Here is a 41883-nt window from a genome sequence, read left to right as displayed (position 1 = left end):
GGGGAGGCGGGAGTGTCGGTGGGGGTGGGTGATCCGGTCCGGCCTCCTCCACTCCATGCCCTATGCACGCAATACGTCTACGCGCAGACCGGCCAATTCCGGCCGCACGGGGGCGTGCTGGGAGGCGTCGTGCGGACGCGGGCGGAGGGTGCCGTTCCGCCGCGGGCGGGTGCCGGATCAGTCCCGGCGGAGCAGGGTGTCGAGTACCGAGTCCAGGTAGGCGTCGCGGTCGGCCCCGCCGGGGAGGCTTCCGGGGACGGCGTGGCCCAGCTGGGCGTGGCCGAGATACGCCGTGTACGCGAGCAGGCCCCGCCGGCGGGCCTCGGCCTCGGGGAAGCCCGCCGCGGCGAACAGCTCGGCCACATGGCCGACGCGGCGGTCCGTCACCCGTCGCAGGGCCGCGGCCACGCGCGGGTCCGCGGCCGTGGCCAGCAGTGCGATCTCCAGCGGATCCTCGGCCGCCGTCGCGGTCGCGTACGCGAACAGGCCGCGCAGCCGCCGCTCCGGGTCGGGCTCGGCCGCCATCGCCGTGATCACCGCTTCGGTGCGCAGCTGCTCCCAGCGCTCCAGCGCCGCGTCGACCAGGGCCTCCCGGTTGGCGAAGTGCCAGTAGAAGCTGCCCTTCGTGGTGCCGAGGCGGGTGGCGATCGGCTCCACGGCCACCGCGGCCAGGCCGCCTTCGCCGATGGCCGCGAGGGCGGCCTCGGCCCAGTCCTGCGCGGTCAGGCGGCGGCGGGCGCCGCCGGGCTTCGTACGGTCCTCGGTTCGCTGTCGCGGCATGACCATACGCTACCGTACGGTCAAACATACGCAACCGTATGGAGGTGCCCGATGCGCACGGTCCGCGATGTCCACGCACGCACCGTCGGCGCTCCGGCCGAGACGGTCGGCGCCCTGCTCGACCGGCTGTCCGCCGACGACGACCCGCTCTTCCCGGTCCCCGGGTGGCCCGCCATGCGCTTCGACCGCCCGCTGGGCGTCGGCGCGACCGGCGGCCACGGCTTCGTCCGCTACCGGGTCACGGCGTACGAGCCCGGGCGCCGCGTCCGCTTCGACTTCCCCGACGGCGGCCACCACGCCGTCGAGGTCACCCCGCTCGACGCCGGGAGCTGCCGGGTGACCCACACCCTGGAGGACCGGCTCCGGGGCGCCAAGCGCGTGGCCTGGCCGCTGGCGATCCGATGGGTGCACGCCACCGTCGTCGAGGAAGTCCTCGACAACGTCGAGCGCGCGGCTACCGGCACCGTCCGCGCCCCGGCCCGCCGGTCGCCGTACGTCCGGTTCCTCAACCGGCTCCTGTGGGCACGCCCCACCGCCGTCCCTGTCCCTCCCGGTGCCCGGCTGGCCCGTACCGCCTTCGCACGCACGGACTTCCAGGACGCCTGGCAACTGCCGCTGCCACCCGGCATGCCGCGCGATCCGGTGGCCTGGAAGGACATGCTGCGCGGCGCGTTCCCCGAACAGGGCCGCGCCACGGCCGCGGACGGCGGGGAGCTGCTGCTCGGCAAGGACGCCCGCCACCTGGACTTCCGGGCGTCGATCCTGGTCGAGAGCCCGGCCGCGGGGGCGGACGGGCGCACCGCGGGCCACGGCGGCCGGGTGACGCTGAGCACCGTCGTACGGACCCACCACACCGGCGGGCGGCTCTACTTCGCGCTGGTCCGGCGCGTGCACCCCGTCCTCGCCCGTGCGATGCTCCGCCGTACGCACCGCCGGCTGGCGCTGGCCGCACCCAGCGCGGGGGAGCGCGAGTGGGCCGCGCGCGCCCCTCGGGCCGGGTACGGTCACCGGACACGGCCGTAACGGTGCCGGGCGGACGGGCGACACGAGAACGAGGGAGTACGACCGATGACCACGGGCGATACCTGGGCCCCGAGCAAGCAGGGCGGCGCCGCGCGGCCCGCCCTGATACCCGAGGCGTACGACCCGGCCGCGCTGCCGGCACCGCTGCCGGCGGACGGTCCGGCGGCGGTGTCGCTGTGGCTGGTGCGCACCGTGCCCGAAGCCGGGCTGCACGACACCGCGGTGCTGGACGCGGCCGAGCGCAAGCGCGCCGCCGCGTTCGTCCGGCCCGGCGACCGGGACACCTACGCCACCTCGCACGGCGCGCTGCGCCGCCTGCTCGGCGCGTACCTGGACCGCGACCCGGCCGCGCTGCGCTTCATCCGCGAGCCCTGCCCCTGCTGCGACGAGCAGCACGGACGGCCCGCGCTCGCCGGTGCCGGAATGCCGCTGCACTTCTCGCTCTCGCACACCGGCGACATGGCGCTGATCGGTTTCGCGCGCACGCCCGTGGGCGTGGACATCGAGAGGCTGGCGTCGCCCCGGACCGTGGCCGAGGTGTCGAGCATGCTGCACCCGCAGGAGCGCGCGACGCTGGACGCGCTGCCGGAGGCGGGGCGACCGGCCGCCTTCGCCCGCTGCTGGACCCGCAAGGAGGCGTGCCTGAAGGGCAAGGGCAGCGGCCTGGCGGGCGATCTGATGACGACGACGCTGGTCGGCGCGGGGCCGGTGCCGATTCCGGTGCCGGGGTGGGAGATGGCGGACGTGACGGTGCCGGACGGGTACGCGGCGGCCTGCGCGGTCCGTACGGCGGGCGGCGGGGCCTGACCGACCGCGCCCCTTTCGTTTAGCCGTTCTTGACTGACGCCGTACCGCACCGGATGCCAGACTTCGTGCATGACGCACGCACATTCGGGCGGTACGGCGGACGGCGGGGAGACCGGTACGGCTGACCTGGCCGTACGAGGCGGTACTTCCGCCACGGACGCGGTCTGGGCCGCTCTCGGCGGTGACCCGGCCCTGCCGGAACGGATCACGTACGGCGGCCCGTCCGGCGTGGCGGAGAACCCGCTCGCCTCCCGGCTCCCCGTCCTCCCGGCAGCCCGCTCGGCCGTCGCCGCCTGCGCGCTCGCCGCCGCCGAACTGACCGCCCGCCGCACCGGGCGCGCCGTACCGGACGTACGCGTGGACGACGGCGCGGTCGCCACCGCCTTCCGCAGCGAACGCCACCTGCGGATCGACGGCCGTGCCCCCTCGTCCTTCGCGCCGCTGTCGCGCTTCTGGCGGACCGCCGACGGCTGGGTCCGCACCCACGCCAACTACCCGCACCACCGCGCCCGGTTGCTCGCCGCGCTCGGCCTGCCCGGGAATGCGGACGCGGCGGATGTCGCGGCCGAACTCGCGGGGCGGCGCGCCGTGGAGGCCGAGGAGAGCGTGTACGCGGCAGGCGGGCTGGCCGTCGCCGTCCGCACGCCGGGCCAGTGGGCCGCCCACGAGCAGGGCGCCGCGGTGGCCGCACGGCCGCTGCTGACCCTGGAGGACATCGGCACCGGGGCCCCGCCACGCCGCCTCACCGCGCTCGGCGACGGCCCGGGCCCGCTGCTTCCGGCCGCCGGGCTACGGGTGCTGGACCTGACCCGGGTGATCGCCGGGCCGGTCGCCACCCGCACCCTCGCGCTCCTCGGCGCCGACGTCCTGCGCCTCGACGCGCCCCGGCTGCCGGAGAGCCCGGACGCCCACGCCGACACCGGCTCCGGCAAACGCTCGGCCACGCTCGACCTCGGTTCCCGTGCCGGCCGCGCGGCTTTCGCGGACCTCCTCGCCACCGCCGACGTGGTGGTCACCGGCTACCGGCCGGGCGCCCTGGACCGGTACGGCCTGGCGCCCGAGGCCCTGGCGGAACGCCGGCCGGGCCTGGTCGTCGCCCAGTTGTCCGCCTGGGGCGACCACGGGCCGTGGGGCGGGCGGCGCGGCTTCGACAGCCTGGTGCAGGCGGCCACCGGCATCGCCGTCGTCGAGGCGGACGCGGACGGCACCCCGGGCGCGCTGCCCGCCCAGGCTCTGGATCACGGCACGGGTTACCTGCTGGCCGCGGCGGTGCTGCGCTCCCTGGCCGAACAGTCGCGTACGGGCGGTACGCGGCTGGCCACCGTCGCCCTGGCGCGGACCGCCGCCTGGCTGCTCAACGAGGTGCCGGCCCCGCGCCCCGTCCCGCGGCCGACCGACACCGGCCCGTACGACTCCGCCCCCTACCTCACCGAAACCCCCAGCCCCCTCGGCACCCTCCGCCACGCCCTCCCACCCGTCGCCTTCGAGGGAGGCCCGCTCAACTGGCGCCGCCCGCCCGGGCACCTGGGGGCGGATGCCCCGGCCTGGGACGCCCGCTGACCCACGAGAGCCGGGACCACGAGCCGGGAACCACTGCCCCACAGGCCCGGAACCACTGCCCCACGGCTCGCGCACCCGGCCGGAATGTCTGGCGTGGCGGCTCGTCACTTCGTACGATCGGACGATGGGTGACGATCACTTTCTCGCCACCGGTCCGCGGGTCGGCATCCGGCACTTCACCGCGGCGGACCGGACGGAGTTCACGGCGCGGGCGCGCGAGAGCGTGCGGCTGCACCGGCCGTGGCTGTCGCCGCCGGTCACCGACGCGGCGTACGACGGCTACTTCGCCAAGCTGCAGGAGCCGACGCGCGAGGGGTTCCTGGTCTGCGAGCTGGAGTCCGGCCGGATCGCGGGCTTCCTGACGGTCAACAACATCGTGTACGCGGCCTTCCGCAGCGGCGCGGTCGGGTACGGCGTGTTCGCGCACGCCGCCGGGCGCGGCCTGATGAGCGAAGGGCTGCGGCTGGCCATGGGGTACGCCTTCGACGAGCTGGGGCTGCACCGCCTGGAGATCAACGTCCAGCCGGACAACGAACGCTCCGTCGCCCTCGCCCGGCGCGCCGGCTGCCGTCTTGAGGGATACTCACCCGACTTCCTGTTCATCGACGGCGCCTGGCGGGACCACGAACGCTGGGCGATCACGAGCGACATGTTCGAGGCGGCCTGATGACCGAGATCACCTTCCGGCACCCCGTCCCGGTGCTGCGCGTCTTCGACGTGCCCAAGGCACACGACTTCTACCTCGGCTACCTGGGCTGCGCCGTCGACTGGGAGCACCGCTTCGCGCCGGAGCTGCCGCTGTACACCCAGGTGTCCCGCGGCGGCCTGGTCCTGCACCTGTCCGAGCACCACGGCGACGGGACACCGGGCTCGGTGGTGTACGCGGAGCTGTCCGGCGTGCGCGCGCTGCACGCCGAACTGGCCGCCAAGGATTACCCGTTCCTCCGCCCCGGTCTGGAGAAGGACGACGAGATCGGGCTGACGCTGACCCTCACCGACCCGTTCGGGAACCAGCTGCGGTTCAACGAGCCGCCCGCGGAGTGAGCGGACCCCGGCCCCCGGGCCCGGGCGGGTCCCCGGAGATCAGCGGCCCTTCCGGTTGATCTTCATGGTGTCCATGTCGGTGGCCGAGGAGCGCAGGTCCCGGTAGCCGTATCCGGCCGCCGTGAGCGCCGCCTCCGCCTTCTCCTCGGCGAGGGCGGCGGCCAGCTCCTCGCCGTCCTCCGCGTCCGAGACGATCACGTACCGGTAGGTGAACGAACGCAGTGTGGTGTCGTAGACGAGGGAGCCCTCGGGCGTGAACCGGTGCTGTGCCAGGCCGTGCCGGTCCGCCTCGGCCAGCAGCTGTGCCCTGGCCCCGTCGGTCAGGCCGTCCCATCGGCCGCGCACGATCACCCGGTAGGTGTGCTGCGTCGCCATCGCCGTGTCCCTCGTTCCGTTTCCGTTCGTATCGATGCGCTTGCAACGGTACGGCACGGTGGCCGACCGCGCGTTCCCTTTTCCCGGCACCTTTCCGGCACTGCCCGGCACCCGGCGCGCCCGCTCGCCGCCACCCGGAAAACCGTTGCCCCGGCCTCCCCGATGCGGTGAGATGGCCGGATGCGCCGCATCGTGCTTCTGGACGCCCCCTCCAACCTCGGCCTGCGCCCGCCCGCGCCGGGCACCGTCCCCGGCTGCTACAAGCTGGCGGGCGCGCTGCGCGAGCAGGGCCTGCTGCGGCGGCTCGGCGCCCTCGAAGGCGGCGTCGTCGTGCCGCCCCGCTACGACTTGGGCGGCTGGCAGGAAGGCGACGGCGACTTCAACGCCGCCGCCATCGCGGACTACACGCGCCGGCTCGCCGCCCGCGTCGAGGCGCACGTGCGCGCGGGTGAGTTCCCGGTCCTGCTCGGCGGCGACTGCTCCATCCTGCTCGGTGCCGTCCTCGGCCTGCGGCGCACCGGCCGCTACGGTGTCGTATACCTCGACGGGCACGCCGACTTCCGGCACCCCGGAAACACCGGCCGCAACGGCCCCGTGGGCGCCGCGGCGGGCGAAGGCACCGCCCAGATCACCGGCCGCGGCCAGGCCGACCTGACCGCCATCGACGGCCTCGGCCCGTACGTACGCGACGAGGACCTGCACATCCTCGGCATCCGCGACGACGCCGACCGCCCCGAACTGACCGGCCTGGGCATCTCCCACCGCACGGCCTCCGAGGTCCGGGAGCAGGGACCGGCCACCGTCGCCCGCAAGGTGCTGCGCGACCTCCAGGACACCACGCCGGACGGTTTCTGGATCCACCTCGACGCGGACGTGCTCGACCCGTCCGTCATGCCCGCCGTCGACAGCCCCGACCCCGGCGGGCTGCTCACCTCCGAACTGCACGAGCTGCTGGCGCCATTGGCGGCCTCCCCGCGCTGCGTCGGGCTCGACCTCGCCATCTACGACCCTGACCTGGACCCCGAGGGCACCGGCGCCGCGCTCCTCGCCGGTCTCCTCGAAAGCGTCCTCGCCCAGCCCTGACCGACAGCTGGCCTCAATAGGCCCTGTTCAGGCGTGCGCCGACAGGGTTCCATGGTCAACAGGCGGCCACCGCACCCGAGGTGGCCCGGTACAACCATGCGAGGCAGCAGTGGCCACGAGTGTGCGACGCACGACCCTGACCCTTCCCGCGGCGCCCGTCGGCCCGGCCAGCCCGCTGCCCGCCGTACGGACCCCGGGCGACGTGCACCGCGTCGAGCTGTCCGAAGACCTGGACCTGCCGCCCGACATGGCCCGCCAGCTCCGCTACGCGCCGCTGGACTCGCTGCTGCCCGTGAGCATCCGCGACGGATACGGCCGGACCCGCTCCGACACCGCCCTCGACGCGCTGGTCATCGAGAACGACCGGCTGCGCGCCACCGTCCTGCCCGGCCTCGGCGGCCGTGTCCACTCCCTGCACCACAAGCCCACCGGCCGCGAACTGCTCTACCGCAACCCCGTCCTCCAACCTGCCAACTTTGCGCTCAACGGTGCCTGGTTCTCCGGCGGCATCGAATGGAACACCGGCGCCACCGGCCACACCGCCCTCTCCTGCGCCCCGGTGCACGCCGCGACCGTACCGGCGCCCGACGGCGGCGAGATGCTGCGCCTGTGGGAGTGGGAGCGCCTGCGCGACCTCCCCTTCCAGGTCGACCTCTGGCTCCCGGAGGGCTCCGACTTCCTGTACGTTGGCGTTCGCATCCGCAACCCGCACCTGAACGCGGCCCCCGCCTACTGGTGGTCCAACATCGCCGTACCGGAGGACGAGCACACCCGCGTCCTCGCCCCGGCGGACGCCGCCTGGCACTTCGGCTACGAACACCGGCTGCGCCGCGTCCCCGTCCCCGAGTCGGACGGCGCCGACCGCACGTACCCGCTGCGCAGCGAGTTCCCCGCCGACCACTTCTACGACATCCCGGACGGCGACCGCCGCTGGATCGCCTCGCTCGACGGCTCCGGCCACGGCCTGGTCCACACCTCCACCGACACCCTGCGCGGCCGCAAACTGTTCCTGTGGGGCGCGGGCCGCGCCGGGCGCCGCTGGCAGCAGTGGCTCACCGAGCCCGGCACCGGCGGCTACGCGGAGATCCAGGCGGGCCTGGCCCGTACGCAGCTGGAGCACGTACGGCTCGACGGCGGCGCGGAGTTCGCCTGGCTGGAGGCGTACGGGCCGCTCGCCGCCGACCCGGCCGCGGTGCACGGCACGGACTGGGCGGCGGCCCGGCGCGAGGTCGGCGACCGGCTCGAAGCGGCACTGCCGCGCGAGCGCGTCGACGCGGCCTTCGCCGCCTGGCGGCCGCACGCCGACCTCGAACCGAAGGAGACGTTGGCCACCGGCTCCGGTTGGGGCGCGCTGGAACGCGCCCGCACCGGCCACGACCTGCCCGGCACCCCGTTCGCCGAGTCCACCCTCGGCCCCGAGCAGCGCCCCTGGCTGGCGCTGCTGCACACCGGCGACTTCCCGCGCGAGGCCGGTGTGCCCACCGCGCCCCTGGTCTCCGCGCCCTGGCGCGACCTGCTGGAGTCCGCGCCGTCCGGACCGGCCACCGACTACCACCTCGGCATCGCCCAGTGGCACGCGGGCGACCGGGCCCAGGCCGTACGCAGCTGGGAGCGGGCCCTGGCCCACGGCGCGGACTGCCGGCCGCTGTACTGCCTCGCCGTCGCCGAGGAGGCCGCGGGGGAGACGGCGCGCGCGGCGCAGCGCTATGCCGAGGCGCTGGCCTGCGTACCGGACGATGAAGCGGAGGCGGAACCCGCCACGGAACCGGCGGAGCCCACCACGGAGGGGACGGAACCCGCCACGGCACCTGCGGAGCCCACCGCTCCGCTGCTTCCGGCCCTGGTCCGGGCCGCGGTCCCCGCACTACTCGCCGCCGGCCGGACCGACGAGGCCGCCGCCGCCCTCGACCGCCTCCCGGCAGCCGCCCGTACGAACGGCCGCTTCGCCCTGCTCGCCGCCCAGGTGTCCCTGGCCCGGGGCGACGCCCCGGCCGCCCGGGCCGTCTTCGACCGCGGCTTCGAGGTCCCCGATCTCCGCGAGGGCGACGAGATCATCGGCGACACCTGGTACGCCATCGCGGACCGGCTCACCGCGGGCACCGGCCCGGTGACCGCCGCCGTCCAGGCCGAGGCCCGCGCGCAACACCCGCTTCCGGAGCGCTACGAATTCCGGATGCGAGAGGTGTGAGGCACCGCCCCGACGGCCCGCCGAGCCCCTGACCCTTCAGCCTGATCCTTTAGGGTGAGATCACCGCGGCGGCAGTCACCGCACCACCCGCCGCCCGAACATCAACCATGCTGAAATGTACGGAAGTACGGGGGTCTCCATGTCTTCTCTCAAGTCCCTGGTCCGCTCCGCGGGCGTGCTGACCGCGGCCGGCTGTCTCGGCTTCACGGTCATGTCCGCGCCCGCGCAGGCCGCGAGCGGCGCATGCGAGCAGAACCACGTCTGCCTCTGGTCCGGGAAGAACTTCACGGGCAAGTCCGGCAAGATCGCCGCACAGCCCGGCAAGTGCTACAACGGCCGTTCCGTGGCGGCGCAGTCGATGAACAACAACACCCGCTACTTCCTGCGCACGTTCCCCAAGACGAACTGCAAGGGCCACGGCTGGACGATGAACTGGGGCACCAAGTCCAACGACCTCCCCCAGGGCGTCATGAGCTTCATGCCCGTCAAGTGAGATAGCCGGTAACCGCTGCCCGGCGGCGCGCGCAAAAGCCGCGTGCCGCTGGGCGCACGGTGTCCGACACTGACGCGATGGACCAACTCGCGCAGACCACCGGACTCCTCAGCGACACCCTCGGCCCGGACCTCCTCGGCACCTACCTCCACGGCTCCGCCGTGCTCGGCGGCCTCGCCCCGGCCAGCGACCTGGACGTGCTGGCCGTCACGCGGCGAAGCCTGGACGACCGGCAGCGCCGCGCGCTCCTCGCGGGCCTGCTGGAGATCTCCGGCCGCACGGCCACGGTCCGGCCGGTCGAACTCACCGTCGTCGTACGGTCCGAGATCCGCCCCTGGCGATTTCCGCCGACCGGAGACTTCCTGTACGGCGAGTGGCTGCGCGACACACTCCGGGCGAGCGGGCCCCCGGCGCCCGGCCCCATGCCGGATCTGGCCCTGGTCCTCACGATGGCACTGAGGGGCGACCATCCCCTCACCGGCCCGCCGCCCGCCGGACTCCTCCCCCCGGTCCCGCACGCCGACCTCGTCCGGGCGAGCGTCGAAGGCATCCCCGAACTCCTCGCCGACCTGGCCGACGACACCCGCAACGTGCTCCTGACCCTGGCCCGCATCTGGACCACCCTCGCCACCGGCGACCTCGCCCCCAAACACACCGCCGCCGACTGGGCCCTGCCCCACCTCCCCGCCCAACACCGCCCTGTCCTCCGGCACGCCCGGCACCTGTACGTCACGAGCCTTTACGAAGATGAGTTCTGGCCGCGTGTGCTGCGGGAGCAGGTGCGTCCCTGCGCGGACGAGATGCTTGTCCGCATCGATGATCTGCGGCGGCGGGGGTGAAGCGGGCCGTAAGCCGGCCCCCCGAGACATACTGGCGCTCCCGAGGCACCCCCTGGACACTGGTCATGTTGAATCCGCCTGTTGAAAGGGGGCCGTGGTGGAGCATCGGCAGGAGCAGAACGGGCAGGTCGGCGGGGACTTCGCGAGTCCGGGGGAGCCGGGGAGCCCGATGCCGGAGGACGATTCGCCGCCGGAGCACGAGGACGACGAGTAGCGCGGCGCGGTAGCGGCATGGTGGACGCGGTGGCGTTGCGGCAGGAGTGCGTGGCGGCGATCGACGGGTACGGCGGCGGCTACTTCCACGAGCGGGACTGGCTGCGGGCGGCGTTCCTGGAGGTGCCGCGCGAGCACTTCGTACCGGACCGGGTGTGGTGGCCCAACCGGAAGGACGGGCACTATCCGCTGCTGGACCGCACGGAACGGCCGCGGCAGTGGCTCAAGGCCGTCTACCGCCCGCTCGCCGCGCTGATCACGCAGATCGACGACGGGCGGGTGCGGCCCGAGGACGGGCCGGCCGCCGACGGGTGCTTCACCAGTTCCATCTCGTGCAGCGCGGTCATCGTCGACATGCTGCACCACCTGGACCCGCAGCCGCACGAGAGGGTGCTGGAGATAGGTACGGGCAGTGGCTATACGACCGCCCTGCTGGCGCACCGGGTCGGCGCCCCCAACGTCGTCACCGTGGAGATCGACCACGGCCTGGCGCGGCGGGCCGCCGGCAATCTCGGCGCGCTCGGCCTGGACCCGCACACCGTGGTCGGCGACGGCGAAGGCGGCTACGCCGCGGCCGCTCCGTACGACCGGATCCTGTCCACGGCCGCGGTCCGCCACGTACCGGCCGCCTGGCCCCGGCAGGTACGCGCCGGCGGGGTGATCGTCACCCCGCTGGACACCCCGTACAACACCGACGCCCTGCTCAAACTCGTCTGCGACGGGCACGGCAACGCCACCGGCCATCTCATCAAACCCGTCACCTTCATGAAGACGCGCGCCCAACGGCCCCGCCGCTCCTACGGGGAGCTGGGCTGGCCGGGGTGGGCCGAGCACCGGGTGACCGTCGGCGCGGACGGGCAGCGCATCCACACGGAAGGGCCGTGAGCGGCCGCAGATGCGGCGGAAGGGCCGTGCGCGGCCGGACACGCGCCCCGTATGGCCCGGTGTGGCTGGGCGGCACGGCGGCGAAAGGTGCCTAGGGTGCGGTCATGCCGACCCGTACCGACCACCGGCTGCACACCGTCCCCCTGCGTCACGTCCTCGGCGGCCTGCGGGCGGGCGGCCCGCTGGGGCTGATGGAACGTACCGGGCAGCAGTCACAGGGCGCGCTGACCCGGCTGGACCTGGGCGTCTTCCGGCCCTTCCTGGTCACCCACCCCGACCACCTGCGGCACGTCCTGCGCGACCACGGTGCGAACTACCGCCGGGGTACGGCGATGTGGAAGGCGATGGGGCGGCTGACGGGGCTGGGGATCGCGGGCGAGGGGCCGCGGTGGCGGGCCAGCCGTGAGCTGTGGTGCAAAGGGCTGACGGGCGGTGCGCACGCCTTCGCCGACGGCACGGCCGCCTCGGTCGCCGGGGCGGTGGCGGACCTGGAGCGGCGGGTGGCGGCGGGCGCGACGGTGGACGCGCTGACGGAGATGACCCGCGTCGTGCTCCGGATCGTGAATCCGGCGTTCTTCGGCTCGCGCATCCCGCAGCGGCAGTGCGACCGGCTCGCCGCCGCGGTCGCCGTCGCGTTCGACTCGCTGCTGTGGCGCATGGCTCTGCCCTTCGTACCGCTCGCCGTACCGATGCCGGGCGACCGCGCCTTCACCCGTGCCACCCGCACGGTCAACGACATCCTGCTGCCGCTGGTCCGCCGGGCGCGGCACGACCGTCGCGGCGGCCCGGACCTGATGAGCGCGCTGCTCGACGGGACCGACGCCGACGGTCGCGCGCTGGACGACGAGCATGTGGCGCAGGACATCGTGGCCCTGTTCGTGGCGGGGTCGGAGTCCAGCGCCCTGACCCTGACCTGGGCCTGGGTCGCCCTCGCGGGGCACCCCGACATCGCGGCGGAGGTACGCCGCGAGGCCGACGCGGTGCTCGGCGGCGGGCCGCCCCGGCGCGAACACGCCCGCCACCTGGTGCTCACCCGGAGGGTGCTGGCCGAGGTCTGCCGCCTGTACGCGATGGCGTGGGCGGTGCCGCGGACGGCCGCCGCCGAGGACGTCATCGACGGGGTGACCGTTCCGGCCGGCGCGACGGTGGTGCTCTCGCCCTATCTGACCCACCGCCTGCCCGGCTTCTGGGAGCGCCCGCTGCGCTTCGACCCCGACCGCTTCACCGACGAGCGCGTACGCGGCCGGCACCCACTGGCGTATCTGCCCTTCGGCGACGGGCCCCACCGGTGCGTCGGCCAGTCGTTCTTCTTCCAGCAGGCGGCCCTCGTCGTGGCCACGATGATGAGCCGGTTCCGTATCGCCGTGCCGACGCGGGCCGAGCCCCGGGCCGCGGTCGCGCTGCGCCCGCGGGGCCGCGTCGATCTGACGCTCACTCCGCGCCGATGACGGTGTGAGGGCTCAGAACCGGTCCCACCACCAGGCGATGGACGGGATCGGCGGCGGTGCGTCGGCCCGCGGTGCGGCCTGGGTGAAGGAGCCGGTGGTACGGACGGCTCCGGGGTGCCGGCCGTCGGGATCGGTGTACCGCCCGGCGCGCAGACCCCATTCGAGGTTGCCGCGGATCAGGTGGGAGAGGTGCCCGAGGTAGTGCCGCAGCGGCTCCCCGGCCCCGGGCAGCACCTGGTCACGCAGCCGTACGAAGCGCAGGGTGAGCCGGTTGCACAGGTCCACGGCCGCGGCCGTCGCCGCTTCGAGGCCCAGGCCGTGTTCGGCGGCCAGGATGTCGACGAGGTTCAGCCGGCAGCGCGCGGGCCGGGGCGCACGGGCGGCCAGCCAGCGTTCCTTGCCGTAGGAGAAGAGGTCGTCGTCGAAGGCCGCCGTGGTGAAGGCCAGTTCGCTCAGCGCGCGCACCACGGGCGCGTCCATCTCGGCGCCGGGTATCTCCGTACCGTCGACGATCTCCATCCAGCTGGTGGTCGCCGTACCGGCCGCGGTGTGCTGGCGCAGGTGGGCGTAGTCGTCGAGGGACGGCGTACGGCCGCCCAGCCGGCAGCCGAACTCCCACAGTACGGCGAGGAACCACGCGCGGTGCCCGTCCACCATGCGCCTCACCTGCACCGCCGTGCCTTCGGCGCGGCAGCGCGCCGCCAGGTCGCCCGCCGCCCGGAGGAACGGGTCCCCGGTGCCGCCCGGTACGGTCCCCGGCGCCTCCAGCACCCGCAGCAGGCGGGTGGCGAAGTCCGTGAAGTCCCCGGCGCGCAGGCTGGCGGGTCCCTCGTCGCAGTGCAGGTCGTCGAAGGCGAACATCAGCGCGCACCAGTCCACCGCGAGCTGGAGGCGGCCGGCCGGTGCCCGCGGCATGATCCGGCCGTAGAAGCCGCCGACGTCGTTGCCGGTCATCCGCACCCGCTGCGCACCGTCCCGGCACAGGCCGTACCCGTTCAGCCAGAGCGCCGCGCGCGCGTTCAGCCGGGCGGCGTCGGGATGTACGGCGCTGGGCAGCGGGCAGTACCGCGGGGGGAGCGCGACGTGGATCCGGTCCGCGGTGGCCTGTTCGCGGAGGCCCGTGGCGGCCGGCGCCAGTACGCCGCCCCCGGGGCCCGTCACGGCAACAGGGCGCGGGAGAGCGCCTTCGCCGCCTGGGCCACGTCACCCTGGGCGGTGGCGTCGAACACCGTGCCCTCGGCGGGCAGCGGGCTGCTGCCGAAGCCGTCCTTGAGCGCGTTGTTCCCGCCCGCGCCCAGGTTCAGGGCCGCGGCGCCCTGTGCCGAGCCCTTGCTGAGGTCGACCTTGGTCTTGTCGGCCTGGAAGGCGAAGCCGAAGAGTTCCACCGACTGCTGCCGGGCCCGGCCGGCCTTGTTGCCCTCGGTGGCGGCCGTCCCGTTCGCCTTGTGCGAGCCGAAGTCGAACGCCACGTCCGAGAAGGTCACGCTCCGGCCGCCCTTCCGGAAGACGAGGCCGCCGTCGGCCGGTACGGACCCTGTGCTCAGGTCCAGCGCGAACTCCCCCTTGCTGATCGGCAGCCGCACACACCGACGCCCGCCGGAATCGATGATCGTCCCCGGGCTCTTCGCCTCCAGGGTCACGCCCTGGTCGGCCAGCGCTTTGGTGGCCGCGGGCGTCGGACACAGCTCCGTCTCCGCCTTGCCGATCTTCACCGTGGGAGCGGGCAGCACGCTCGGGGACACTCCGGCCGCCGCGCCGGCCCAGGACAGGACGCAGCCCGAGGCGGCCAGCGCACCGACGGGCACGGCGATACGTATCCAGCGTGGCAAGGGCATGACCGGCTCCTGTCGACGGCGGTGACCCCAGTGGTCCACCGCTTCGCTGACCGGCCTCCGCCCCCGTACGGGCCGGCCTCCTTCCACGCGAACACACCGCCCGCACCGGGACGACCGCGCGCGGGCCACTCGGGTGACACGAGCGCCGGGGACCAAGGCGGGTGCGGGGGCCGCTGAACGCCGAACGGCTGCCGTGGCCGGTGCCGGCGGGTGTGGCGCACCGGTTCAGGGCCGCATGCCGTCGAGGATGAGCCGGAACCGACCTCCGAGGAGCGCCGTCGGATGCAGCCCGAGACCGCCCCCGCACCGCGACGACTCTCCGACCTGCCGTGCCCGCCCGGGCGGCTGCCGCTGCTGGGCCATGCCCTGCCACTGGTCAACCGGCCCTTCGCGTTCCTGGAGGCGGTACGCGAGCTGGGCGACATCGTGCGGATCCAGCTCGGCGGCACGCCGATGTACATGCTCAACGAGCCCGAGCACGTGCACACCATCCTCGTCACCGAGGCCCGCAAGGTCGCCCGCGGCATCCTCTTCGAACGGGGGCGGAAACTGGTGGGCAACGGCCTGCTGGGCTCCGAAGGCGCCTTCCACCTCCGGCAGCGCCGGCTGATGCAGCCCGCCCTTCAGCGCACCAGCACCGCCGCCCACGCCACGCTGATGCGGCGCAACACCCTGCGCCTCGGCGACTCCTGGCAGCACGGTCAGGTGGTCGACGTGCAGCAGGCCATGACCGACCTGGTCATCCGCAACACCACCGACGCCCTCTTCGGCCTCAGCGCCGACGAGGCCACCACCCGTGCCATGTGCCGCGCCGCACCCGTCCTGTTGGACAATCTCGTGCGCCAGTACCAGAGCCCCGCCTTCCTCGAACGCTTCCCCCTGCCCTTCAACCGGCGGGTGGCGGCCACCAGCCGCGCCATCCACCGGACCATCGCGGGCGTCATCGTCCGTCGGATCGCCGATCCGGGGAAGGAGGATCTGATCAGCACGCTCCTGTCGGCCCGCGATCCCGCGACCGGCGAGCCGATGCCGCCCCGGCAGGTCCACGACGAAGCCTTCAGCATCTTCGTCGCCGGAGTGGGGACGACCGCGGCGACGCTCTCGTGGTTCTTCCACGAACTGGCCCGCCACCCCGAGGTGGAGGAGCGGGTGGTGGCCGAGACCAGCGCCCTGGCCGGCGACGACCTGCCGGCCGCTGACCCTCCCGACCGCCTCGGCCACACCCGCCGGGCCGTGCAGGAGGTCCTGCGCATGCACGGTGTGCTGCTGGTGATGCGGCGTACCACCGCGCCCGTACGCCTCGGCACCGTCGAAATGCCTGCCGGAACCGAGATCGGCTACAGCCCCCACGGCATCCAGCGCGACCCCGCCCGCTACCCCGATCCGCTGCGCCTGGACCCGGACCGATGGCTGCTCCCGCGGACACCGCCCTTGCCGAAGGGGGCTTTCATCCCCTTCGGCGAGGGCCGCCACCGCTGTATCGGCGAACACTTCGCCCGGGCCCAGCTGCTCACCGCCGCCGTCCTGCTGCTGCCCCGCTGGCGGCTGCGCCCGGCGCCCGGCGCGACCGTACGCGAGATGAACGGCATCCACCCGCGCCCCAGCAGCCTGCACATGACCGTGACGTCGCGGTGAGCCGGTGGTCCACGGTTCCTGAGGGGCCATCAGGTACGTTCGGACGTATGAAGGCGATCATCGCGCACAGCTACGGCGACCCCGACGGGCTCATCTGGACCGACCGGCCCGACCCCAAGGTGGGGCCGGACTCGGTGCTGGTGCGGGTGAAGGCGGCCGGGGTCAATCCGGTGGACTGGAAGGTGCTGGCGGGGTACCTCGATCCGATCATGAACGTGCACTTCCCGCTGATCCCCGGCTGGGACGTGGCCGGCGTCGTCGAGGCGGTCGGCCAGGACGCGACCGAGTTCGACGTCGGTGACGAAGTCGTCGGGTACGTCCGCAAGGACGAGGTCCAGCACGGCACGTTCGCCGAACTGGTCGCCGCGCCCGTACGGACCCTGGCGCGCAGGCCCGCCGCCCTCGACTGGCAGCAGGCCGGCGGGCTGCCGCTCGCCGGGCTCACCGCCCTCCAGGCCCTGGACCGGGTCGGCCTGGCCAAGGGGGAGGCGGTGCTGGTGCACGCCGCGTCGGGCGGCGTCGGATCGTTCGCCGTGCAGATCGCGGCGGCCCGCGGCGCCCGCGTCATCGGTACGGCCAGCGAGCGCAACCACGACTTCCTGCGCTCCCTGGGCGCCGAGCCCGTGACGTACGGCGACGGCCTGGCGGGCCGGGTGCGGGAACTGGCCCCCGACGGGGTGGACGCGGCCGTGGACTTCGTCGGCAACGGCGTCATCGACGTCTCGCAGGAACTGTTGCGGGACACCTCCCGCGTCGCCTCCATCGCCGACAGCGAGGTGAAGCAGAAGGGCGGGCACATGGTGTGGGTGCGGCCGGACCGGGACGGCCTGGCGGCGCTGGGCGACCTGGCCGGCGCCGGGAAGCTCACCGTGCACGTCGATACGGTGCTGCCGCTGTCCGAGGCGGCCGAGGCGTTCCGCCGCAGCCAACAGGGCCGGACGCGCGGGAAGATCGTGCTGGAGGCCTCCTGACGCCCAACGCGGCGCCGCCCCCGGACGTCAGGCCGCCTTGCGGTCCACGTACTCGAAGACCGAGCCGTCCGGGTGGCGGGCGACGACGTTGCGCCCGATCGGCGTCGGCAGCGGGCCCGCGATGATCTGCGCGCCGACCGCCGTCAGGTCGGCCACCGCCTCGTCCACGTCCGCGACGGCGAGCGTCGCGGTGATCTTGCGGAGGACCGAGAGCTGCGCCTCCGGACCGCTCATCAGGAAGAAGCAGCCGACGGCCGCGACCGAGACGCCACCGTGGTGGAAGCGCATCGCCTCGGCGCCGGTCAGTCGTTCGTACACGCCGATCGCGGCGTCGAGGTCGGTCACGCACACGCGCAGCGAGGTCCCCAGAATGTCCATGGGGGAAAGCGTAGTTGGGGCGCCGCGCCGTACGCGATCAGTTGCGGGATTCGGCCCCGCTCCTGGTCCCGGCCCCGGTCCGGGGCCTCCGGTCAGCCGGTCATCGTCAGGCCGTCGGCGGCGGCGCCCCGCGACAGGACCGCCTCGCGGACGGCGTCGCGGGCCCGTGCGTAGGCGGAGCCGGGGGGCGCGGCGGCCGTCAGCGGGACGACGCGGAACGCGCGGTCCACGTCGGTGAGCTGCGGGGTGAACTCCGCCTTGGTGACGTTCCAGCGCCCGCCCGCCGCTTCGGGCGGGGCGAAGGTGAAGCGGGCCATCGAGCTCTGGTTGCCGCGGGGGTCCATCGCGCCCTGCGTGTTGTACATGTAGCCCGCCAGCTGGTCGCCCATCCCGTAGACGACCCAGACGCCGTTGACCTTCTCGTACGCCTGCGGGACGTGCGCGTGGGTGCCGATGATCAGGTCGATGCCGGGGCGCTCCCCGGTGCGGGCGGCGGTGAGGGACCGGGCGAGGCTGCGCTGCTGCTTGTCGGGTTCCGGCTGCCATTCGGTGCCCCAGTGGAGGCTGACCACGACCACGTCGGCGCCCGCCCGGCGGGCGGCCCGCGCGTCGGCGAGGATCCTGTCCCGGTCGATGAGGTTGACCGTCCAGGGCTGTCCTTCGGGTGCGGCGGTTTTGTTCGTACCGTAGGTGTACGCGAGCTGCGCGACCGTCGCCCGCCCGGCCTTGAGCAGGGTGGGACGGGCGGCCTCCGCGGCGGAACGGGCCGAGCCGGCGTGCCGTACGCCCGCGGCGTCCAGGGCGTCGAGCGTGCGGCGCACGCCGTCGGCGCCCGCGTCCAGGGTGTGGTTGGAGGCGGTGGAGCAGGAGTCGTAGCCGGTGGCCTTGAGGGCGGCGGCGACCTGCGGCGGGGACTGGAACACGGGGTAGCCGGTGAAGGGGCCGCCGTCCGCGCCGTACACCGTCTCCATGTGGCAGATCGCCAGGTCGGCGCCGGACACCTGCGGACGGACCCCGGCGAGCATGGGCCGGAAGTCGTGGCCGCGGCCGTGCGCGTCCTTGCGGGCCTGCTCGATGATCTCGGCGTGCGGGAGGACGTCGCCGGTGGCGAGGAGGGTGAAGCCGCCGGAGTCCGCGGCCCTGGCGGGCTGCCCCGAGACGGCGCCGTGCCGTCCGGCGGCGGGCCGCCCGGGGCCGCAGCCCGCCACCAGGAGCGTCAGCGCCGCCAGGGCGCTCAGAGTGACGGAAGTGGCCCGCCCGTGCGTGGATCTCATGGATCCTTCATACCGGCGCCGCGGGCAGAGTTCGCGGCGGCCGTGGCGGTCGGGTCACGGGCCGCCGTACGGCCCCGGCCGGGGTTCACACCCGGCAGAGGATCTCCCCGTGCAGGACCCCGAACCAGGCGTCCTCGCGTGCGCCCCACTCCCGCCAGGCGTCGGCGATCCGACGCAGCTCGTACTCGGTGGCGTGGCCGCCGTCCACCGCCAGCCGGGCGTACGAGGAGGCGACCGTGCGGTCCGCCCACAGGCCGCTCCACCAGGCGCGTTCCTCCGGTGTCGCATAGCTCCAGGCGGAGGCGGTCGAGGTGATCGCGTCGTCGGCGAAGCCGGCCTCCCGCGCCCAGGCGCGCAGGCGCCGCCCCGCGTCCGGCTCGCCGCCGTTGGCGCGGGCCACCCGGTGGTAGAGGTCCAGCCAGCCGTCCAGCCCCTGGACCGCCGGGTACCAGGTCATGGCCGCGTAGTCCGCGTCCCGTACGGCCACCACGCCGCCCGGCTTCGTCACGCGCCGCATCTCGCGCAGCGCCCGGACCGGGTCACCCACGTGCTGGAGGACCTGGTGGGCGTGGGTGACGCAGAAGGAGGCGGCCGGAAAGTCCAGTGCGTGGACATCGCCGGTCACGAAGCGGACGTTGGACAGGCCGCGTCCCTCGGCGGTGGCCCGCGCCTGCTCCAGCACCTCCGGTGCCCGCTCCAGCCCGGTCACCCGGCCGTCCGGCACCAGCGCGGCCAGATCAGCCGTGATGGTGCCGGGGCCGCACCCGATGTCCAGGATCTCCATGTGCGGCCGCAGCGTGCCCAGCAGGTACGCGGCCGAGTTGGCCGCGGTGCGCCAGGTGTGCGAGCGCAGGACGGACTCGTGGTGGCCGTGCGTGTAGACGGCGGACTCGTGGTGCTCCTGGGTGTGGACGGCGGACTCGTGCGGCATGGCGGACGGCTCCTTCGTGCTCCCGGTCGGTGGCCGTCCTCACCGTACGCCGGGTGACCGCATCATGAGAATGGCGTCTCGCTATTCGGGCAGCAGGCGGTAGACGGTCAGCGCCTCGTTCTCCTTGCAGATCGTCAACTCGCGCGGCGCGTCCGCCACTTCGCCGTCGTACGCCAGCACGCTGCCCTCCGCGAGCCCGCCGATCCGTACCGAGCGCATCCGGGACTCGCTCAGCACGGGGGAGTGGCGCAGCGCGCCCGTCAGGGCCGCGGTCAGCAGTCGCGTACGGGCCAGCCGCCCGCCGTGCACCACCCGCACGTCCAGTACGCCGTCCGCCAGGTCGTGCCGCCGCACCGGCGCCAGGCCCAGCCCGCGGTATGCGCAGTTGCCCGCGAACAGCAGCCACACCTCCCGCCGCTTGCCGTTGATCTCCACCGTCACCGGGTCGGCCGTGCGCAGCACCTTCCAGGCCGCCAGCACCCCGGCCGGCCAGGCCCCGATCCGGCCCGCCCACTCCTCGCGCACCCGCACCAGCTCCGGGTACGCGCCGATGGAAAAGGTGTTGAGGAAGTGCGTGGGGTCCTCGCCCCGCGAGGTACGGAAACCGGCCAGGTCCACCGCAACCGCCTCGCCGCTCGTCACCGCGCGGGCGGCGTCCCCGAGGGTTTCGATGCCCAGGTCGTACGCGAAGTGGTTACGGGTGCCGCCGGGCAGCACCGCCAGCGGCACGCCGTGCCGTACGGCGACCGTCGCCGCGGCGCAGACCGTGCCGTCCCCGCCCAGCACACCCAGCGCGCCGCCCGCCTTCCTGGCCTGCTCGGCGGCCTCCTCCAGCGCCTTGTCCATCGGCGGGCACTCCGGATCGCCGCACAGCGTCACCTCGGCCTCCGGCAGCACGCTGCGCACCTCCTGCTCCCGGTCGGGCCGCGGCCCGGTGCGCTGCCCGGACGCGTGGTTGGCCACCACGAACAGCCCGCGGCCCGCCGGCAGTGCGGGCGCGTCGGCCGCCGGACGCGCCGGGGGCGCCAGCTGTGCCCGGGTCGGCGCGAGCCCCCGTACGGCCAGCGCCGCGCCCACCCCGAGCGCGGCGCCCGCCAGTACGTCACCCGGATAGTGCACGCCGGTGTACACGCGGGAGAACGCGACGGAGGCGGCGACCGGCGCCAGGGCCAGCCCCCACCATTTGTTCTCGAAGGCGACACCGGTGGCGAACGCCGCCGCCGAGGCCGCGTGGCCGGACGGGAAGGAGGTGGTGAACGGCTGGCGGCTCAGCTGCCGTATGACCGGCACGGCGTCCAGCAGCGGCCGGTTGCGCCGGACCGAGCGCTTGCCCAGGGTGTTGACCGTTGCCGACGCCGTCGCCAGCGAGGCCACCCCGCGCAGCGCGGCCCGCCGCATCGGCCGCCCGCCCAGGACGGCCGCGCCCGCCGCGATGCCCATCCACAGCAGGCCGTGGTCGGCGGTGCGCGTCAGCCGTGGCAGCACGCGCTGCGCGCCCGGCCAGTGCCGTGACGCGACGCTGTCGAAGATCTGGCGGTCCCATGTACTCAGCAGCTTTCGCATGCGCCACCTGTACCCCAAAGGGCGGGGCGCAGACAGTAACGCCGACGTGCCCGGCTCCATCCGCTTCATCCGCAACCGGCTCCTATCAGGTCGATTCGGTCGAACGGGTGCGTCGTTCCGGTACGGCCCGGGGCGTCAGAAGCGGCCGGGGCCCCTCGCGCCGCCGTCCGGGCAGCTGTCCGGAGCGGCCCGGCTGATGTCCGCGAGCGCCGAGTCCGGGTCCTGCGCGCGGGCCAGGTCGCCGATGCTGACCACCCCCACCGGCGTCCCGTTCTCCACCACCGGCAGCCGCCGGACCGCGTTGGTGCGCATCAGCGTCACCGCCTCGCTGATGTGGTCGTCGGGGCGCACGCAGACCGGCTCGGGCGTGCACACCGAGCGGCAGGACACGGCGAGCGGATCGACGCCGTCGGCCACCGCCCGCAGCGTGATGTCGCGGTCGGTGACCACGCCCAGCAGCACACCGTCCTGCGTCACCAGCACGTCGCCGATGTCCTGCGCGCGCATCAGCTGCGCCGCCTCGACGAGCGAGGCGTCCGGCTGGACCGCCGCGACGTCCGATGTCATGACGTCCCTCACGAACTGTGCCATTGCAGATCGCCTTCTCTCGGGTTCCCGTCGCCGCGCCGGGCGGGGGCCGGGCTCGTACGATCGAAGGAGGCGACCGGGCGGACCGGATGGCCCGAGGTGCCGGAACGGCCCGCGCAGCCGGGGCCGGTCCTGGTAGTGAGTGGGGTGAGGAAGCCGAGTTCCATGTCCGCCTCCGGGGCTCGTGCCGGGCCTGCCGCCGGACGTGTCCGGGTGGTTGAGCCGGCGGGTACCCGAACGGAGGCACCCGACACGGAGGGAGAAGCCCCGATGCCGTCCCACGACACGCCCACGGACGTCCCGCGGCCCGCGCCGGCGCAGGCCGCCACGCCGGGAGTCCCGCCCGCACGTCTCGACGAACAGCAACTGCTGCGCGAGCTGGAGACCATCCACCGCACCCGGCACGACACGCTGCTGCACGGCTCCAGCGACGCGCTGGCCACACACAACGCACGAATGGCGGAACTGGAAGGCGAGTACCTGCGCCGCCACCCACGCCGCTGGGTCGCCTCCGGCCGCACCCGTTCCGGCGCCCGCGCCCGCACCGGCTCCTGACCCGGGGATGTTTGACCGCGCACGGCCCCTGGTACCCGGGCCCGGCCGAGCGGCCACGGAGAAGGCCGCGGAGCAGGCCGGTGGGCACATGGGGTTCACCGGAGACGGGATGGTGGGGAGAGTCCGGGCGCGGGATGTGGGGTCCCGCGCCCGGTTCCCTGTCCGCCCGTCGTCCGCCCGTCCCGCGAGGCGGACGCGCCGCGCGCGCCCGCTCCGCACGGCGCCCGGTCGCGCGCCCGCCCCTCACAGCACCCGGTACGGAGTGGCCTCCTCGTGGCGGAACTGGAGCCCGTGGCCCGGGAGACGGTTCGCGCCCGGCCGCACGGTGCCGCCCGACGGGTCGAGACCGCCGTCGAAGAACATCGACTCGATGCGCACATGGTCGTGGAACCACTCGATGTGCCGGAAGTTCGGTACGCACGCGGCCGGGTGGGCGTGCACGTGCGGGGCGCAGTGCGCGGAGACCTCCAGCCCGTGGGCCTCGGCGAGGGCCGCGGCGCGCAGCCAGACCGTCAGCCCGCCGCAGCGGGTGGCGTCGATCTGGAGGCAGTCCACGACCGGCGCCATCCGGGCGAAGTACGGCAGGTCGTAGCCGTACTCACCGGCCGCCACATCGCACACCACCAGGTCCCGGACCACCCGCAGGCCCTCCAGGTCGTCCGAGGACACCGGCTCCTCGAACCAGCCCACCCCCTGGTCGGCGAGGACCTGCCCGACCCGTACGGCCTGCTTGCGGGTGTAGGCGCCGTTGGCGTCCACATACAGCTCGGCGCGCGGACCGATGGCCGTACGGGCGTGCCGCACGCGGGCCAGATCGCGTTCGACGGCCCGGCCCCACTCCTCACCGATCTTGATCTTGACCCGTTCGATGCCCTGGCCGTGCACCCAGCCGTTCAACTGGGTCGCCAGATGGGTGTCGTGGTACGTGGTGAACCCACCGGACCCGTACACCGGCACCGCGTCGCGCACCGCGCCGATCAGGTGCAGCAACGGCAGCTCCAGCAGCCGCGCCTTGAGGTCCCACAGCGCGATGTCCACCGCGGACAGCGCACAGGCCACCAGGCCGGGCCGGCCCGCGTTGCGCACCGTCCGGCTCATGGCCTCGTACGCGCCCTGGACGTCCAGCGCGCTGCGGCCGAGGACCGGCCGGGTGAGCAGGTCGCGGACGACCGAGCCGGTGTCGGTGGCGGCGTAGGTCCAGCCGAGGCCGGTGGTCGTGCCGGAGCGGGCCTCGACGACGATGACGGTGGTGGTGTCCCACGCGAGTGTGCCGTCGGCTTCGGGCGCGTCGGTGGGGACGGTGTAGGCGGTGACGTCCAGCCGCTCGACCTTCATGGTGGGGGGTGGCTCCTCTTCCGTCTCGGTGTCGACCGGGCCCGGTGCTCCTGTCTGCCGCTCCCGTCGTCCGGGCGGTCGGACCATGACCGGGCGTCAGCGGCCGTCCCGCACGGGTTACCGGGCCCCGGGGCCGGAAACCTCCGGACCGGGCGCCCGACCCGGTGGATTCGGCGCCCGGAGCGTTTACCGGCACCGGCTCCGGGCACGCGATCGGTGTGCTTCGGACCGGAGGCACGCCCGTGGGAGCGAAATCGCTCTGCGAGCGTGCCGTTTCCGGCCGTGCTCCCACGGAGGACCCCCGTCCACCGATCAGGGAGCCGAGACCATGCCCTCTGTACGCACACCCCTACGCCAGGGCGCCTCGCGCGGCCGGCCCGCCGAGTGCCCGGGCGGCGCGCGGCGCACCCCCCAGAACAAGCACCCCCACGACGACGCCCCGGACACCGGTGCCGACTTCCGCAGGCTGATGGCGCTGCCCGACGGGCCGGAACGGGACGCGCTGCGCCAGAGCATCGTCTGCGCCTGGATCCCGATGGCCGAACGCCTCGCCCGGCAGTTCCGCAACCGCGGCGAGACCACCGAGGATCTGACGCAGGTCGCCTCGCTCGGCCTGGTCAAGGCCGTGGACCGGTACGACCCGGACCGCGGCTGCGCCTTCGAGAGCTTCGCCGTGCCGACCATCGTCGGCGAGGTCAAGCGGCACTTCCGCGACCACATGTGGGGCCTGCACGTGCCCCGCCGCGTCCAGGAACTGCGCAACCGCGTCCGCACGGCCACGCTCGAACTCACCCACGCACCCGACGACCACCGCCCCCCGGCCCGGGACATCGCCCGGCACACCGGCATGACGCTGGAGGAGGTGCTGATCGGCATGGAGGCGCTGGAGAGCTATTCGACGCTCTCCCTGGACGCCGAACTGCCGGGTGCTGACGACGGGTACGCCCTCGTCGACACCCTCGGCGGCCCGGAGCCCGGCTTCGACCTCGTCGTCGACCGCGAGGCGATCCGCCCCAAGCTGCGGATGCTCCCCGAACGCGAGCGTCAGATCCTCTACCTGCGGTTCTTCTGCGACATGACACAGAGCCGCATCGCCGACCGCCTCGGCATCTCCCAGATGCACGTCTCCCGCCTCATCAACCGCACCTGCACCCGCCTGTGCGACCAGGTGGGGGGACGGGCGGCCTAGGCCCCGCCCTTCCGCCGCCGGGGCCCGTCGAAAGGGCCCCGGCCCGCCGGGCGGGCGGTGAGATGAGGGGAGGGTTCTAGTCCGCTTCCGGGTGCCGGGATGCGTATCCCCGCTCGATCCGGGGCTGATGCCGCGTCTTGAAGGAATTCGTCGGGATCAGCAGCTTGTCCGCGATCGAGTTGGGGGACACCCGGTTCTCCCAGAGGTTCATCATCTCGTAGAGGAAATCATCGAATTCGGGAGTGAAGCTCGCCTCGATCGACGATCCGAATCTCTTGGGCTTCGCCTCCGGATGGTCGGCGTTCTCCGCCGCCAGGGCGTCCCGCTTGTTGCGGAGATCATCGGGCAGGGCCGCTTCCAGCCGCGCTGCCGCCTGCGGGACCCTGTCGATGGGGGAGCGGAGCTTGTTCGCGGCGCCGCCGGCGGGCTTCTTCAGCCGGTTGTGCAGCGTCACCGTGGAGATGCGGAGGCTGTCCGCGACCGATTGTGCCGGTACGAGTTCCTCCTTGACCATCTTCCGTACCGCCTCCTGCAACGCGTCGGGGAAGAACCCCAGGTGGCGATTGGGGTCCGTACGGGCCTCGATCACCTTCCAGAAATCCTCCCCCGCCGCCGCACGCAGCCGGGACTCCACCGCCGCCACCTGCTCCTCGCGCGCCCTGGCCCGCGCCTCCCGGATCTCCTTTCTGTTCTCCTCGGAGGTCGGCGCCGCGGGGCCGGGCGTGTTGCCGTGCCTGAGCGGCCTGGTGAACGGCACCGCGTCCGTCATCGTCGTGTCGCCGTCCTCGACCTCGCTCTCGGACGCGGTGTCCGCGCCTTGGAGCTCGCTGTCGTGCGGGAACGCCACCGTGGTCTCGCCGTCCTCGGCCACCTTCCTCACCCGGAGCCGGTACCGCTGCTCCATGCCGCCTCCCACTCCGCGCGCCGGTGCCTGGAGGCCGTTCCCCTCGGGCGCGGGAACCGTGTGCCCGGGGGCCGTTTCGTACATGGGGCGGTTCCGGTCCGCCATGCTCTGGGACAGGTGGGCGTCGAGCTGTCGGTTTCCCGCCCCGTCGTGCCCGCCGAGGTTCTTGACGCCGGTGTCGAGGGCCTCCTTGTAGTAGTGGTTTTCCCTTCGGTTGAATTCCATGTTCAGCCCGACGAGCTCCTGGAAGTAGCGCAGCAGCGCGAGACAGGCGCGGCACGGCCGCTTCGTGCCGCGAATGTGGATGATGTCGTGGGGAGTGTCCCGGTTGAATCCCGCGTTCTGGAGCATCTGCAGAAGCGTCTGCTCGGCGTGGACCTTCTTCGCTCCGTCACCGTTGTGCACCAGGTAGGCGTATCCCGCGAACTGCCCGCCCGGTGCGAGCAGCGAAGCCAGGTAGTCGCGGTAGCCGGGGCTCTGCGCCTTCTCGTTGGAGACGTCGACCAGGCGGATGTGCGAGGTCTCCCGCAGGGCCTGCAACGTGGCGTTGTCCCGCTGGAACGCGCCGGTCTCCGGAGCCCCGTCCACGTCCATCGCGTCCGGATCCACCGGCTCCATGGCCTGCGTCCGCGGCGTGAATCCCTCCCGGACCTTCAGCAGGGCCTGGCGGTTCCGTCGCTGCCGCTCCAGGACCTTCGCCGCTCTGGCCCCCGTCGCCGGGCCGGCTTCCGGTTCCCGGTCGGCCTTGTGCCGTTTCCCGCTCCTGCCGGCGCGTACCGCCGCCTGTCGCTTGCCCTTGCTCTTCTGCGACCTGTCGGTCTCGGTCTCGGTCTCGGTCTCGGAGTCCGATTCGCTCCCGGTCTCCTCGTCGCTCGACGCGTACTCCTGGTCGCCGAAGTCCTTTCGCATCAGCGTCCGGAGACCGTCGCCGTACAGGTCCCCGTTTTTGGTCGTTCCGCCACCCAGTTCCTGGAGCAGGGTGCGGAGCCGCTGCACGGACCGGTTGTAATTGCTGGCGAAGACCAGGTGGCCGTTGACCAGCATCGCCTGGATCTCCTGCTCCACGACCGGTTTCGCGGCCTTCTTCCCTTCCGCCTCCTCCGACGGCGTGGCCTTGTCCTTGCCCTTCCCCGCCTGCTCCGCGGTGCCCTCCCGCTCCCTGTGCTCCGCGTGCACCACGGCCTCAAGCATCCGGCGGGCGAGGTGCCGCAGGCTCTGGCCCGGGCGGTCCTCCGCGTAGTCGCGGTCGAAGCGGATCACCACTTCCTTGGTGACCCGGCCCCACTGCTTCCTGTTCTGCTTGCAGGTGCAGAGCTTGACCTGCTCATCGATCATGGCGGAGATCGCCGCGCGGCTGGGATACGGGCGGCCCGGCGCGGCTTTCTCCTGGCCGTCCCCGCCGCTCCCGGAGCTCTTGCTCCCGGAACTCTTGTCGTTCTTCGCGCGGGCCACGACCAGGCCGCCCGTACGGGCCACCGCCCGCTGTGCGAACGTCCCCGGGCCCCCGCCGTCCGCGCTCCCGGCGGGCCGGGCCGGTGCCCGGCCGCCGCCTCCGGAGAACGGCGCCCTGCTCAAGCCCGCCTTGAACGCCGCCCCGTTGGTCGCCGCCCCCCGCTCGGAGCCCTGCCGCGGGTCCGTGACGGGAATGCCCGCGCTGTTGGCCGTGCCCGTCTCCGGTACCCCGGCGAGGTTGTCGCGCACATGGCTCAGCTCGTGGCCGATCAGCTCCTTGTCCCGTGCCGCCTGCGGCGAGAGGAAGATGTGGTGGCCGATCGTCATCGCCTCGGCCCCCATCGCCGCGGTGGCACGCTGGGCGACCACGTCGTCGTGCAGGCGCGTCGGCGACAGGTTGGTCTGGTAGAAGTCCTCCGCCTCCGCACGGATCGGATCGGGGAGCTGCTTGCTCCGGGAGGCCATGGCGGCGTCGAGCAGCGTGGCCAGGCCGTTCGGGTCGCTGCCCGCCACTTCGCCCTGCGCGCCGCCCGCTTCGCCGTGCCCGCAGCCGGCGCCGTGGACGTGCCGCTCCTCCTTGATCAGGCGCGCGACCACACGGTTGCCGACCAGGCCCTGGAGCGCGTGGGCCCGCTCCGGTCCCATCGGCCCGCGGCCCGGGCCCCGGGGTGCGGACGGCGTCCGGCGCGCGCCCGGCCCCGGGGCCCCGGCCTCCTTGCCGGGCCGCTCCTCGTGAGCGTGCATGGCGTTCCCCTTCCGGTCCGGTCGGCAGCGGGCCGGTACCACGCACCCGAAACGGCCCCGCGTGACCCGGCGGCATCCCGGTCCCGGGTCACGGCCCGTACCCCTCGCCGCCGTTGTATCCGCCGCACCGAAGGGCGGACAGGACTTCCCGGGCACTTCCGGGGGCATGTCCGCGGGCCCCGCGTGCCGGCTGCATGCCCGGGATGCCGCTGATACGTCCGGGGCCGCCCCCTCCGGCCCACGGCGTTCGGGTGAATCCGCGGGCGGACCGTTGCGGGAGCGGCCGGGCCGTTCAAGATCTCTCCAGGATGCCGGCGAGGGTACGCAGTCCGGGAGCCGTCGCCGGGCGGTGGCGCGCCCGGGACCGTACCGCGTCGCACACGTGCAAGGAGACGGTGATGGGCAACACCCCGGACACGACGCTCGACGGCAAGGTCGCCTTCGTCGGAGGCGCGTCCCGCAACCTCGGCGCTCTCATCAGCACCACGCTCGGCGCCGAGGGCGCCCGGGTGGCGGTGCACTACAACAGCGACTCCTCCCGGGCGCAGGCGGAGGACGTCGTCGAGCGGATCAACGCAGGGCCCGGCGAGGCGTTCGCCCTGCAGGCCGACCTGACCCGCGTACCGGAGGTGGAGCGGGCCCTCGACGAGGTCGTCAGCCGGTTCGGCAGGCTCGACCACAGCGTCAACACGGCGGGCATGGTGCTGAAGAAGCCGCTCACGCAGATCACGGAGGAGGAGTACGACCGGATGTTCGCGGTCAACTCCAAGGCCGCGTTCTTCGTCATGCGCGAGGCGGCCCGCCGCATCGAGGACGGCGGCAAGATCATCACGATCGTCACGTCCCTGCTCGCCGCGTACACCGGCCTGTACTCCGTCTACGCCGGCAGCAAGGCGCCGGTCGAGCACTTCACCCGCGCCCTGTCCAAGGAGCTGTTCGGCCGGAACATCTCCGTCAACACCCTGGCGCCCGGGCCGATGGACACCCCGTTCTTCTACCCGGCGGAGGACGAGGACTCCATCGCGTTCCACAAGTCCTCGGCGATGGACGGCGATCTCACCAAGATCGAGGACATCGTGCCGTGGGTGCGGCACCTGCTGACCGACGGCTGGTGGGCCAACGGCCAGACGATCTTCCTCAACGGCGGCTACACCACCCGCTGAACCGCCCCGGTCAGGGGCGCAGCGCCCGCCCCAGGTGGCGGGCCATCCGGTCGACGGTGCCCGCCTCGGCCATGCTGAAGGCCCGCCGCCCGCCCGTGCGCAGCAGTGTCAGCACGCCGCGCACCGGCCCCGACCGCGCCCGCAGCGGTACGCACAGCAGCGAGGTCACCCCGGCGCGGGCGAGGACCGGCACCCCGTCCGCGTCGTGGCCGAACGCGCCCAGGTCCTCCGGGCGCACCTGGAGATGGGCGTTGCCCGCACGGGCCGCCTCGACGACGACCGGGCAGTCGCCGGGCAGCTGGGAGGCCAGGGTGGCCTGCAAGGCGTCCGTGCCGTACGGGTCCTGGGCGGCGGGCGCGTCCGGCCGGCCGGACGGGGACGCGGCGCCGTGCCGGTCCGCCGGAGCGTCCGGTGCCGGGGCCTCATCAGCCGCCTCGTCAGCGGCCTCGTCCTCGTCGTCGTACGCGTCGTATGCGTCGGCCCCGTCGTACGGAGCGTCCGGACCCGCGCCCCCGTACGCCGCCACCCGCACCAACGGGCCGCCGCCGCGGGTCACCAGATCGGCCGTCACCCAGTCGGCGAACCGGCCGCGCAGCACCCGGCAGGCCCGGTCCAGTATCGCGATGGGGTCCCGCGGCGCCTCCAGGAGCGTCATGGTCATGTCGTCCAGGAGGTCCATCAGTTCCGTGGTGCGGGTCAGCTCCGCCAGGCCGGGCGGCATCCCCGTGCGGCCGGTGCCGTCGCGCCCGGCACGGCCGCCCCGGTCCGCCGCCAGCGCCTCCGGGCCGGTGAGGAAGACCGTGAGCACGGAGGTGCCCGTCTCACCACGGGGCCGTAACGCCGTCATCGTCGCGCGCAGCGACTCGCCCTCCCGCCGCGCCCCGTCCGGCGGCGGCAGCAGCCGCACCACCAGGCTGCGGTCGCCCTCGTTGCGGGAGACCGCCGCGACCTGGGAGCGGAACGCGGCCCGCCCCTCGGGGGCGAGCGAGGCGGTCACCGGGCGGCCCGCCGCATAGCCGGCGCGCATACCGAACAGCCGCGTGCCGGCGAAGTTCAGCCGCCGTATCACCGTGTCCGGGCCCAGCAGCGCGACCGCGTACGGCATCCGCTGGAACAGTGCCCGCAGCAGCTGCTGTTCGTCGGCGGCGCGCCGGGCGCCGTTGTCCCGCTCCGCGGGCAGGACCTGCTCCAGGCGCGGCAGGATCACGTCGACCACGTGCTGGAGCTCCAGGAGAGCGGCGTCCAGGACGGACAGCCGCTCGGTGGAGGGCAGGGCGCGGGCGGCGCGCAGTTCGTCGACCCGTCTGCGGAAATCGGTGAGTTCCGCCGTCACGCGCTCGACCTCGGCCATGCCCTCACGCTAGCCGGTGCGCCCCCGGACCGTACCCCGCAGGGACCAAGCCGTCCGGACACCACGGCCCCGGCACCGGAACTCGACGGGATTGAGGCGTTTTCGCCCGCCCACACCGGGCAGCCGACCTGTTGCGGCCCACGGACCCGAAGGGACTGACCGAACAGTGGACGCAACCATGCCGATCCGCACCCTCTTCGCGACCGGGGCGTCCGACCTCGACGAGGGCGCGCCCGCCCGGAGCCTCGCGCACCTCGCCGAGCAGGCCGCCTGGTGCACCCCCGACAGCTGCGGTGCCGCCGCCACGGTGAGCACCGACGAGGACACCGCCGAAGCCCCCACCGCGGTGACCCACCCCGATTTGTCCGCCCTGGTCAGTGTCCAGTGGGAGTCCGGCGAAGGGCCCATCCCCACGGCCCTGGACAGCGGCCGGGCCACCGGCGCCGACGACCTGCTGCACGAGCGCCGCTGGCCCGAGTACCGCGCCGAGGCGCTGCAGGCCGGGGTACGCTCCAGCGCCACCCTCCCGTACCGCCGGGGCGGCATCACCCTCACCATCACCGTCTACGGCTTCCGCCCCGGCCTGAAGGTCGAGAAGGGCTGTACGGCCACGGACGTGCTCGGTGAGCTGGCCGCCACCGGACTGGCCCGGGAGCGCCGCTACCGGGAAGCCCTCGCCGAGGTGGACCAGCTCGACACCGCCCTGCGCACCCGGCCGGTGGTCGACCAGGCATGCGGCATCCTCATGTACGTGCTGGGGTGCGGCCCGGACACCGCCTTCGACACGCTGCGCCGCCTGTCGCAGCGCACCAACCGCAAACTGTCCGACCTCGCCGGCGCCCTGGTCCGCACCCGCGGACACGGGCTGGAGGCGGAGCTGCGGTGCCTGGGCGACCGGCCCCGGGACGCCGGCCGCGCCCAGGCCGCGCGCAACGGGGCGGGGCCCGGCCGTACCGCCGCACCGGACATCGGCCACGAACGGTAGCCCGCACTTCCTCCGTACCCCGCCCGCGCACCGGCTCTCAGCCGACCGGTGACGTGTCGCCCCGCCTCCCGGCCCCCGCGATCTGCAAAGGTGGTCGGGGCCCGCACTCATGTGATGGGCCCACGATCGACCTGCCGTGGAGTGTGGAGGTACGGATGCAGCGGACGGCCCTGGATCCGGATCCGGCCCCGGAGCCGGATCCGCCGGCGGGGCTGCCGGTCCTCCCGGAACTCGCCGCGCACCTCACCGCCGCCGCGGACCGTACGGAACCGGAGCCGCCCGGCGGCTCCCGGGCGCTGCGCGCCGCCGCCTGCGACTACTGGGCGCGCCGGGGCCTGGCGACCGCGCCGGAGCGGGTGCTCGCCGCGCCGGGCGCGCCCGCCCTGCTCCTCGCCCTGCTCGCCGCGGCCGGCGGTGACGTGCTGCTGCCGCGTCCCTGCGCCGAGTGGTACGCGCCGGGCGCCGGGCTGCTCGGCAGACAGGTGCACCGCATCCCCGTACCGGCCGAATCCGGCGGCGTACCGGACGCGTTCGCGCTCCTGGAAGCCGTACGCCGGGCCCGGCCGGCCGGTGACGAACCGCGGGTCCTGCTGGTCTCCGTCGCCGACGACCCCAGCGGCACCTGCCCGCCGCCCGAGCTGGTGCACGAGGTGTGCGAGGCGGCCGCGGCGGACGGGCTGTGGATCGTCAGCGACGAGACCGGCCGCGACCTGCTGCACGACCCGCACGACACGGTCGTCCTGAGCCCGGCCGAGATGCTGCCGGACGACGTCGTCGTCCTGACCGACCTGCGGGCCACCCTGGCGCCGGCCTCCTGGCCCGCCGCGCTGGCCCGGTTCCCGGACAACGGGCGCGCCGCCCGGCTGCGCGCCGCGACACTGGAGCGGCTGGCGGCGCTGCGCATCCCGGTGGCCGGGCCGGTCGCCTCCGCCGTCACCCGGGCGCTCGCCGAGCCGGAGGCCGTACGCGCCCGTACCGCCGCCGCGGCCCGGGTGCACGGCACGCTCGCCGGAGCACTCCACCACGCCCTCACCGTGTGCGGCGCCGTCTGCCGCCCCCCGCACGCGGGCAGCCACCTGTACGCCGACTTCGACCCGCTGCGCCCCGTGCTGGCCGGCAAGGGCGTCACCGGACCGGCCGAGCTGGAAGCCGCGCTCGCGCCCTGGGCGGCGCGCGGCGGGCACCGCTTCGGCGACGACCACCGGGCGCTGCGCGTACGGCTGAGCACCGACGCGCTGCTCGGGCCGGACGCCGGACGGCGGCAGCAGGTCCTCGACGCCCCCGACCCCCTGCAACTCCCGCACGTGGCCGAGGCGTTGAGCGCACTGTCCGCCACGCTCGCGTCGCTCACGGACACCGGCCCCTCGTAGCGCCGGGCCCGCCGCGTACCGCCCGTACGCCCCTTTCGGCCCCGCCTTCCCGGCCGCCCCGGCTCTCGCCCGCGACCGGCACCACGACCGGTCACGCCCACCGAATGGAGCCTCTCGATGACCGAACAGACCGAACGTTCCCTCACCGAGCCTCTCCCGACCACCGACGCCCCGCACCCGGCCGGCCCGCACCCCGCCGACCCGCAGGCGGCCGGCGCCGCGGCCCCGGCGGTCCGCCCGCTGCGCGAGGTCCGGCAGTGGCCCCGCGACTTCACCGACCGGCTCACCGCGCCGCTGCCCGGCGTCCGCGCGCTGGCCCGCATCGCCCGCGAGGGCAAGCTGCGGCCCTCCGCCCAGGCGCTCCTGGACATCCCGGAACTCCCCTTCGAACCGGGCCCGATGCCGCAGGCCGACCACCGGGACATCGCCGTCACCTGGGCGGGGCACGCCAGCTGGGTGCTGCGCGTCGGCGGCCTGACCGTGCTCACCGACCCCGTGTGGTCCCGCAAGATCCTGGGCACCCCGCCGCGCGTCACCCCGGTCGGCGTCCGCTGGCAGGACCTGCCGCCCGTCGACGCGGTCGTCATCAGCCACAACCACTACGACCACCTCGACCTGCCCACCCTCAGACTGCTGCCGCCGCACACCCCGCTCCTGCTGCCCGCCGGGCTCGCCCGCTGGGCCCGCCGGCGCCGCTTCACCCACGTCACCGACCTGGACTGGTGGGAGGCCGTCGAACTGCCCGGCCCCGCGGGCCCGGTCCGCTTCGACTTCGTGCCCGCCCACCACTGGAGCAAGCGCACCCTGACCGACACCTGCCGCTCCCTGTGGGGCGGCTGGGTGCTCACCGCGCCGGACGGGCGACGGGTGTACTTCGCGGGCGACACCGGCTACGGCCACTGGTTCGAGGAGATCGGCGGCCGGTACCCGGACATCGACCTGGCGCTGCTGCCCATCGGCGCCTACGACCCGCGCTGGATGCTGCGCCCGGTGCACACCGACCCCGAGGAAGCGGTCCGCGCCTGCCAGGACCTGGGCGCCCGCGCGATGGCACCCATGCACTGGTCCACATTCCTCCTCTCCGCCGAGGCCCCCCTGGAACCGCTACGCCGCGTCCGCGCCGCCTGGGAGGCCACCGGGCGCCCGCGCGAGAACCTCTGGGACCTGGCGGTGGGCGCCTCACGGGTCCTGGAGGGCGCGGCGGGGGAGGGGACGCAGGCCGGGTGAGGCCCGGTCGCGTACGGCAGGATCCGGAGGACGGGTGAAGCCCGGCCTCGTACGGCGGGACCCGGACGCCGAATGACGCCCGATCGTGTACGTCCGCTCAGCCGCCCTTCCCATGCCGCAGCCACCGCCACACCGCGGGAGCCGCGCCGATCAGCAGCGCCAGCCCGACCGCCGCGGCCACGCCCTGCCACGGCTCGCCGAACAGGGAGCCGCCCAGCACGCCGATGAGCTGGTACGTCACCGCCCAGGCCAGGCAGGCCGGCAGGTCGCCGCGGGCGAACCGGCGCAGCGGCACCCGTGCCAGCAGGCACGCCAGCATCACCGGCACTCGCCCGGCCGGCACCAGACGGGACAGCACGAGCACCAGCACGCCGTGCGCGCGCAGCCCGGCCTGCGCCTGTGCCAGCCGCTCCGGCGCGGCGCGGTCGCGCAGGCGGTCCAGCCAGCGGGAACCGTTGCGTGAGCGCACGCCGCGTCCGCCCAGCCAGTACAGCCCCAGGTCGCCGAGGAACGCGGCGAGGGCGCTCACCCCGAGGACCGACAGCAGCGCCCATGGCGAGCCCTGGTGAAAGGCCACCACCGCTGCCGAGCTGACCACCGCGCCGGTCGGCATCACCGGCACCAGCGAACCCAGCACCACCAGCAGGAACAGCGACGGATAGCCCACCGCCTGCTGTGCCGGTTCGGCGGGCAGGCCGCCCGCCAGCCCGCCGATCACCGCGCGCCCGTCAGCCGTACGGACTCGCCGTGCGCCAGCCGGTGCACCGCCACCTCCGGCGCCAGCAGCCCGGCCTGCCGCGCGAACTCGTCGCCGGGGGAGTGGAACTCGTGGGGGCGCACCGCGTCCATGCCGATCGGCCAGTACGTGCCGTAGTGCACCGGGACCGCGCTGACCGGCCCGAGCCGGGCCGCCGCCTCGGCCGCCCGCCGCGCGTCGAGATGCCCGTGCCCCAGGAACGGGCCCCAGCCGCCCACCGGCAGCAGCGCCACATCACAGGCGCCGACCTCCTCGGCCATCGTGTCGAAAAGCCCGGTGTCGCCCGCGAAGTACGTTGTCGCCGCGCCGTGCACCACATAGCCGAGCGCGGGCACCCGGTGCGGCCCGTACGGCAGCCGGCGCCCGTCGTGTGCCGCGTGCACAGCGCGGACGGTCACCTCGGCGGGGCCGTGGCCGTTCCGGGACGCGCGTACGGACACCGTGTCACCGGGCCGCACCTCGGTGACCGGCAGTCCGCGGGCCGCCGCCACCCGCCGCAGCCCCGGCACCGCCGCGGCAGCCCCGTACGGCACCACCAGCCGCGTGCCCGGCGCGAGGCGCGCCAGGGAGGCGGGGTGCAGGTGGTCGGCGTGCAGATGGGAGACGAGGACGGCGTCGGCGCGGGCCGCGGCCGGCGGCGGGAGCGCGCCCCGGCGGCGCCGCAGGTGCGCGAGGCGCCGGACGAACAGCGGGTCGGTCAGGATCCGTACGCCCGAATCGGCGACCGTGACGGTGGCGTGCCCCCACCAGGTGACCTCCACCGCCACACCGACCTCCCGACCGGAACGGAACCGTCGCGCGGGGCGCCCGGCGCCGTACCTCCTCCTCCGTACGCCTTTCTTCGATCCTGCCTCATCACGCGTCGGCCCGGGTGCCCCGGTGCGGCGGCTCCCCGGCGCGCCGGACGAAGATCGCGTGCAGGTCGCGGGCCGCACGGGGCACCGAGCCGGCGCGGCGCCGCTGGATCACCATGCGCACCTCCGTGGCGTCGTCCGCCAGCGGACGGCAGGTGATCGACCCGCTGCGCTCCAGCGGGTCGCCGAGCACGCTGTAGTCGGGCAGTACGGTGGCGCCGAGTCCTTCGGCCACCATCAGCTTGCCCATCTCCGCGCCGTCGGTCGAGTACGAGAAGGACGGTGTACGGCCCCGGAGCAGCCGGTGGACGTAACGGTGCATGACGTACCCCGAGCGCATCACGATCAGCGGCTCGGCCAGCAGATCCGCGACGGTGACCGACTCCAGCGCCGCCAGCGGGCTGTCCGGGCGCACGCACACGACCGGGCGCCCGCGCAGCAGCTCGGTGGTGTGCAGGCCCGGCGGCAGGTCGTCGCCCCGCAGGTAGTTGACCAGCCCGAGGTCGAACCCGCCCTCCGTCAGACCCTGCTGAATGGTGTCCTGCTGGGCGGTGACCACCTCCACCTGGGTCAGCGGATGCGCGGCGCGGAACTCCCGGACGGCCGGGACGAGCAGCGGGACCGTGGCCGCGTTGACCGTGCCCAGCCGCACCATCCGGCTGACCTGGTGCTGGTCGTCGGCCGCACGGCGCAGCCGGTCGACCGCCTCCAGCACTCCGGCGATGTGCGGCAGCAGCTCCCGCCCCTCGTCGCTGATCTTCGCCCCGGACCGCTTGCGGTCCAGCAGCCCCACGCCCAGCTCCCGCTCCAGGTTGCGGACGGTCTCGCTGAGCGCAGGCTGCGACAGATGCAGCTCCTCGGCGGCCCGGCGCAGCGACCCGAGCCGGGTGACCGCCGCCAGGTATTCCAATTGTTCTATTCGCACGGCAAGCCGCCTCCAAGCATGGCCGGACGCCGGTGAATTCCCCGGTCGGGGGCCGGTGATATTCCCCGCTCGGGGCCCGGTGGAAGGGGGACCCTATCACCACCTCGCGGATGCCTTGTCGACCTGCGGCGGCAGCCTGGGTAAACTCCCGGAAGTGGCGGGAAACGACCGGCCGGACCGCGGCCCTACCGCCGAATTGTTGCGAGGAGGTGACGCGTTGATGAAGAAGCTCGGGCAGCTCACACAGCGCCGTCATGTGGACCTCGTACGGGTCTCCAGCGCCCTGTGTCGGCGCGCCGGCCGGTAAGGACGCCACCGGTCCGGATTCTCCGGCGGTATTCCGGCGAGCCGGTTGATCTTTTTCCGGAACCTTCCGGATTTCCCCGTCATGCCATCTGGAATGGCCGGTTCGCCGCGTCTCCTGTTCGCCGTGTCCGCTCGCTGATTTTCGGATTACGAGTCGTACGGAATGCGCGTCCCGGCCGATGCCGCAATTCCCCCTGCCCACCCAGACCCACCGGGAGTACCTGATGCCCGTCCCGCCCGCCTTTGACCCGCTGCGCTTCGCCTACTGGGTGCCCAACGTCAGCGGCGGCCTCGTCACCAGCACCATCGAGCAGCGCACCGACTGGGGCTACGACTACAACCGCGAACTCGCCGTCCTGGCCGAGCGCAACGGCTTCGACTACGCGCTCACCCAGGTCCGCTACATGGCCGGTTACGGCGCCGAGTACCAGCACGAGTCCACCTCCTTCAGCCTCGCGCTGCTGCTCGCCACCGAGCGTCTGAAGGTCATCGCCGCCGTCCACCCCGGGCTCTGGCACCCCGGCGTCCTGGCCAAGCTCGGTGCCACCGCGGACCAGCTGTCCGGCGGCCGGTTCGCGGTCAACGTCGTCAGCGGCTGGTTCAAGGGCGAGTTCACCGCGCTCGGCGAGCCCTGGCTGGAGCACGACGAACGCTACCGGCGGGCCGAGGAGTTCATCACCGCGCTGCGCGGCATCTGGACCGAGGACCGCGCGCGGCTGGCCGGCGACTTCTACCGGATCCGCGACTTCTCGCTCAAGCCCAAGCCGGTCACCTCCCCGCTGCGCCCGCACCCGGAGATCTTCCAGGGCGGCAACTCCACCGCAGCGCGCGCCATGGCGGGCCGGGCCTCCGACTGGTACTTCAGCAACGGCAGTGACTTCGACGGCGTCACCGAACAGCTCACCGACGTGCGTGCCTCGGCCGCCGCGGCCGGACGGCCCGCGCCCCGCTTCGGCCTGAACGGCTTCCTGATCGCCCGCGACACCGAGGCGGAGGCCCGCGAGGTGCTGCGGGAGATCGTCGCCAAGGCGGACACCGAGGCCGTACACGGCTTCTCGGACGCCGTGCGGCAGGCGGGCCGGTCCACCGCCGACGGCAAGGGCATGTGGCAGGACTCGTCGTTCGAGGACCTCGTGCAGTACAACGACGGGTTCCGTACGGGGCTGATCGGCACTCCGGAACAGATCGCCGAACGCATCGTCGCCTACAAGCGCCTCGGCGTGGACCTCTTCCTGCTCGGCTTCCTGCACTACCTGGAGGAGGTCGAGTACTTCGGTAAGCGCGTCCTGCCGCTCGTACGCGAGCTGGAGGCCCAGGAGCCGGACGCGCGGCCGCGGCCCCCGGCTGCCGTCGTCGCCTGACCGGCCCCCCGTACCCGCTCCGCCACCACCGACATACGAAGGAGAGCCTTATGAGCGCCGTGGCCCCCACCACCTGGCAGTCCCGGCCCGCCCCCACCGACGCGGATGAATGGACCGCCCGCGCCGCCGAGGTCGCCGCGATCCTCGCCACCGACGCCGCCGCCCGAGACCGGGCAGGCGCCACCCCGTACGCCGAAATTCAACTCCTGAAGGATTCCGGCCTGGTCACCCTGCTCGGCCCGGCCGCACACGGAGGCGGCGGACAGCGCTGGACCACCGCCTACCAGGTCGTACGCGAAGTCGCCAAGGCCGACGGCTCGATCGCCCAGCTGCTCGGCTACCACTACCTGTGGAACTGGGCGGCCCGCCTGGTCGGCACCCGCGAGCAGTGGGAGCACGTCGAGGCCGAGGCCGCGCGCAACCGGTGGTTCTTCGGCGGCGCCGTCAACCCGCGCGACGCCGACGTGGTCGTACGGGACGAGGGCGACACGCTGGCCTTCAGCGGCCGCAAGTCCTTCTCCACCGGGAGCAAGGTCTCCGACGTCACCGTGCTCGAAGGCGTCCTGGAGGGCACCGACGATCATGTCTTCGCCATCGTGCCCTCCGACAGCGAGGGACTGACCTTCCACGACGACTGGGACAACATCGGCCAGCGGCTCACCGAGAGCGGCGGCGTGACCCTCGACAACGTCCGCGTGGACTGGGGGAGCGCGGCGGGCTATGTCGACAAGACCTTCCGGCCGCGCGTCTACAACACCCTCAACGTGCCCACCATCCAGCTGGTGTTCGTCAACCTCTACCTGGGGATCGCCGCGGGCGCCCTGGAGACGGCGGCGGGCTACACCCGCAACACCACCCGCCCCTGGCTGCACGGCGGCCACGACCGGGCCGTGGACGAGCCGTACATCATCGACATCTACGGCGACCTGACCACCCGCCTGTGGGCGGCCCAGGCGTTCGCCGACCTGGTGGCCGAAGAGGGCCGGCGGCTGCACGACGATCCCGACGCGGTGACCGAGCGGGACCGCGGCGAGTTCGAGGTACGGGTCGCCGCGGCCAAGGCGCACGCCACCGACGTGGCCCTGGAGGTCACCAGCCGGATCTTCGAGGCCACCGGCGCCCGCTCCACCGCGACCGCCGAGGGCCTGGACCGCTTCTGGCGCAACGTACGGACGCACACCCTTCATGACCCGGTGGCGTACAAGAGGCGGGAAGTCGGCCGCCACGTCCTCACCGGCGAACTTCCCACGCCCACTTGGTACTCCTGACCGCCCTTCTCGCTCTCGCCGACACCCGAGGTGACCGCCATGCCCACCGTCCTGTCCGTCTCCGGAAGCCCCTCCGCCACCTCCCGCACCGCTCGCCTGCTGCGCCACCTGGACGCCCGGCTCACCGCCGAAGGCCACCGCGTCGTCGAACTCGACGTCCGTACGCTGTCCGCCGGCGCGCTGCTCGGCGCCGACTTCCAGCACCCCGACATCGTCGCCGCCACCGAGCTGTTCGCGCAGGCCGACGGCGTGGTCATCGGCACGCCGGTCTACAAGGCCGCCTACTCGGGGCTCCTCAAGTCGCTGCTCGATCTGCTGCCCCAGTACGCGCTGGCGGGCAAGACCGTGCTGCCGCTGGCCACCGGCGGCACCACCGCCCACGTCCTGGCCATCGACTACGCGCTGCGGCCGGTGCTCTCCTCCATGGGCGCCGCGCACATCGTCCAGGGCTGGTTCGTCCTGGACCGGCAGCTCGACGTGCGCGAAGACGGCACGCTCGGCATCGAGCAGGGCACCGCCGAAGCCCTTCACCAGGTCCTCGACCAGTTCTCCGGCGCCCTCGGCCGCGCCCCGCTGCTCGCCGCCGCGAGCTGAGACGGCAGGGGTACGCACATGACCACCACCGCCGCACCCGACACGCCCCGGGCCGATACGGCCCACGTCATCGCCGACGACGCCGAAGCACGCGCCGTCGCGGCCGAACTGGCCGACGCCTTCCGCCCCGGCGCGGCGGAACGCGACGCGCGGCGGCGGCTGCCGCGCCGCGAACTCGACCGGCTCTCGGCCGGCGGCCTGCTCGGGATCACCGTGCCGCGCGCCCACGGCGGCGCCGAGGTCACGGCCGCGACCCTGGCCGAGGTCTTCCGGCTGCTCGCCACAGCCGACCCGAGCCTCGCGCAGATCCCGCAGAGCCACTTCGTGTACATCAACGTGCTGCGTGCCCAGGGAAGTTCCCGGCAGCGGGAGTTCTTCTTCCGCGAGGTGCTGGCCGGGCGCCGCTTCGGCAACGCGCAGTCCGAGGCGGGCACCCGGCACGTCCAGGACATCCGCACCCGCCTGGAGCCCACCGAGGACGGCTACGTCCTGACCGGGACCAAGCACTACTCCACGGGCGCCCTGTTCGCCGACTGGATTCCGGTGCTGGCCCGCGGCACCGGGGACAAGCTGCACGTCGCGTACGTACCGCGCGACGCGCCCGGCGTCACCGTCGTCGACGACTGGGACGGCATGGGGCAGCGCACCACCGCCAGCGGCACGGTCCGGCTGGAAGCCGTCGCCGTACCGGCCGACCGCGTCGTCCCGCACCACCTCACCTTCGAGGGACCACAACTGCACGGTGCGATAGCCCAGTTGCTGCACACCGCCATCGACACCGGCATCGCCCGCGGAGCGCTGACCGAAGCGGCGGAGTTCGTCCGTACGCAGAGCCGGCCGTGGTTCGAGAGCGGCTTCACGACGGCGGCCGAGGACCCGCTGCTCGTGCAGCGCTTCGGCGAACTGGAACTGCGGGTCCGGGCCGCGCAGGCCCTCCTGGAGGCCGCGGCCCGCGCCGTGGACGCCGCCACCGGCCGCCTCACCGACGACACCGCCGCCGAGGCATCGATCGCGGTCGCCGCGGCGAAGGCGTACGCGGGGGAGACGGCGGTGGAGACGGGCAGCGCCCTGTTCGAAGTGGCCGGTACCCGGGCCGCTCTGGACGGGCTCAACCTGCACCGGTACTGGCGCGACGCGCGAACCCACACGCTGCACGACCCGGCGCGCTGGAAGGTCCAGCACCTCGGCCGGTACGTCCTCAACGGCACCCGGCCGCCCCGGCACGGCCTCCTCTGATCCCCTTTTCACTGTTCCGCCTTTGTTTCCGGAGACCTCGTGAGCCTCACCTTCCACTGGTTCCTGCCGACGTATGGCGACAGCCGGCACGTCGTCGGCGGCGGCCACGGCCTGCCCGCCGGCGCGGCGGGCGGCCAGCGCCCCGCCACCCTCGGCTACCTCACCCAGATCGCCCGCGCCGCCGAACAACTCGGCTTCGAGGGCGCGCTGACCCCGACCGGCGCCTGGTGCGAGGACGCCTGGCTCACCACGGCGATGCTCGCCCGGGAGACCGAGCGCCTGAAATTCCTGGTCGCCTTCCGGCCCGGCGTCATCGCGCCCACCCTCGCCGCCCAGATGGCGGCCACCTTCCAGCGGCACGCTCCGGGGCGGCTGCTCCTGAACGTCGTCACCG

40 protein-coding genes (1 of these 40 cut by a window edge) are annotated in these 41883 nt (G+C 73.9%); 25 read left to right on the top strand and 15 right to left on the bottom strand.

The window, feature by feature from the left end:
- Positions 1-177: 177 nt before the first annotated feature.
- Positions 178-786: a TetR/AcrR family transcriptional regulator gene (locus tag IH45_RS0115260; RefSeq protein WP_030667237.1), complete on the bottom strand. Its 609-nt coding sequence runs from the start codon at positions 784-786 to the stop codon at positions 178-180.
- Positions 787-831: 45 nt separating this feature from the next.
- Here IH45_RS0115260 and IH45_RS0115255 point away from each other — a divergent pair, with 45 nt between their 5' ends.
- From IH45_RS0115255 to IH45_RS0115235, 5 genes are all read left to right on the top strand, one after another.
- Positions 832-1803, top strand: coding sequence for a DUF2867 domain-containing protein (locus tag IH45_RS0115255; protein ID WP_030667235.1), 972 nt, complete (start codon positions 832-834; stop codon positions 1801-1803).
- A gap of 45 nt (positions 1804-1848) precedes the next feature.
- A complete protein-coding gene (locus tag IH45_RS0115250; RefSeq protein WP_030667233.1) occupies positions 1849-2610 on the top strand; it encodes a 4'-phosphopantetheinyl transferase family protein in 762 nt (253 codons plus the stop codon).
- A gap of 69 nt (positions 2611-2679) precedes the next feature.
- Positions 2680-4170 carry a CoA transferase gene (locus IH45_RS0115245; RefSeq protein WP_030667231.1) on the top strand — a complete coding sequence of 497 codons (1491 nt, stop codon included), beginning with the start codon at positions 2680-2682 and terminating at the stop codon, positions 4168-4170.
- A 124-nt stretch (positions 4171-4294) separates the two neighbouring features.
- A complete protein-coding gene (locus IH45_RS0115240; protein ID WP_030667228.1) occupies positions 4295-4837 on the top strand; it encodes a GNAT family N-acetyltransferase in 543 nt (180 codons plus the stop codon).
- On the top strand, positions 4837-5214 hold the full coding sequence (locus IH45_RS0115235) for a glyoxalase superfamily protein (protein ID WP_030667226.1): 378 nt from the start codon (positions 4837-4839) through the stop codon (positions 5212-5214). The genes IH45_RS0115240 and IH45_RS0115235 overlap by 1 nt, the downstream gene beginning before the upstream one ends.
- Positions 5215-5253: 39 nt before the next feature.
- Here the strand turns inward: IH45_RS0115235 and IH45_RS0115230 are convergent, their stop codons facing one another.
- Positions 5254-5589 carry a DUF6204 family protein gene (locus tag IH45_RS0115230; protein WP_030667225.1) on the bottom strand — a complete coding sequence of 112 codons (336 nt, stop codon included), beginning with the start codon at positions 5587-5589 and terminating at the stop codon, positions 5254-5256.
- Positions 5590-5769: 180 nt separating this feature from the next.
- On the opposite strand from IH45_RS0115230, the gene IH45_RS0115225 reads away from it, so the two are divergent.
- The 6 genes from IH45_RS0115225 to IH45_RS0115195 all read left to right on the top strand — a co-directional run bounded on the left by IH45_RS0115225 (position 5770) and on the right by IH45_RS0115195 (position 12738).
- The gene (locus IH45_RS0115225; RefSeq protein ID WP_030667222.1) at positions 5770-6672 is read left to right on the top strand and encodes an arginase family protein; all 903 of its coding nucleotides are present in this window, start codon (positions 5770-5772) and stop codon (positions 6670-6672) included.
- Between the two features lie 121 nt (positions 6673-6793).
- Positions 6794-8860 (top strand): DUF5107 domain-containing protein, encoded by a 2067-nt coding sequence (locus IH45_RS0115220; protein WP_078897583.1) that lies wholly within the window; start codon positions 6794-6796, stop codon positions 8858-8860.
- A 139-nt stretch (positions 8861-8999) separates the two neighbouring features.
- Positions 9000-9353 carry a peptidase inhibitor family I36 protein gene (locus tag IH45_RS0115215; RefSeq protein WP_030667218.1) on the top strand — a complete coding sequence of 118 codons (354 nt, stop codon included), beginning with the start codon at positions 9000-9002 and terminating at the stop codon, positions 9351-9353.
- A gap of 77 nt (positions 9354-9430) precedes the next feature.
- Positions 9431-10192 (top strand): aminoglycoside adenylyltransferase family protein, encoded by a 762-nt coding sequence (locus tag IH45_RS0115210; protein ID WP_030667216.1) that lies wholly within the window; start codon positions 9431-9433, stop codon positions 10190-10192.
- Positions 10193-10423: 231 nt separating this feature from the next.
- Complete coding sequence (locus tag IH45_RS0115200) at positions 10424-11290, top strand: protein-L-isoaspartate O-methyltransferase family protein (protein ID WP_030667215.1); 867 nt, start codon at positions 10424-10426, stop codon at positions 11288-11290.
- A 104-nt stretch (positions 11291-11394) separates the two neighbouring features.
- Positions 11395-12738 (top strand): cytochrome P450, encoded by a 1344-nt coding sequence (locus IH45_RS0115195; RefSeq protein ID WP_032917513.1) that lies wholly within the window; start codon positions 11395-11397, stop codon positions 12736-12738.
- A 12-nt stretch (positions 12739-12750) separates the two neighbouring features.
- Here the strand turns inward: IH45_RS0115195 and IH45_RS0115190 are convergent, their stop codons facing one another.
- Together IH45_RS0115190 and IH45_RS0115185 are read right to left on the bottom strand one after the other, a co-directional pair.
- Positions 12751-13899, bottom strand: coding sequence for a terpene synthase family protein (locus tag IH45_RS0115190; RefSeq protein WP_078897581.1), 1149 nt, complete (start codon positions 13897-13899; stop codon positions 12751-12753).
- Positions 13896-14573, bottom strand: coding sequence for a hypothetical protein (locus IH45_RS0115185; protein ID WP_030667209.1), 678 nt, complete (start codon positions 14571-14573; stop codon positions 13896-13898). The genes IH45_RS0115190 and IH45_RS0115185 overlap by 4 nt, the downstream gene beginning before the upstream one ends.
- 282 nt (positions 14574-14855) lie before the next feature.
- Between IH45_RS0115185 and IH45_RS0115180 the strand changes: the two genes are divergently transcribed.
- Both IH45_RS0115180 and IH45_RS0115175 read left to right on the top strand, forming a co-directional pair.
- Positions 14856-16208 carry a cytochrome P450 gene (locus IH45_RS0115180; RefSeq protein ID WP_050514869.1) on the top strand — a complete coding sequence of 451 codons (1353 nt, stop codon included), beginning with the start codon at positions 14856-14858 and terminating at the stop codon, positions 16206-16208.
- 47 nt (positions 16209-16255) lie between these two features.
- Positions 16256-17179: an NADP-dependent oxidoreductase gene (locus IH45_RS0115175; protein ID WP_030667205.1), complete on the top strand. Its 924-nt coding sequence runs from the start codon at positions 16256-16258 to the stop codon at positions 17177-17179.
- A 27-nt stretch (positions 17180-17206) separates the two neighbouring features.
- Here the strand turns inward: IH45_RS0115175 and IH45_RS0115170 are convergent, their stop codons facing one another.
- The 5 genes from IH45_RS0115170 to IH45_RS0115150 form a co-directional block, all read right to left on the bottom strand.
- Complete coding sequence (locus IH45_RS0115170) at positions 17207-17557, bottom strand: VOC family protein (protein WP_030667203.1); 351 nt, start codon at positions 17555-17557, stop codon at positions 17207-17209.
- Positions 17558-17649: 92 nt separating this feature from the next.
- Positions 17650-18831, bottom strand: a complete 1182-nt coding sequence (locus tag IH45_RS0115165; RefSeq protein WP_030667200.1) for a CapA family protein — start codon at positions 18829-18831, stop codon at positions 17650-17652.
- An 85-nt stretch (positions 18832-18916) separates the two neighbouring features.
- Positions 18917-19762, bottom strand: coding sequence for a methyltransferase domain-containing protein (locus IH45_RS0115160; protein WP_050514868.1), 846 nt, complete (start codon positions 19760-19762; stop codon positions 18917-18919).
- An 81-nt stretch (positions 19763-19843) separates the two neighbouring features.
- Positions 19844-21325, bottom strand: a complete 1482-nt coding sequence (locus IH45_RS0115155; RefSeq protein ID WP_030667196.1) for a phosphatase PAP2 family protein — start codon at positions 21323-21325, stop codon at positions 19844-19846.
- A 135-nt stretch (positions 21326-21460) separates the two neighbouring features.
- Positions 21461-21916, bottom strand: a complete 456-nt coding sequence (locus tag IH45_RS0115150; protein ID WP_030667194.1) for a CBS domain-containing protein — start codon at positions 21914-21916, stop codon at positions 21461-21463.
- A gap of 267 nt (positions 21917-22183) precedes the next feature.
- On the opposite strand from IH45_RS0115150, the gene IH45_RS0115145 reads away from it, so the two are divergent.
- Positions 22184-22468 carry a DUF6158 family protein gene (locus IH45_RS0115145; protein ID WP_030667192.1) on the top strand — a complete coding sequence of 95 codons (285 nt, stop codon included), beginning with the start codon at positions 22184-22186 and terminating at the stop codon, positions 22466-22468.
- Between the two features lie 243 nt (positions 22469-22711).
- Here IH45_RS0115145 and IH45_RS0115140 read toward each other — a convergent pair whose 3' ends face one another.
- Positions 22712-23803 (bottom strand): enolase C-terminal domain-like protein, encoded by a 1092-nt coding sequence (locus tag IH45_RS0115140; protein ID WP_030667190.1) that lies wholly within the window; start codon positions 23801-23803, stop codon positions 22712-22714.
- A gap of 328 nt (positions 23804-24131) precedes the next feature.
- On the opposite strand from IH45_RS0115140, the gene IH45_RS0115135 reads away from it, so the two are divergent.
- Entirely contained in the window at positions 24132-24992 is an 861-nt protein-coding gene (locus IH45_RS0115135; RefSeq protein WP_030667189.1) for a SigB/SigF/SigG family RNA polymerase sigma factor, read from the top strand.
- A gap of 76 nt (positions 24993-25068) precedes the next feature.
- Here the strand turns inward: IH45_RS0115135 and IH45_RS1000000149915 are convergent, their stop codons facing one another.
- A complete protein-coding gene (locus tag IH45_RS1000000149915) occupies positions 25069-28092 on the bottom strand; it encodes an eCIS core domain-containing protein (protein ID WP_050514867.1) in 3024 nt (1007 codons plus the stop codon).
- A gap of 398 nt (positions 28093-28490) precedes the next feature.
- Here IH45_RS1000000149915 and IH45_RS0115125 point away from each other — a divergent pair, with 398 nt between their 5' ends.
- Positions 28491-29255: an SDR family oxidoreductase gene (locus tag IH45_RS0115125; protein ID WP_030667185.1), complete on the top strand. Its 765-nt coding sequence runs from the start codon at positions 28491-28493 to the stop codon at positions 29253-29255.
- Positions 29256-29265: 10 nt separating this feature from the next.
- Here the strand turns inward: IH45_RS0115125 and IH45_RS1000000149910 are convergent, their stop codons facing one another.
- Entirely contained in the window at positions 29266-30606 is a 1341-nt protein-coding gene (locus IH45_RS1000000149910) for a PAS domain-containing protein (protein WP_030667183.1), read from the bottom strand.
- A gap of 178 nt (positions 30607-30784) precedes the next feature.
- Here IH45_RS1000000149910 and IH45_RS0115115 point away from each other — a divergent pair, with 178 nt between their 5' ends.
- The 3 genes from IH45_RS0115115 to IH45_RS0115105 all read left to right on the top strand — a co-directional run bounded on the left by IH45_RS0115115 (position 30785) and on the right by IH45_RS0115105 (position 34188).
- The gene (locus tag IH45_RS0115115; protein ID WP_030667181.1) at positions 30785-31591 is read left to right on the top strand and encodes an ANTAR domain-containing response regulator; all 807 of its coding nucleotides are present in this window, start codon (positions 30785-30787) and stop codon (positions 31589-31591) included.
- A 155-nt stretch (positions 31592-31746) separates the two neighbouring features.
- On the top strand, positions 31747-32961 hold the full coding sequence (locus tag IH45_RS0115110; protein WP_030667179.1) for an aminotransferase class I/II-fold pyridoxal phosphate-dependent enzyme: 1215 nt from the start codon (positions 31747-31749) through the stop codon (positions 32959-32961).
- Positions 32962-33078: 117 nt separating this feature from the next.
- A complete protein-coding gene (locus IH45_RS0115105) occupies positions 33079-34188 on the top strand; it encodes an MBL fold metallo-hydrolase (protein ID WP_030667177.1) in 1110 nt (369 codons plus the stop codon).
- A gap of 97 nt (positions 34189-34285) precedes the next feature.
- On the opposite strand, the gene IH45_RS0115100 is transcribed toward IH45_RS0115105, so the two are convergent.
- From IH45_RS0115100 to IH45_RS0115090, 3 genes are all read right to left on the bottom strand, one after another.
- On the bottom strand, positions 34286-34906 hold the full coding sequence (locus tag IH45_RS0115100; protein ID WP_030667175.1) for a DedA family protein: 621 nt from the start codon (positions 34904-34906) through the stop codon (positions 34286-34288).
- The gene (locus IH45_RS0115095) at positions 34903-35712 is read right to left on the bottom strand and encodes an MBL fold metallo-hydrolase (protein ID WP_030667173.1); all 810 of its coding nucleotides are present in this window, start codon (positions 35710-35712) and stop codon (positions 34903-34905) included. The genes IH45_RS0115100 and IH45_RS0115095 overlap by 4 nt, the downstream gene beginning before the upstream one ends.
- A gap of 88 nt (positions 35713-35800) precedes the next feature.
- Positions 35801-36724: a LysR family transcriptional regulator gene (locus IH45_RS0115090; protein ID WP_032917512.1), complete on the bottom strand. Its 924-nt coding sequence runs from the start codon at positions 36722-36724 to the stop codon at positions 35801-35803.
- Positions 36725-36944: 220 nt separating this feature from the next.
- Between IH45_RS0115090 and IH45_RS1000000151015 the strand changes: the two genes are divergently transcribed.
- From IH45_RS1000000151015 to IH45_RS0115065, 6 genes are all read left to right on the top strand, one after another.
- Complete coding sequence (locus IH45_RS1000000151015) at positions 36945-37031, top strand: putative leader peptide (protein ID WP_351860154.1); 87 nt, start codon at positions 36945-36947, stop codon at positions 37029-37031.
- 223 nt (positions 37032-37254) lie between these two features.
- Positions 37255-38391, top strand: coding sequence for a dimethylsulfone monooxygenase SfnG (gene sfnG / locus IH45_RS0115085; protein ID WP_030667169.1), 1137 nt, complete (start codon positions 37255-37257; stop codon positions 38389-38391).
- A 50-nt stretch (positions 38392-38441) separates the two neighbouring features.
- Positions 38442-39659, top strand: a complete 1218-nt coding sequence (locus tag IH45_RS0115080) for an acyl-CoA dehydrogenase family protein (RefSeq protein ID WP_030667167.1) — start codon at positions 38442-38444, stop codon at positions 39657-39659.
- 39 nt (positions 39660-39698) lie between these two features.
- Complete coding sequence (gene ssuE / locus IH45_RS0115075) at positions 39699-40253, top strand: NADPH-dependent FMN reductase (protein ID WP_030667165.1); 555 nt, start codon at positions 39699-39701, stop codon at positions 40251-40253.
- Between the two features lie 18 nt (positions 40254-40271).
- Positions 40272-41489, top strand: coding sequence for an SfnB family sulfur acquisition oxidoreductase (locus IH45_RS0115070; protein WP_050514866.1), 1218 nt, complete (start codon positions 40272-40274; stop codon positions 41487-41489).
- A gap of 39 nt (positions 41490-41528) precedes the next feature.
- Positions 41529-41883, top strand: the start of a protein-coding gene (locus IH45_RS0115065) for an LLM class flavin-dependent oxidoreductase (RefSeq protein WP_030667161.1). It continues 800 nt past the right edge of the window; only the first 355 of its 1155 coding nucleotides appear in the window; its start codon is at positions 41529-41531; the stop codon falls past the right edge of the window.

Source organism: Streptomyces rimosus subsp. rimosus (assembly GCF_000720725.1).
In the GTDB taxonomy this organism is placed as follows: domain Bacteria; phylum Actinomycetota; class Actinomycetes; order Streptomycetales; family Streptomycetaceae; genus Streptomyces; species Streptomyces rimosus_A.
The sequence above is the reverse complement of the archived record's forward strand: the minus strand, read 5'-3'. Positions and strand labels throughout refer to the sequence as shown.

Coding starts and splice junctions, on each gene's coding strand:
- IH45_RS0115260 (WP_030667237.1), bottom strand. CDS start 786: ATGGTCATGCCGCGACAGCGAACCGAGGACCGTACGAAGCCCGGCGGC.
- IH45_RS0115255 (WP_030667235.1), top strand. CDS start 832: ATGCGCACGGTCCGCGATGTCCACGCACGCACCGTCGGCGCTCCGGCC.
- IH45_RS0115250 (WP_030667233.1), top strand. CDS start 1,849: ATGACCACGGGCGATACCTGGGCCCCGAGCAAGCAGGGCGGCGCCGCG.
- IH45_RS0115245 (WP_030667231.1), top strand. CDS start 2,680: ATGACGCACGCACATTCGGGCGGTACGGCGGACGGCGGGGAGACCGGT.
- IH45_RS0115240 (WP_030667228.1), top strand. CDS start 4,295: ATGGGTGACGATCACTTTCTCGCCACCGGTCCGCGGGTCGGCATCCGG.
- IH45_RS0115235 (WP_030667226.1), top strand. CDS start 4,837: ATGACCGAGATCACCTTCCGGCACCCCGTCCCGGTGCTGCGCGTCTTC.
- IH45_RS0115230 (WP_030667225.1), bottom strand. CDS start 5,589: ATGGCGACGCAGCACACCTACCGGGTGATCGTGCGCGGCCGATGGGAC.
- IH45_RS0115225 (WP_030667222.1), top strand. CDS start 5,770: ATGCGCCGCATCGTGCTTCTGGACGCCCCCTCCAACCTCGGCCTGCGC.
- IH45_RS0115215 (WP_030667218.1), top strand. CDS start 9,000: ATGTCTTCTCTCAAGTCCCTGGTCCGCTCCGCGGGCGTGCTGACCGCG.
- IH45_RS0115210 (WP_030667216.1), top strand. CDS start 9,431: ATGGACCAACTCGCGCAGACCACCGGACTCCTCAGCGACACCCTCGGC.
- IH45_RS0115200 (WP_030667215.1), top strand. CDS start 10,424: ATGGTGGACGCGGTGGCGTTGCGGCAGGAGTGCGTGGCGGCGATCGAC.
- IH45_RS0115195 (WP_032917513.1), top strand. CDS start 11,395: ATGCCGACCCGTACCGACCACCGGCTGCACACCGTCCCCCTGCGTCAC.
- IH45_RS0115185 (WP_030667209.1), bottom strand. CDS start 14,573: ATGCCCTTGCCACGCTGGATACGTATCGCCGTGCCCGTCGGTGCGCTG.
- IH45_RS0115180 (WP_050514869.1), top strand. CDS start 14,856: ATGCAGCCCGAGACCGCCCCCGCACCGCGACGACTCTCCGACCTGCCG.
- IH45_RS0115175 (WP_030667205.1), top strand. CDS start 16,256: ATGAAGGCGATCATCGCGCACAGCTACGGCGACCCCGACGGGCTCATC.
- IH45_RS0115170 (WP_030667203.1), bottom strand. CDS start 17,557: ATGGACATTCTGGGGACCTCGCTGCGCGTGTGCGTGACCGACCTCGAC.
- IH45_RS0115165 (WP_030667200.1), bottom strand. CDS start 18,831: ATGAGATCCACGCACGGGCGGGCCACTTCCGTCACTCTGAGCGCCCTG.
- IH45_RS0115160 (WP_050514868.1), bottom strand. CDS start 19,762: ATGCCGCACGAGTCCGCCGTCCACACCCAGGAGCACCACGAGTCCGCC.
- IH45_RS0115155 (WP_030667196.1), bottom strand. CDS start 21,325: ATGCGAAAGCTGCTGAGTACATGGGACCGCCAGATCTTCGACAGCGTC.
- IH45_RS0115150 (WP_030667194.1), bottom strand. CDS start 21,916: ATGGCACAGTTCGTGAGGGACGTCATGACATCGGACGTCGCGGCGGTC.
- IH45_RS0115145 (WP_030667192.1), top strand. CDS start 22,184: ATGCCGTCCCACGACACGCCCACGGACGTCCCGCGGCCCGCGCCGGCG.
- IH45_RS0115140 (WP_030667190.1), bottom strand. CDS start 23,803: ATGAAGGTCGAGCGGCTGGACGTCACCGCCTACACCGTCCCCACCGAC.
- IH45_RS0115135 (WP_030667189.1), top strand. CDS start 24,132: ATGCCCTCTGTACGCACACCCCTACGCCAGGGCGCCTCGCGCGGCCGG.
- IH45_RS1000000149915 (WP_050514867.1), bottom strand. CDS start 28,092: ATGCACGCTCACGAGGAGCGGCCCGGCAAGGAGGCCGGGGCCCCGGGG.
- IH45_RS0115125 (WP_030667185.1), top strand. CDS start 28,491: ATGGGCAACACCCCGGACACGACGCTCGACGGCAAGGTCGCCTTCGTC.
- IH45_RS1000000149910 (WP_030667183.1), bottom strand. CDS start 30,606: ATGGCCGAGGTCGAGCGCGTGACGGCGGAACTCACCGATTTCCGCAGA.
- IH45_RS0115115 (WP_030667181.1), top strand. CDS start 30,785: ATGCCGATCCGCACCCTCTTCGCGACCGGGGCGTCCGACCTCGACGAG.
- IH45_RS0115110 (WP_030667179.1), top strand. CDS start 31,747: ATGCAGCGGACGGCCCTGGATCCGGATCCGGCCCCGGAGCCGGATCCG.
- IH45_RS0115105 (WP_030667177.1), top strand. CDS start 33,079: ATGACCGAACAGACCGAACGTTCCCTCACCGAGCCTCTCCCGACCACC.
- IH45_RS1000000151015 (WP_351860154.1), top strand. CDS start 36,945: ATGAAGAAGCTCGGGCAGCTCACACAGCGCCGTCATGTGGACCTCGTA.
- sfnG (WP_030667169.1), top strand. CDS start 37,255: ATGCCCGTCCCGCCCGCCTTTGACCCGCTGCGCTTCGCCTACTGGGTG.
- IH45_RS0115080 (WP_030667167.1), top strand. CDS start 38,442: ATGAGCGCCGTGGCCCCCACCACCTGGCAGTCCCGGCCCGCCCCCACC.
- ssuE (WP_030667165.1), top strand. CDS start 39,699: ATGCCCACCGTCCTGTCCGTCTCCGGAAGCCCCTCCGCCACCTCCCGC.
- IH45_RS0115070 (WP_050514866.1), top strand. CDS start 40,272: ATGACCACCACCGCCGCACCCGACACGCCCCGGGCCGATACGGCCCAC.